Source organism: Ruegeria sp. CDSA077, assembly GCF_059612265.1.
In genome coordinates, this window is sequence record NZ_JBXWQG010000001.1 from 840,159 (window position 1) to 895,569 (window position 55,411).

The following is a 55,411-nucleotide window of genomic DNA, read 5'->3' on the forward strand; positions in this document are numbered from 1 at the left end:
CGTTGATCTGCGCCGTTCAGCGGAATATGGCTATTTTGGCCTTGCTCAGCCGCTTGCCGAACTGGCGCGGCTGATGTTGTCTGATCCGCGGACGCGCCAAATCGCAAAAGATGTCCGGACCCGGATGGGGGAATATGTGCGCGTGGCCGTAAACGCCCTAGGTGGGTTCGACCTGAACTGGGCCTCAGATGTACCTTTTGTCTGGCTGAACTTGCCTTCTGGTTGGCGAGCGGCTGCGTTCAGCCGCGCAGCCGAGCGAGAGGGAATTCAACTGCGGTCTGCCGATGAGTTTGCTTTGCGTGACGGGCGCGCACCCAATGCGGTTCGCATAGCCATGAACGGGCATGTATCGTTGGATCAATTCGAGGACGCAATGCAGCGTCTCAGGCGCCTGCTGGATAATCCACCCGAACAGATTTCGGTGTAAGGGGACGCTTGATGGATATTCGCGAAATGCGGGGCAGGGGATTTGTCGTCACACCTATGCTCAAAAGTGACTTCGAAGACCTGCACCTTGCAGCCAGCGATCCGTTGATTTGGGCCGGGCATCCCGCCATATCCCGCCATCAGAAAGAGGTTTTCGCCCCTTATTTCGATTTTCTGTTGAGCGCAGGTGGGTCAGTGACTGTACGAGAAGAGGCGACAGGCCGGGTCATCGGGTGCTCTCGCTATTATGAGCCTCCCGAAGTTCCCAGAGGCATCGGCATCGGATACAGCTTTATCACCCGTGATCACTGGGGCGGAGCCAGCAATCGGGCGATCAAATCGCTGATGGTAAATCAGGTGTTCGGCGAACTGGATGAGGTCTGGTTTCATATCGACCCAACCAACTTGCGATCACAAAAAGGGACCGCGAAACTTGGGGCGCGGTACGTTGATACCCAGCAACTTGTTCTTGGTACCGGGGCTGGGCAGTGGATGCGTTGGGTATTGACGGAAAAAGATTGGCAAAAACATGGGGTAAAATAATACCTATTTTGTAATGCATTGTTTTTGCTAAGTTAAAACTGATTTGTGTGTATTGACCCGCCTTTCGCGTGGGTTTAAACCCCATCCATCGAATTCGGACCGCTCCGTATGGGGGCGGTCTTTCACATCAAACAGGACTATCCTGCCATGAAAACCTTTTCTGCAACACCTGCAGACATCGACAAGAAATGGATCCTGATCGACGCCGAGGGCGTTGTTCTGGGCCGTCTTGCCTCGATCGTCGCCATGCGTCTGCGTGGCAAGCACAAACCCTCGTTCACCCCGAACATGGACATGGGCGACAATGTCATCGTGATCAACGCTGACAAAATCCAGATGACCGGCAAGAAGCGCGAAGAGAACTTCTACTGGCACACTGGCCACCCGGGCGGCATCAAGTCGCGCACCAAGCAGCAGATCCTCGAGGGCAAATACCCCGAGCGCGTCGTGACCCAGGCGGTCAAGCGCATGCTGCCGGGCAACCGCCTATCGCGTCAGGTTATGACCAACCTGCGTGTTTATGCTGGTGCCGAGCATCCCCATGAGGCGCAAGCGCCCGAAGTTCTGGATGTTGCATCCATGAACAAGAAAAACACCCGGAGCTAATGACCATGGCTGATCAGATCAATACTCTCGAAGAGCTGAGCGCCGTTGCAGGCGTTGAAGTTGTGGCCGAAGAAGTCATCGTGCGTGAACCCGTACGCGACGAACTGGGTCGTGCCTATGCCACCGGCAAGCGTAAAGACGCTGTTGCCCGTGTTTGGATCAAGCCGGGCTCCGGCAAGGTCACCGTGAACGGCAAAGACCAGGACGTGTACTTTGCACGCCCCGTTCTGCAGCTGATCCTGCGCCAACCGTTTCAGGTTGCCGGCGTAGAAGGTGAGTTCGACGTTGTTGCAACCGTCAAAGGCGGTGGCCTGACCGGTCAGGCCGGTGCGGTCAAGCACGGCGTCTCGAAAGCGCTGCAACTGTACGATCCGTCGCTGCGTGGCGCACTGAAAGCCGCTGGCTTCCTGACCCGCGACAGCCGCGTTGTGGAACGTAAGAAATACGGTAAGCGCAAAGCGCGTCGTTCGTTCCAGTTCTCCAAGCGTTAATCGCTGGCACGAACCCTCAAGACTGTTTCAAACGGCCGCACAATGTTGCGGCCGTTTTTCTTTTGTTGATTGGGATTTGGTTTGCCGAATCTGTTGTCGGACTCAGCCAGCTGTTTTGGTTTCGATCAGCGGGCCCAGAATCTGGAACATGAAATCAGACAGAACCCTGTTGCCGTCGGCATTCAGATGACCATCGTATCTGAAATACAGATCTTTACCTGTGGAGCTGTATTCCTCGGTGAGGTAGGGCAGCGCTTCGTGCCACTGAAATCCTTGCTCGGCCACCACACCCTCCATTAGGCGGTCGGGTAGGCCGGGATCGACCTCGGGATCGGAAGATGTTTTCGCGGCCTGAAGAACCTGAAACAACTGTGGGACGGACACGACCACAAGCTCGGACCCCTGCGACTGCGTGAAGGCTGCCATGCGGGAAAACACCTGCTTTGTCGTCTCGACTTTGGCTTGAAACAGATCGCTCATCGGGGTGGTGAAAAAGGCCTTTCGCGGCGTCATCAGGTACAGTTGGGTATAGGTCTGATCGTTCGCCATCAGCATTCGCTTTAACAGCGTAACCGAGTGTAGCGAGGATTTCTTGATATTCCCCGAGCCTACAACCGAACTGACATCGCTAAAGGCGACATCAACGCCATCAACGGTCCGAATGGGCTCATTTGCGAACATATCATTGGGAAGAAAGGTAACTAGAACGATATCAGGGTCATATTTTTCGCTTAACCGCTCGAGATACAGCGCCTGTTGAGATGTGTTATATCCCGGAACACCTGCGTTGATCAGCTGAACGGGCATGCCTTGATCCAGGAACTTCTGGGCCAAGAGTTCTGGCCAGATATCGCCCAGCTCATTTGAGGCGCCGAAGGTAAAGGAATCTCCCAGCAACAGGATCTTGATGGTTTTTCCATCGTCTGATGCACTGGCTGGAAAGCGGGTTTCACGAAACCCGTTTTCGTCGACTTTATACTCAACCGTGAACTCTGGTGCATTGATGGCGACGACGGTGTTTGGCCTGTTCGTATGCCCGACGACCGGGTCCTTCAATCCAAGTGGACCACCCTCTGGATATGTTGTCAGAACGCCTTGTGGTGACAGCCAACGGATGCCCAGCTCCACACCAGCAAGAAGCGTTGCAGAGATCATCACGATGATCAGAAAGTTCAGAATTTTTGACCGCATTTTTTATCTAACTACCTAGAATACCATTTACCGAATTGGTCCCGTTATCGTTGTAATGACGAGGACGCACAAAAAACATTTCTGAATGTTGAGATTAACAGCCCGCACACGTCAAGCGTGAGACGAAAAGAAAGTCACTCCAACACGGATTTGTCAGTCCGCTTCACGTCCTAAAGCCTGTTGAGCCAAAGCAAGGAATTTCTGCCGAGTCTGCTCGATCTTTCGTTTGTTCAGGCTTGGGAACCACCTGCGAACTGGGATCGCCTGCTTATTTCCGAAACTGTCTATCCAGACCCATCGTCCTGAGCCGTCGGCCAACGTCTGATAGACGATGTTGCCGGGGTTCTGGTTACTGACCAAAACGTTCTCTTTGACCAAAATGTCAAAATGCGCGTTCAAAGAATCCAAGTGATGCGGCTTAAGGCGACGGCTTTGGACCATACCAATAAGGCTGGGCGATAGCTGCCCGTCAGGCTCGGAAATCCGCTCGTACATAAGCGCCAGACCCAGGTCCGTCTGAACCACACCTCGCACCTCACATACGGGGATAGGGGCAGCGGATTTCTGGTGACGCACCATAAGATCAAACGACTCGTGAAACTCGCGCAGAAATCCTTTGAACGCCGTCGAGCGTCGAAACATCCGATCAAACCAGGTATCCGTCACAAGATGAGCTTCGTCATCTATCGTCTGAGGTTGCGGGATCTTCAGCAGAGTGTCCGGCAGATCAGGGTGTTGATAGACAAATTGCCGATTACCCTGCGCGATGATCTTACGATCTTTCAACGATAACAGATTTTCGATTCGAGTTTTTTCCATTTCGCCTAACTATAGCGGTTTTGCATTGGAACCAATTATCCGCAGGTGGATAGCCCAAAACAAAATGAAAAAGCCGTCCGTATTGGAACGGACGGCTCATGGTTTCTAACGCCTGAGTGCTGATCAAACTCTGTTTTTCAGTCGTTACTCTTCGTGGACCAGCTTCCAAGCACCGTTTTCAACAACGCTCACAAACACCGTGTCGGCACCTTGGTGGTCGTCCGGCGAAAACGAGATGTGATTTCCAACCAGTTCGTCGTTGTAGTCGAGTGTCTCCATCGCAGCGATAAAACTGTCATGAGTCAGATCGGGGCCGGCGGCGTCCAGCGCCTTAACCATCATTTCAGCCGCAGAATAGCCCAACATCGCAAATCCAACGGGGTCTTCGCCTGTTGCAGCCTTATACTCTTCGATGAAGGCTGCAGGGGCCGGTTGATCCGCGCGGGCCCACAAGTCCAGCCATGAGGCGGCGGCATAAAAACCATCCGTCACGCCACCCGGCACCTGCGCAACGACGGTCAGGAAGCTGGCTGATGTTCCCAAGAATTTCATATCCGTTAGACCCATCTTTTTGGCGGTGCCAACCACAGTGATCGCCTGCCGAACCCCAAGGGCCATGGTGACGATGTCGCAGCCTTCATCTCTGAGCTTGCTCAGAGAGCCCACGAAATCGGTCTCATCAGGCTTGTGGGTGGTTTCTGTGCCAAAACCGATCCCGGCCTCTTCGGCACCCGCCTTGCTGCCTTCCAGAATCTCCTCGCCGAAATCGGTGGGCAGATACATGGTGCAGACTGTTTGCGATCCGAATTCGCCGGCCAGATAGTTCACGCCGACACGCGCCTGATCGAAATAGGTGGAAAAGGACGTGAATTTGTTGCGCACTGGTTCTTGCAGCATTTTCTGCGACGACGTCAAAGGCGCGACATTCGGAATGCCCTTGGGATCCAGCAGTTTGAATCCGGCCAGGTTCATCGGCGTACCCAGAGATTGCAACATCGCAAACACCTTGTCGCGGTTCAGCAACTTGTTGTAGCCCTGCATCGCGCGCGGCATCTGATAGCCATTATCCTCAACCACAAAACGGATGGTCCGACCGTGAACACCACCTGCAGCGTTCACGCGGTCGAACACCACATTGGCGCCTTTGGTGGCTGGGACACCAACAGCGGCGAAGATACCGCTCAGATCATTGACCGAGCCGATTACGATCTCATCATCCGTAACACCCTGTGTCTGAGCGCTGGAGAGTGTCGCGACAGCCGTCAAAACTGTGGCAGCGGACAGCCGTTTAATCAGATTCCTCATTATAATCCTCCCTTTGGATAACGTTTTGTCTAATTGTACATGTCTTCAATAAGATGTTCGTGTTTCTTTTCCACAAAGCTGCGCTTGAGCTTCATTGTGGCCGTCAGTTCGTCATCATCTGCCGTCAGGAGAACATCTATCAGGCGGAAATCCTTGATCTGCTCAACCCGTGCGAAATCCTTGTTTGCGGCACCCACTTCGTCTTTGATCTGGTCCCGAACCTCGGCGGAGGCACAAAGAGAGGCAAAATTCGAGAAGGGGACCTTTCGATCCTGCGCAAATTTCTCCACGTTTTCCTGATCAATCATGATTAGTGCAGTCAGGAACTTGCGCTTATCGCCAATTACAACTGCGTCCGAGATAAAGGGGCTGAACTTGAGACGGCTTTCAATCTCGGCCGGGGCGATATTTTTGCCGCCCGCCGTGATGATAAGATCTTTGAGGCGACCCGTAATGGTCACGAAACCGTCTTGGTCGATCTGGCCCATATCACCAGTACGCAACCAACCATCGGCAGTGAAAGTCTCGGCTGTTTTGGAGTTGTTTCGCCAGTAACCCTGAAAGATGTTCAACCCTTTAAGCTGAATCTCTCCGCCTTCGGAAATACGGACGTCATTAACGGGCACAGCCTTTCCAATGGTTCCGATCCTGTTGTTTCCAAGTGTATTCAATGTCGCCAGGCCCGATGTTTCGGTCATACCAAAACCTTCGACGAGAGGTACACCAATGGCCCAGTACCATTTCAGCAAGTCCGCCGAAATCGGGGCGGCGCCGCTTCCACCGCGCCGCATATTGTCCAACCCCAGCATCCGGCGCAGGTTACGCAGAACCAAACGGTCCCAAAGCCAGTACTGCGCGGCAACACTGGCCGGGACCGGCTTGCCCGCCAGGATATATTCGGCACGTGCCAGACCCGCCTTTACCGCCATTCCAAAGGCCGCGCGCCCGGTCGAGGTTGCATCCTGGGCCATGATCTGAACCTGAGAATAGATCTTTTCCCAGACACGCGGGACCGCCGTAAACGTCGAAGGAGAAACCTCTTGCAGATTTGCGAAAACAGTCTCGGGGCTTTCGGCAAAGTTGACGACAGATTTCGTTGCCAGCGGGAAATATATGGAAACATCACGCTCGAGGATGTGGCAGAGCGGCAAAAAGCACAGCTGTTCATCTGTTTCCAATGCGGGCAAGGAATGGGCCCCGGCTTCGATTGCGGCAAGAATGTTCTCGTGGCTCAGCATTGCGCCTTTTGGCATGCCGGTCGTGCCCGATGTATAAACCAGAAGAGCGGTATCCTGCGGGGATGCAAGCGCGATTTCGGCGTCAAAGCGGTTCGGCTCTTCACGCTCGGTTTGCTGACCTAGCTCATAAAGATCGCCGATCAACATGCAGCGGTCATGGTCCAGGTCATGCAGACCTTCATCCTCAAGGATGATAACCTTCAAAAGATTGGGAAGATCACCTTCGACCTCAAGGAACTTGTCCAACTGCTCTTCATTTTCGACCACCAGAAAACGACTGCCACTGTCATTGATCAGATATTTCAGTTGCGCGGCCGAATCCGTCGTATAGATGCCCGAGGCGATCCCCCCGACGCCCTGAATGCCCATATCGAACCAAGCCCATTCTTTTCGGTCCTCGGACAGGATCGATACGACCTCACCGCGTTTCAAACCGAGCTTTTGCAGGGCGAGGCCTATCCATTTCGCGTGCTGCCAGTAATCCGCCCAGGAATAGGATTTCCAGATACCGAAATCCTTTTCACGATGCGCCGTACGCGCGCCCAAATCGGCACAACGCTTTTGAAATAGTTGCCCGATGGTTGTGCATTCGTCCACATAGACCGGTCGCTGACCGGGATTTGCGTTGTACTGAACACCGTTGATCATGATCTGAGAGGGCAGGGTGCTTATATTCATGCTGCTCACCTCCACGTCTTCTTGCGTTTCCAGCGACGGTTTTCACGCGAACCTTCTTCCTGCACGCCCAGATAGAAATTCTGGATATCTTCTGACCGCATCAGTTCATCCGCGGCGCCATCCATGACAATGCGCCCAACCTCCATGACATAGCCGTGATGGGCCAGTTCCAGCGCAGCATTGGCGTTCTGCTCAACCAGCATCATCGTCATGTTCTGCTCGTCGTTCAGGCGCTTCAGGATTCCGAAAATCTCTTGCACAAGCAAAGGGGACAGGCCCAGAGACGGCTCGTCCAGCAACATGATCCTTGGATTTGCCATCAACCCCCTCCCGATTGCCAACATCTGTTGTTGGCCCCCGGATAAGGTCCCCGCCTCTTGATTGCGGCGTTCTTTCAGGATCGGGAAGTAGGAAAAAACCAGTTCGCGGTCATGGTCAATCTGGCCTCGGTCCGAGGATGTATAGGCGCCGAGGCTCAGGTTTTCGTCCACGTTCAGCAGAGGAAATACTTCGCGCCCTTCGGGTACGTGGACGACGCCTTTCTGCACAACTTTATGCGGCTCGGCCCCTTGAATTTCGACCCCGTCAAAGCTGATCTTGCCCTTTTCCGGGTCCATTACGCCGGACACGGTTTTCATCAATGTAGTCTTGCCGGCCCCATTGGCCCCAAGGATCGACACGATTTTACCCGGATGCACATCCAGCGACACGCCCCGGATTGCCATGATTGGCCCGTAAAAACTTTCGACATTGCGAATGGTCAGGATCGGATCGCTCATGAAACTTTCCCTAGATAGGCCTCAACCACTGCCGGGTGTGACTGTACCTGCGCAGGGGTTCCCAGTGCGAGCATTGCCCCATCCGCCATTGCAAGGACCCGATCCGAGACGCCCGAAACCAAAGCCATGTCATGTTCGACCATCAGCACCGTAATCCCCATCTGCCGCCGGATATCGTCTATCCACCAGCGCATATCGGTCGTTTCCTCGACCGACAGCCCCGAGGCAGGTTCATCCAGCAGTAACAACTTGGGATCGGTGGCCAGGGCACGGGCAACTTCAACCACTTTGCGCACACCGTAAGGCAGACCGGATATCATCTTGTCGCGATAGGCCTGCAGATCAAGAAAATCGATGATTTCTTCAACCTTTTCACGGTTTTCGATCTCTTGCCGCCGGGCCGACGGCAGGAACAGCACCTCGGATAAAAGTTTTGTCTTGCGGTGCCGATGACGCCCGACCAGGAGGTTCTGCAGAACAGTGGCGTGTTCGAACAGTTCGATATTCTGAAACGTCCGCGCAACACCAAAAGCTGCAACGCCGGACGGTTTCACCTGCAGCAAGTCATGCCCGTCATACCGGATTGAACCCTCTTTTGGTTCATAAAAGCGCGAGATCAGATTGAAAACGGTCGATTTACCCGCGCCATTGGGGCCGACTATGGCAAAAACCTCGCCGTCTTCGACCGAAAAGGACAGGTCGTTCACAGCCGTCACGCCACCAAATTTCAAGGTGACATTCTTAAATTCAAGCAGGCTCATCTCAGACGCTCCGTCTTGAGATAGGATTTCTGACGTTTGAACATGTCCTTGCGATAGAAGGGAAACAGTTCGAACCATGTCCGGATCTTCAGCCAACGTCCATACATCCCCATGGGTTCAAACAGGATAAAGGCGATCAGGATCATGCCGAAGATACCAAATTCCAATCCCGGAATTGCGACGGTGCTGCCACCGAAAACTGCGCCGACATATTCTTTTGCGATAGACAAAAATTGCGGCAGAAACCCTATGACGACAGCGCCCAGGAATGCCCCGTGGATTGAGCCCAGACCACCGATCACGATCATCATCAGCAGCTGAATTGAGATTAGTACGCTGAATGTCTCGTTATTGAACGCGCCCGAGAACATCCCCATCAGAGCACCTGCCCAGCCGGTCACAGCGCAGGACAGGGCAAATGAAATCATCTTGGTCTGCGCAATATCAACACCCATCGCCTGGGCCGAGACCTCAGAATCTCGCACGGCGATGAAACTGCGCCCAAGCGGTGCGCGCAGCAGGTTGATATAGCCCAGAGTGACCAGAACCGCGACTGCAAGCACCAGCCAAAAGAATTGGACCGGCGTAGCCCAGCGATCGACCATGAATCCAAATATCTCGACCCCGCCGATATATTTACCGGCAACCCCGCCAGTGATCGGCTCGGCCAGGACAATCACGTCATCCATCAGGATCGACAGGGCCATGGTAAAGATTGCCAGGTAGATACCGTGAAGGCGCAGGGCTGGGATAGCAACGGTCACCCCTGCTATCCCGGTCAGGATACCGGCGATCGGGAAGGCCAGCAAGAATGGCAAGCCTGCCTCAATCAAGATGATATTTGCATAGCACCCAAAGGCCAGAAAAGCCGCATGCCCAAGGCTGACCTGTCCGGTATGGCCGGTCAGTATCATCAACCCAAGACCTGCAATCGCCCAGATCAGAACATTTGTCAGCTCACCCAGATAGAATGCGTCCAACCACCACGGAGCGGCGATCACGACGCCTAGAAGGATCAGGTATAGGCTCAGTTGATACCGGTCTTTCCAAGGCCGGATATCTTGCATGTAACTGGTCTTGAAAATGATCCGCATCGCTTAAACCTTTTTGACCCTAACTTGGCTGAACAGCCCATTGGGGCGAAAGATCAGGACAGCCAACAACAGCGCATAAGGTGCAATCTGACTGTACCCAGCAGCGATATAGCGACTGGCAAACGGTTCGATTACGCCAACGATCAAACCTCCGGCCAATGCTCCAGGTAAACTTCCGAATCCGCCAATGACCGCAGCGGCGAAGGCCTTAATGCCCAGAAGTCCGGTTGCCGGGTCCACGGATCCTTTGGCGGCAAACAAAATGCCTGCGATACCCGCAACCACGCCTGCCAACGCCCAGATGAAACCCTGCACGCGTTTTACCGGGATTCCCATATAATAGGCCGCCAGCTGATTTTGTGAGGCACCCTGCATTGCAAGCCCAAGCTTGGTACGACTGAAGAACTGGTACAGCCCCCAGGTCAGCAGAACGGTAACGACAATAACCGCCACGTCCTCCATCCCCAGTACAAGGCCACCAAAACGCACTTCTTTTCCGGCCAATGGATTCTGCAGCGTCTGCGGTTCGTGCCCCCAAATCAGACCAGCGAAAAATCGGATTACAAAGCCCAGGGAGATGGTCAGAATGACCACAGCCGTCTGGCTTTCCCCAAAAAGTCGCCGAATGATCAACCGGTCCAGCAAGTACCCCAGCACGCCCATGATCCCCAACGAGATCGGCAAGGCCAGCCAAAAAGGCAGCCCCATATATTCGGCATTTGTAAGCCCGATGGTAACAAAGGCGCCCAGCATCATGAGGTCACCCTGTGCGAAGTTCACTGCCTCGGTCGCCTTGTAAATCAGAACAAATCCGAGCGCGATCAGCCCATAGACACAGCCATTCGCCAGCCCGCTAATCAGCAGCTGCGCATTATCCAAACTCACCTCCCTATACCGGTTGCTCCGGGTTCATTTAGATCCCGGGCCTCCTCCTTAGCCCGGGGTTTGCACTACTATGGCGTGATAATTACCTTTCCGTCACTCTTTTGCAGTGCATCGACCAGCCCGGACATAACATTTTTTAATGTGAGCTTTTCTGAAACATCTGTTTTCCAACGCCCGTCCGCAAAGCGGGCCTGAACCTCGGCAACGACACGTACCACATCTTCGCGAGGCGTCGCTGTCATCCATTGTGTCAGCCAAAACCCTTCGATTTTCTTACCCATAAAGATGAGCTGTCCCGTCTGCGTTAGTTTGGGCAGTTCAGGGCTGAGCTTGCCATAACACACCCAGCGCGCACCATTCGGCATCGCACAGAAAATTTGTTCGGAAATCTGGTCGGCGACGGCATCCAGAAAGACCCGAGGTTTAAGCTCTTTGCTAAGCGCTGCGAATTTCTGCAGCATGTCGGGGTCTGATGTCACCAGCACCTCATGCGCGCCCAGCTCTTTCAATGCAGCAACGGTCTCAGCGCGTCTCAAGATCGCAATCGGCTTGAGCCCAAGATCGCGACCGAGGCTGCACATAAGCTTGCCCAACTGACTGGTTGCGGCAGATACGATAAAAGCATCTCCGGCCTGACGCGCCAGATCGACCATCGCCATGGCCGTCATCGGGTTCACAATCTGTGCTGAGCCATCGTCATCCGAGATATCCGGGCGCAGTGGAATACACATTTGTGCATCGGTCAGAGCGTACTCGGCCCAGGCACCGGAATGAGTGGCCATGAATGCCACGCGCTGTCCCTGCAAACCCTCGGCCCCGGCCCCGGTGGCGACGACGTCTCCACATCCCTCAAACCCGGCCGGAGACCCCTTTACCCTAGGCTGCCCGTATTCACCCTTGATAAAATGCAGGTCGGACGGATTAACTGATGACGCCCTCAGACGGATCAGAACCTGTCCTGCGCCCGGCTCGGGCACAGGCATTTCCGTTTCGGCCAGCCAATCAGACGCATTTTGGATGCTGGGACCAGTGGCTTTGCCCGAATACCCATGATGAGTTTGAACGATCGCAAACATGGAAGAGGGAAGGGGGGTCATGAGCGTACCTTTTCTGAACGATAGGAAACTGTCGGTTCCTGCTTAACTGCATCAAACCAACAATTTCGAAAATGATGGCCATGATTGACATCAACCGTGGCATATGTGTTCAGATCAGCCAAGCAAATGGCCAAAGGCGCGTCAATCGAACTATTCTTTGACGTAGGGAAAGACCGCCTGTTTCGGCGGTCTTTCTAATTCTTACTGACCAGTCAACAGGGCCTGAAGTTCCTGAATTTTCAGCGCGATTGTTGCAGGTGAGGCTTTGATATCATCGAGAATACCAACGGCTTTAACCTTCAGTTCTTCTGCCAGTGTGCTTTCCTGAACTGAGGCCACCATGGCGTCATAGTCAAAGTTATCAACACTCATAGCGCCGCTCTCAACCCAGGAATTCAGCAGCTCTTGCCCCTGGTTGGTGAGGGCAGCAACCTCTTCTCCAGCCTGATCGGCCAGCTCAGTCGCTGTTTCACCAGCTTGAGTGGCTAAGTCAGACGCGGATTCGCTGGACTGTTCGACGATTTCAGCCGCCTGTTCCGTAACGGAAGACGCAGCTTCGCCAGCCTGTTCGGTAACCGATTCTACGGCTTCAGACACGGCGTTTCCGGTTTCTTCAGCGGCGGCTTGCGGCTGTTCGACCGGAGCGGCAGGTTGATTCAGATAGTAATAGATTGCGGCGCCAACGCCGGCGACGACGACCCCTAGCAAGATTATACGCGACATGGGATTCTCCTTTGAAATATGTGTCGCCGAGATGGGGGGAAACTAGCGGACTGGAAAGGGGAATTCGTGGAACATCCTATCAGAACAAGGGATTGAGCCAGTGTACGCCGATCTGGGCCGATCCCGTGGCAATAACACGCCAACGTTGAACAACCAGTGGTCGAGATGCCATTCTTGTCAACCGACCCACAGGGTCGCATGGATGCCTGTTCAGCAGGGAAGCACAGAAACTAAGAATTCTCGTAGGAACGCGCGCAAAGCGAATAAGGCGACAAAGGCCTGCATTTCAGGTGCTTGAGCTAAATTCCGGAAAGCTGGTTACCAATCATGCGCTAAATGGCTGATGGCGGAGAGACAGGGATTCGAACCCTGGGTGGGCTTGCACCCACAACGGTTTTCGAGACCGCCCCGTTCGACCACTCCGGCACCTCTCCGCGGGGGTCTGTGAGGGGGGGATTTAGTGATGAACACCCGGGGGTGCAAGCAGAAAGTTTCATAATTTAGCAATCCCAGGATTTTCCGTTGCCAGATGCCGCAAAACCCCTAGGCTTCTGTACATGAGACATTTTACGCACCACATCACCACCGCCCTTTCGCTGTTTCTTTTCACAGTATTCATGCTGCCAATCCCGGCATCCGCTGCCGGGCGCGATAGGATCGAGGCATTCTTGACCACAACCGGTTTCGACGTTGCCCTTGAAAGTATTGCTCTGGCCTCGGCCTCGGCACCTCAGATGCTGGGTTTTGACCCCGATGGATTCGGGTCGGACTGGGCGCGGCTGACCGAAGAAGTTTTCGATACCAAAGACATGCATGAAACTGCAGTTTCGATTTTAGAGCAGACGCTCAGCGATCAGGCGCTGAATCACGCGGTAGAATTCTATACATCAGATCTGGGTCAAAGACTGGTCTCTGCTGAAAACGCTTCCCATCTGATCGAGGATGACGAAGCGAAACAACAGCAGGGGCAAGAGATAGTCGCTCACCTTGTCCGGGAAGGCTCTCAACGTGTTGAGAGTCTAAAAAGGATGAACACTGCCATCGACTCAAGCGGTACTTCTTTGCGCGCCCTTCAGGAAATACAAATCCGGTTCCTCCTCGCCGCCAGCGCTTCAGGTGTGATCGAACTGCAGTTGGATGCAGATGAATTGCGCGCAATGATGAAACAGAACGAAACCGGGATGCGACAGGCCTTACAGCTCTCCGCACTTGCCGGTGCTGCTTATACCTATCAGGATTTCTCGGATGCGGATGTCATCACCTATGTCGAGGCGTTGGAACAGCCTCTAATGCAGGAAGTCTACGAACTTTTGAACGCCATTCAGTATGAGATAATGGCTATGAAATTCGAAGTCCTGGCAACCAAAATGGCCGAGCTTCACCCCGCACAGGACATCTGATGCGCATTCTGATCGTTTTTGCCCTGATCTTCTGGGCCACATCATCCGGCGCCGTGGAAAAAGCGGATCGGCTGGCGCAAGCAATGCGTCTGGAGAACCTGATCGAAATCCTCCTGTCCGAAGGCGGAAAGATGAGCCAAGAGATGGACGCCACCTTGTTGGATGGCAACGGTGGCGCTCTGTTCGAAACTCGGGTCGAGGCGATTTATGATCCCGATTGGATGTATGATCAGTTGGTCCAGGGATTCCGGCAAAGCCTGGATGAAGTGCATTTGGAACGCGCCATCGCCTTTTTTGAAAGCGATCTTGGCCAAACCATCGTTTCCCTTGAGAATTCCGCACGGCTTGCATTTGTTGATCCGGCAATCGAAGACTTAGCAAAACAGGCCTATTTCGAAAACACCAAAGACAGCATGCAGTTCAAACTGGTCGAAGAGTACATACTGGCCAACGACCTGATCAAACAGAACGTGCGGAGCGCTTTGAGCGCGGATTACAACTTTTTCAGGGGGATAAATGACGGCCAAGTTCTCGATGACAGCGACCTTCTGGACAACCTTCTGCTGCAAAAGGACGGGATCGAGCAAGAGACAGAAACCTGGCTGTATTCCTTTCTGTTGATGGCCTATAACCCTTTGAGCAACGCCCAAATGCGCAAGAACATCGCGTTTTCTCGAACGGATACAGGGCAAGCGCTGAACAGCTCACTGTTCGAAAGCTTCGACAGTATGTATGATCAGATCTATTACGATCTGGGAAAGGCGGTTGCGGCTGTCTTACAGGGCTCTGATCTTTAGTCGCCATTTCATGTTGACTTTCCCCTGCAATCTTTGGATAAGCGCCCATCCCGGCCGGATTCTCCGCGCCGGGTATCGTTATTGTTGACCCAAGGGGCTGATCCATGGGTCATTCACACAGCCCGAAAAGGGCGCGCTGTTCGAGGTGGCTGAGGCCGAAAACACCCGCAAGGGGACCACAGAACGCGGGTTAGACAAAGGAAAGACGCATGTTTGCGGTCCTCAAGACTGGCGGCAAGCAGTACAAGGTTCAGGCGGGTGATATCCTCCGCGTTGAAAAATTGGCTGCCGACGCAGGTGAAAAAGTTCAATTCAACGATGTTCTGATGCTGGGCGGTGACGCTCCGGTAGTTGGTGCACCGTTTGTCGATGGTGCAGCCGTTCAGGCCGACGTGATCGAACAGATCAAGGGTGACAAGGTCATCAACTTCGTCAAGCGCCGTCGTAAGCACAGCTCGAAGCGTACCGTTGGCCACCGTCAGAAGCTGACCCTGGTCAAGATCACCGACATCCTGTCGTCGGGCGCTGACAAGTCGGGCATCAAAGCTGCAACCGGTTCTGCACCGGCAGGCGAAGCTGCACCCGCAGCGAAAAAGCCCGCCAAGAAAGCAGAAGCCAAAGCAGAGGCACCCGCCGCTGTTGCTGCTGCAGACGATCTGACCGCGCTGAACGGTGTCGGCCCAGCCGCTGCCAAAAAGCTGAACGAGGCCGGTATCGAGAGCTTTGCCGCTCTGGCCGCCTTGTCGGACGAGCAGATTGCTGCTATCGAAACGGTCAAAGTGAAACCCGAATGGGTTGAGCAGGCCAAAGAGCTTGCTAAAGGCTAAGGAGAGAGAGAATGGCACATAAAAAAGCTGGCGGTTCCTCCCGTAACGGTCGCGACTCAGCTGGTCGCCGCCTTGGCGTGAAACTGTATGGTGGCCAGGCCGCCATTTCAGGCAACATCATCGTGCGTCAGCGCGGCACCAAGTTCTGGCCGGGCGAAGGCGTAGGCATTGGCAAAGATCACACCATCTTTGCAACTGTTGATGGCGCTGTGAAGTTCCACAAAGGCCTCAAAAACCGCACCTTTATTTCGGTCCTGCCAGTGGCGGAGGCCGCAGAGTAAGCCGAAACCCATAAGGTTTGAAAATTCTTGGGGGACCGGCAGAAAATGCCGGTCCCTTTTCTCGTTTTAACGCAGGTTCGATCAAACAGTCCGATGACAGTCGCAACCACCAGTTTCCTGATCTTTGCCGCCAGTCAGGTCGGCACGCCGGGACCGGCCAATATGGTCCTGCTGGGAACCGGTGCGCGTTACGGGTTTCGGGCAGCGCTGCCTTTTGTGGGCGGCGTCATTCTGGGCAAGCAGCTAATCATCTGGCCGGTGGGCTTTGGGTTGCTGCAATTGGCGGATCAGGCGCCGGCGGTGTTTGCTGTTCTGAAATACGCCTCGGCGGCCTATATCATGTGGCTGGCCTGGAAGATCGCCAACACGCGGCTGTCCCGGCAAGAGGCTGATGGCGCAGCGCCAGGGTTTCTGGCTGGATTGATTGTTCATCCGCTCAATCCCAAGGCCTGGGCCATGATCGTTGCGGGGTTCACGGGGTTTGTCGCCGTCGGAACACCAACTTTTGAGGCAACGCTCGCAATCGCGGCTTGTTTGTTGATTTGTCAGGTGATTCTTCATCCAATCTGGACATTTGCCGGAGATAGAATTGCCCACGCGGTTGAAGGTCGGCCGATGGAAAAATATCTGATGTGGACGTTAGCAGGTCTCACTGTTGCGTCTGTACTTTTTGTGTTGTTCGGAGGAGGAACGCACCTATGAAACTTGAGACGATCATAAACCAGCCGGTCATAGAAACCGAGCGGTTCGATCTGCGCCCTCTGCGCCGGTCGGATCTGGGTCTCATCGAACATTATGCCGGAGATGAGCGGGTTGCGCGTATGACGACAAGGATTGCGCACCCTTTGCCGCCCGGCGCGGTTGAGGCCTTTGTGACCCGGTCCATGGCCGAAGACCGCAGCGAGGATGTCTGGGCGATGGACGCGACCAAGGATGGCGGTCCGGAGCTGATAGGCCTGATCTCGCTGGAACGCCTGGATCGCAACCAATCCGAGGTCGGCTATTGGGTTGCTCCTGTCTATTGGAACACCGGGATCGCATCTCTGGCGGTCGAAGCACTGGTTGTCGCCAATCCGCTTGAAAACACGTCGATGTTCGCAAGCGTATTTCAGGACAATCCAGCCTCAGCCAGGGTGCTGACGCATTGTGGTTTCGAATACCTGGGTGATGCCGAAATCTATTCAGTGGCGCGTGATGCGAACGTGCCCACTTGGACATACAGTAAAAAACTCTGACTTGTGGCCGGTGGGGCCTTTGCAGTAGGGGACAGTCATGAAATTTCTCGATCTTGCAAAGGTCTACATCCGGTCCGGGGCCGGCGGTGGCGGCTGCGTCAGTTTTCGGCGCGAAAAGTATATTGAATACGGCGGTCCCGATGGCGGGGACGGCGGTAAAGGTGGCTCTGTCTGGGTCGAAGTTGTGGATGGGTTGAATACCCTGATCGACTTTCGCTACCAGCAGCATTTCTTTGCCAAGAACGGTCAGCCTGGCCGGGGGCAGCAGCGCACCGGAAAAGATGGTGATGACATCATTCTGCGCGTCCCGGTCGGCACTGAGATCCTGGACGAAGACGAAGAAACAGTCATCTGCGATCTGACAGAGGTGGGCCAAAGGGTCCTGCTGGCCAAGGGCGGCAATGGCGGTTTTGGCAACCTGCACTTCAAATCGGCCACCAACCAGGCTCCTCGTCGGGCTAATCCGGGTCAGGCAGGTATCGACCGCACGATCTGGCTGCGCCTGAAACTGATTGCCGATGTCGGCCTGTTGGGAATGCCTAATGCCGGCAAATCGACCTTTCTTGCTGCGACATCGAACGCACGCCCCAAAATTGCCGATTACCCCTTTACCACCTTGCACCCCAATTTGGGCGTGGTGGGTGTCGACAATGTGGAATTCGTGGTGGCCGACATCCCCGGTCTGATCGAGGGCGCACATGAAGGACGCGGGATCGGAGACCGCTTTCTGGGCCACGTCGAACGCTGCGCGGTATTGCTGCATCTGGTCGATGGCACTTCCGAGACAGTGGCCGAAGACTACCGTACGATCATTCACGAGCTCGAAGCCTATGGTGGAGAATTGGCCGATAAGCCTCGCATCACTGTGCTGAACAAGGTCGACGCCTTGGATGACGAGGAACGAGAGCTGGCAAAGTCCGAGCTAGAAGGGGCCGTTGGTGGCCCTGTGATGGCCATGTCAGGTGTCGCGCATCTTGGCGTAACCGACGTCCTGCGGGCCTTGCGCAGTCAGATCGACGATGACCGCGTACGTCAGAAACCCGCCGAGGAGGAACTGCCTTGGCAACCCTGACCGCAGCCAAACGCCTAGTGGTCAAGATCGGATCCGCCTTGCTGGTGGATCGGAACACAGGGTTGCTGCGATCTGATTGGTTACATTCGCTTGCTGAGGACGTCGCATGGCTAAAGGGGCAGGGGACCGACGTCATCCTGGTCTCATCGGGGTCAATCGCATTAGGGCGTGGCGTTTTGGGTCTGCCCATGGCCACGCTTCCGTTGGAACAGTCGCAAGCCGCCGCCGCTGTCGGGCAAATCCGGCTGGCCCGCGCCTATGAAGAAGCGCTGACGCCTCACAGCATTACTACTGCACAAGTGCTCGTTACGCTGGAGGATAGCGCCGATCGTCGTCGCTATCTGAATTCACGCGCCACCTTGGAAACGCTGCTGGGGCTTGGAGTCGTTCCGATTGTCAATGAGAACGATACAGTCGCCACTGATGAGATCCGATATGGCGACAATGATCGGCTGGCGGCACAGATTGCCGTCACTGTTGGCGCCGACCAGTTGATCCTGTTGTCGGATGTTGATGGGTTCTACTCGGCCAATCCAAATGAGGATGCCTCGGCCAAGCGGTTTGACATCATCGAAGACATCACGCCCGAGATTGAGGCGATGGCAGGCGACGCAGGGTCCGGCTTATCCAAAGGCGGGATGAAGACCAAACTGCTGGCCGGGAAAATGGCCACGGCAGCTGGTTGCGACATGGCGATCACCGAAGGCTCCCCTCTGAACCCGTTGAAAACGCTTGAAAACGGCGCGAACTGCACATGGTTCATCGCGACTGTTGACCCGCATGCCGCACGCAAACGCTGGATTTCAGCGATGAAACCCCGGGGTAAGATCGTTGTAGACGCGGGGGCCGCGCGGGCGCTGAGCAATGGCAAAAGCCTGTTGCCAGCAGGAATAGTCGAAGTGTCCGGAGATTTCGGGCGCGGTGACCCTGTTTCGATCATGGACCCACAGGCGCGACGGCTTGCGCAGGGGCTCAGCCGCTATACCGCGCAAGAAGCAGACGCTATCAAGGGGCGCAAATCGACCGAGATCGAAGCCACTCTAGGCTATCCTGGCCGCGCGGTATTGATCCACCGCGATGATCTGGCTGTTTGACAAATTGACTGAAAGGCACCTGAGATGAAGGATTTCGACAGCATCCCCGACCTGATGACCGATCTTGGGAAACGCGCCAAGGCCGCCGCTGCCGAGCTGGCATTTGCAAGCGCCGAGCGTAAACATGCTGCCCTGATCGGTGGCGCCGATGCCGTTTGGGCCAATCGTGAACATATCATTGCGGCCAATAAGAAAGATATGGAATTCGGGCGCGACAAAGGGTTGAGCCCGGCGATGATGGATCGCCTGATGCTGGATGAGGCCCGCATTCAGGGCATGGTCGACGGGCTGCGCGCCGTTGCAGAGCAGGCCGATCCTGTTGGTGAGGTTCTGACCGAATGGGACATGCCCTCGGGCCTGAACATCCAGCGTGTGCGCACGCCTCTGGGCGTGATCGGCGTGATCTATGAGAGCCGCCCGAATGTCACGGCGGATGCGGGAGCGTTGTGCCTGAAATCCGGGAACGCGGTCATCCTGCGTGGCGGATCAGAGGGTTTCCATTCCTCGACAGCCATCCATGCCTGTTTGGTTCAGGGTCTGAAATCGGCGAACCTGCCCGAGGATGCCGTTCAGCTTATCCCAACCCGCGACCGGGCGGCGGTTCAGGAACTGCTGACCATGACCGATTATGTCGACGTGATCGTTCCCCGTGGAGGCAAAGGGCTGGTCGGGCTAGTTCAGCGCGAGGCCCGCGTGCCCGTGTTTGCCCATCTGGAAGGCATTGTGCATATCTATATCGACAAGGCCGCTGACCCCCAAAAGACGCTCGAGGTGGTTTTGAACGCCAAAACCCGTCGTACCGGAATCTGCGGTGCTGCCGAATGTCTGCTGATCCATCAGGATATCGCTGAAACGCTGGGACGGGATGTCATATCGGCGCTGCTGGCCGCAGGTGTCGAAGTACACGCCGAAGGTACATTGGCCGTTGATGGCACTATCGCGGCCTCTTCTGATGATTGGGGCAAAGAATTTCTGGATAGTATCATCGCGGCCAAGCCGGTGGCTGATATCGACGCCGCCATTGCGCATATCCGCAGGTTTGGGTCGAACCATACCGATTGCATCATGACCGAGGATCCCGCTGCAGCTGCCCGGTTCTTTGAACGGCTTGATAGCGCGATCCTGATGCATAACGCCTCAACTCAATTCGCCGATGGCGGTGAGTTTGGCATGGGGGCCGAGATTGGCATCGCCACCGGAAAGATGCACGCGCGCGGCCCCGTAGGGGCGGCTCAACTGACCAGTTTTCAGTATCTGGTGCGCGGTTCAGGGACTGTTCGGTCTTAGAACCGGATTTCGACGCGGGTTGAGGCCGTATCGGTCGCGACCCGCCGTCCCATCGACGATGCGGATTCCGGCAGCAGCGCAAATTGAACCTGCGCTGGGGTGACCTTGTTGGTAAACCGTCCGCTGGGCAGGTTCTTCCATAGCTCGGCTTCCAGCTTCATTTTGTCCGCGGTTCCTGTCACAGACCAGTTCTTCCCGTCGTTTACGATCGTTACATCCCCGCCAAATGGCATCGCGCTTTCGCAGCACATCAACGCCAGAAAGGCCAGTTTCACCTGATTACGCGGCACCGCTTCGGTCAGGTTCCAGTTGACACGAACACGACCTGCGCGTTCGACATCATTCAACAGCTCTAAAACCTCGGCCCGCCCAAGGGGATGATCGCTGGCCGACCCAAAAGCGACCCTGAAAAAGCGGATGCGTGCGCCGGCGCTGCCGACACTTCCCGCGATCAGTTCCATCTCGGGGCCTTGCACCGCGCCAACCATTTCAAGCAGCTCCAAGCCGTTGGTGATCGCCCCGATCGGGCTGATCAGATCGTGGCAGATCCGCGAGCCGATCAGTTCGGCCAGGTTGACGTCCAAGTCGCTCATGCGTACCTCCTGCTGTATCTGCCGCCGGACCGGAGCCCCTTGATGACAGATCTGAATGCCATTCTCGCACCGGGCATGTATGTCCGCCACCCCGATTTCCCCGATTGGGGTGTTGGACAGGTACAATCCAACATCGCAGGTAAGATCACCGTAAACTTCCGCGAGCAGGGAAAAGTGGTAATCGACGGGACACGCATCGCCCTGATGCAGGTCTTTGATCCGTGAAACTGGTTTAAGAAAGGTTAACGTTTGATCGAAGCGCTCTATGTTGCCATTCCCCTGAAACCTGCGGTATCAGCGCGGAAACAACACGGAACCTCTGATGCCGGACGCAGGCCCTTCTTTCACCGTCAAACTCGCCGAAAATGACACCGAATTGCGGGCTGCACAGCGGTTACGCTATGATGTGTTCATACGTGAACTGGGCGGCGGTGGGGAAATGGTCGACCACGATGCCGGGCTGGAGCGCGACAGGTTCGATCCCTATTTCGATCATATGTTGGCGGTTGACGATCAATCTGGCAAAGTTGTTGGCGTTTACAGGCTGTTACCAGGTGATCGTGCTTCTGAAATCGGACAGTTCTATTCCGAAGATGAATACGATCTTTCCATCTTGAAACAAGGCGGACGCAAGCTGTTGGAGTTGGGACGTTCATGTCTACATCCCGATTATCGCGGCGGCACTGCAATGTATCACCTGTGGAACGGGTTGGCCGCCTATGTTGCCGAGCGCGAGATCGAGGTCTTGTTCGGCGTCGCCAGTTTCCACGGCACCGATCCTCAAGCTCTGGCTCAGCCTTTGTCCATGTTACATCACAATCACCTTGCGCCTCCGGACCTTCGGGTTCGGGCTCAGCCCGAAGTGTTCCAGCCTATGGATATGCTGGATAGCGATAAACTGGATCGGCGCGCAGCGATGGTGCAGGTTCCAGCACTGATAAAAGCATACCTGCGTCTCGGCGGGTTTGTGGGCGAGGGTGCCTTTATCGACCATATGTTCAATACCACCGATGTTTGCCTTATCCTCGACACGGCGCGGATGAATGAGCGACAACGGCGCATCTATGGCGGAGCGTAACGTGATGAGTGACGCCTCATGGCACAGTGAAGACACACCTGACCCAATCAATCTGGGGGTCTGCGGATGGCTATTGGTCTTCCTTCGGGGTTTACCACTTGCTGTACTTGTATTCAGCGGGCTGATTGTCCTGCTGATCCTTCGCATGATCGAGCGCCCGCTCTATGGGGTTCACCGTCCGGTCACGCCCTTCATCACGCAGTTCGTATGCCGTAATGCGTTCCGGATTCTCGGGATTAGCTACCGTACAACCGGCGAGCTTATGACCCAGCGTGGTGCGGTTGTTGCGAACCATTCCTCGTGGCTTGATATTTTTGCGCTGAATGCCCGTAAAAGGATCTATTTTGTCTCGAAGGCCGAGGTAGCCAAATGGCCCGGTATAGGCTGGCTGGCGCGAGCGACAGGTACTGTTTTCATCGAGCGCGACCGCAAGAAGGCACGCGAACAGACACTTCTGTTTCAGGAGCGCCTGACAGCCGGTCACAAGCTGCTGTTTTTTCCAGAGGGTACGTCGACCGACGGTCTACGGATTTTACCATTTAAAACAACACTTTTTGCGGCATTCTTCACCGAAGATCTACGCGATTTCATGTATGTTCAACCGGTGTCGGTCGTTTACCATGCACCTAAGGGTGAGCCTGAACGGTTTTATGGCTGGTGGGGTGACATGGATTTTGCACCGCATCTGTTAAAGACTTTGGGAGCACGTCGCCAAGGTGGCGTAGAGCTAATTTATCATTCGCCAGCCAAGGTCAGCGACTTTGAGAACCGAAAGGCCCTGGCCGCCTATTGCGAAGATACCGTGCGTCAGGCGCACAGCCTTGCGCGGCTTGAAAAATAGGGCGATTGGCCCTTGCACTGCCTGAAAACCTGCCGTATACGCGCGCCATTCAAACCCGCAGGCGGGGTTTGGGCTTTATAGGGGAGACATCCTTATCTGGCCCGCCGGTTGGAGCATCCGCTTCTTTCACCCCCGCCGAGGCGTAAACCGGAAAAAGGAAATAAAGCATGGCTCTTCCCGAGTTCTCCATGCGTCAGCTGTTGGAAGCTGGCGTTCACTTTGGTCACCAGACACAGCGTTGGAATCCCCGCATGGGCCCGTTCATCTACGGCTCGCGCAATGGCATCCACATCATGGATCTGACCCAGACCGTTCCAATGCTGGACCAAGCTCTGCAGGCTGTTCGTGACACTGTTGCCAAGGGCGGCCGCATTCTGTTCGTAGGCACCAAGCGTCAGGCCGCAGGCCCAATCGCCGAAGCAGCTGAAAAGTCAGCCCAGTACTACATGAACCACCGTTGGCTGGGCGGCACCCTGACCAACTGGAAAACCGTTTCCCAGTCGATCAACCGTCTGAACCAGATTGACGAAGCCATGGAATCGGGCGCCGAAGGCCTGACCAAGAAAGAGCGTCTGGGCATGGAACGTGACCAGGGCAAACTGCAGGCTTCGTTGGGCGGTATCCGCGAAATGGGCGGCGTCCCGGACCTGCTGTTCGTCATCGACGTCAAAAAAGAAGCACTGGCCATCGCCGAAGCCAACAAGCTGGGTATCCCGGTCGTGGCAGTTGTCGACACCAACTGCTCGCCCGATGGTGTCGATTACATCATCCCTGGCAACGATGACGCAGCCCGCGCGATCTCGCTGTACTGCGATCTGGCAGCACGTGCCGCTCTGGACGGCATGACAGCTCAGATGGGTGCAGCAGGCGTTGATCTTGGCGCATTCGAAGAAGCACCGGTTGAAGAAGTCGTTGCGGAAGAAGCACCCGCAGCAGCAGAAACACCTGCCGAAGCGTAAGCTGCCCGTCACGTAAATGACATCTGGGGCAGGGTATGACCTGCCCCAATTCCGTTTGAATTGAGGAGAGCCAAAAGATGGCAATCACAGCAGCAATGGTAAAAGAACTGCGCGACACCACTGGCGCAGGCATGATGGACGCGAAAAAAGCGCTGACCGAAACCGGCGGCAACATGGACGAAGCCGTTGATTGGCTGCGCACCAAAGGCTTGGCCAAAGCGGCCAAGAAATCGGGTCGTACCGCGGCGGAAGGTCTGGTTGCCGTTCACGTAAACGGCAACAATGGTGTTGCAGTTGAAGTGAACTCGGAAACGGACTTCGTCGGGAAAAACGCCGAATTCCAGGAAATGGTTGGTAAGATCGCATATGCCGCAGAAGGCGTCGACAATGTCGAAGCTCTGCTGGCAGCCGATCTGGGTGGCAAAACCGTTGCGGAAACGCTGACCGACAAGATCGCCACCATCGGTGAGAACATGTCGGTGCGCCGTATGTCCAAACTGTCGGGCGACACTGTTGTATCTTACGTCCATAACGCAGCCACTAACGGCATGGGCAAGATCGGCGTTCTGGTCGCTCTGACCGGCGGTGACGAAGCCATCGGCAAGCAGATTGCGATGCATATCGCGGCTGTGAACCCTGCAGCTCTGTCCGAGGCAGACATGGACCCGGCGATCGTCGAGAAAGAAAAGCAGGTCCAGATGGACATCGCGCGCGAATCCGGCAAGCCGGAGCAGGTCATCGAAAAGATGATCGTTGGTCGCATGAAGAAGTTCGTCGCTGAATCGACCCTGTTGAACCAGCAGTTCGTTGTAAACCCTGACCTGACGGTTGAGGCCGCTGCCAAAGAAGCAGGCGCGACCGTCACCGGATTCGTGCGTCTGGAAGTTGGCGAAGGCATCGTTGTCGAAAAAGAAGACTTTGCCGCTGAAGTTGCAAAAGCAGTTCAGGGCTAAGCATCACAGGCCCTGAACAGGGCCTGTATCAATCTGAGAAACCGGGTACGCCATGCGTATCCGGTTTTTCTTTGTCCTTAGTGTAGAAATGATGCCTAGAAACGAAAAAGGACGCCGAAAGCGTCCACAAGTTAAACCTGGTTTAAGTGAGGGGCCCCGCAAAGATGGGGATGGACGAGGCCCCCCAAAATTCCGACAAAGAGACGCGGACAAATAGGCGCCCTATTGTCAGAGCGATCGGAGAGCTTTGTTATTGCAAAGATCCGACCAAATGTTCCCAGGCTAAAGCCACCACTCACGGAACAATACCACTTTGCAACTTTAGCGTTAGATTCGGAAAGTCATGTTTTCCTTACCCTAGGTAAATTGACGCATATTCGCGTCACCCCCTGAGTCAAACCCCAACGATGAACATCTGATTTTGAAGAGATGCTTTCAAAACTGCCTGCGCCGTTGTCTCGACCACGAGGGCCTCGCGCGCCAGACGCAGGTGCTTTTCGACAGTGGCCGAAGTCAGCCCCATCAGAATCGCAATGTCCTGAGTTGTTTTGCCGTCGCCGACCCACTCAAGCGCCTCACGCTGACGTTTTGTCAGTGCGCGATTTGGTGCGTTATAGGGCAGGGTGAGGATTTTCAGATGAGCAACGTTGTTCATCAGAAGAATATCCTGGCCAAATTCCTCCCAGACAGCGTCCACATCGTCTTGTGTACGCGATCCATGCGCTGAAAGCGAAATTGCCCCTTTCGACCGAACCGAAACCGAGTCGAAACTGACCGTATAACCGGCGACGACACCTTTGGTTTTGTTGAACTCGATGACGTCTCGCTCTTTTGCGGTCAGGGTGCCATCAGTCATCAGATCCTGGGCGATCCTCCAGCTTGCGGCCCCTTCATTATGCAAAGCCCATTTCAGCATCGGAGCATGGAAATACAACCCGCCTCCCAGAAACCCATCCAGGTAATCTTTGCTGTGATTGGTCAGGATTACAAAATCCTCGGGATCCCCCAGCGACGTTTCGGTGCGATATCGCGTATATCCGTACAGCAAACGATCGAACCCATATTCTGCCATTTGCCGGCAATGGGCATCCCAGAGCTCTTCCAGGGTTTTGGTATAGCTGAGGAAATTCAGATACTCAGAAAGCTTCATAGCGATCATTCACCCTGTAAATGGGACCGCAACGCATCCAGCGCCAGCACATATCCCTGCGGACCCAATCCGCAAATCATGCCTACAGCCACACGTGAGATATAGGATCGGTGTCGAAACTCCTCACGCGCGTGGATATTGGACAAATGAACCTCGATGACCGGCAGCTCAACCGAGGCGATTGCGTCCATCAGGGCAATCGAGCTGTGCGTATAGGCACCTGCGTTCAAAACAATGCCGTCCTGCACACCTTTGGCGGCATGAATGGCATCAATCAACGCGCCTTCGTGGTTGGATTGGAAATGAATCACTTCCATCCCGATAGACTTACCGTGTTCGAGGCACATATCCTCGACCATTTGCAGCGTTGTGCTTCCGTAAACCTCGGGCTGTCGCGTGCCCAGCAGATTGAGGTTCGGACCATTCAGAATAAGAGCTTTATGCATTGTTATACTGTCCCCATAACAAGGTTCTTAAACGTGAACAGGTAGAGATGTCCACCGAACCTGAATCATGTGTCAGAACCGCGGCCTATAGGACACGAGGCTGAAGTTTCAGATATTGGCTGGCTATGCCATGGTCACGACAATTTTCCCAAGGGCCTTTCGGCTGGCCAGAAGGTCTAGCGCCTTTTGGGCTTGATCCAGAGGGAATAGCGCACTGATCTGTGGTTTGATCTGCCCTTTGGCGTATAACCCGAACAAATCTTCCATGTTTTTGCCATGTCCCTTCGGGTCGCGAAACACCGAGGCGCCCCAGAAAACACCAACAATTTGACAACCCTTAAGCAGAGGGAGGTTCAATGGTATCTGAGGGATTCCGGCTGGGAAACCGACGACCAGGAATCGCCCCTTCCACCCCAAGCTGCGCAGCGCTGGCTCTGAATAGGCACCGCCAACGGCATCGTAGACGACATCAACGCCCTGACCACCGGCTAAGGCCTTGATGTCCGATCCAAAGACCTTCTGCGCCGGTTTGTCCATGTCGCGCGCGTAAATGATCGTTTCGTCCGCCCCGATCTGACGACAGAAATCTGCTTTGTCCTGCGATGAGACTGCCGCAATAACCCGAGCCCCCATGGCATTGGCTAGCTCAATCGCAGCCGTACCAACTCCGCCTGCGGCACCCAGAATCAGGACCGTTTCCCTTTGTTGCAGCGCAGCGCGGTCCTTCAGTGCGTGATATGAGGTGCCATAGGTGAATATAAAGCTCGCCGCGTCTTCAAATGGCATTGAGCTCGGGAATTTAACAGCTGTCGCCGCTTTGACCGCCAGATGTGTGGCAAAACCTCCGTGTCCGGTCAGAGCCAGCACACGGTCGCCAACGTTAAAGCCCGAAACACCTTCGCCCAGCCCGATAACCTCGCCAGCGATCTCACCTCCGGGGGCAAACGGTCTTGGTGGCTTTATCTGATACAGGTCGCGTATCATCAGTGTATCCGGGAAATTAACACCTGCGGCCCGCACGCGAACAAGCAATTCGCCCTTGCCTGGCGACGGATTGGGCAGGGTGGTCAGTTCCAATGTTTCCGGCCCGCCCGGAGCGACGCTGAGTAAGGCTTGCATGTTTACGCTAATGTCCCTGTTATTCGGTAAGGAGGAACTTTTGGCGTACTGTTCTGAGTTGTCAAGAAACCACCCGGCACAACCGGGTTAGGCGTTACTCTTGACCGACAAATGAGACAGTTTGCCAAAATCAAAAACCGAGGAGCAGGTCATGACCCCCGAAACTCTTTTCTCATTGCAGGGCAAAACCGCTCTGGTCACGGGTGGGGCCACCGGAATTGGCCGAATGGCGGCCGAGGCGCTGGTCCGGGCGGGTGCACGTGTACTGTTGGCATCTCGTAAAGGCGACGCGTGCGAGGCGGTCGCGACCGAATTGAACGCACTGGACGCCATAGGAACCGCCGAAGGGTTTGCCGGTGATGTCGGATCAAAAGAGGGTGTCGACAATCTGGTGGCCGAAGTGCTCAAGCGCACGGACCGGCTGGATATCCTCATGAACAATGCCGGTGTTTCCTGGGGCGCACCGATGGGTCAGTTTCCCTACGAAGCCTGGGAAAAAGTCATGTCAGTCAACGTGACAGGAATCTTCGAACTGACCCAAAAACTGTTGCCGATTCTGATGTCTTCCGGGACTGCCGAAGATCCATCCCGCATCGTCAATGTTGGATCGGTTATGGGCGAAGTTCCTATGGGCGACGGTGCGTATAGCTACTCTGCCTCAAAGGCGGCTGTGCTGCATCTAACCAAAATCATGGCCAAAGAACTTGCTCCGCATCACATCACCGTCAATGCGCTGGCGCCTGGACCCTTTGTCTCCCGGATGACGGCATTTGCCACATCTGACGAAGGGACGCGCAAGAAAGTCGGCAAATCCGTGCCCTTGGGTCGCGTTGGACGTGACGAGGATATCGCAGGCTGTATGCTGTTCCTGTGCGGTCTGGGCGGCAGCTATGTCACCGGCGCGGTGATCCCGGTTTCGGGCGGAATCAATGTTGTCACCGCCGGCAACATCTTTGCTGAAGCACTCTGAAGCATCGGCCAAAGGGAGCCACAAAATGGACAGCGCAATTCTGGATCTGAAACGTGTCGATGCCTATCTCGGCACGCATCTCAAAGGGTATCGGGGTCCGTTGGAGGCGAAAAAATTCGAGGTTGGCCAATCAAACCCAACTTTTGAGTTAAAAACGCCTGAGAATTCCTATGTCCTGCGCCGCAAGCCGCCGGGAGTGTTGCTGAAATCCGCCCATGCCGTTGACCGCGAGTTCTGGGTTCAAAGCGCATTGGCCGACAGCGATGTGCCTGTACCCAAAATGCTGCTGCTTTGCGAGGATGATGACGTCATCGGGTCGGCGTTTTATGTGATGGAGCATCTCGATGGTAGGACTTTTCTTGAACCCACAATGCTTGGTGAAAGAACCGAAACCCGCACGGCAATTATCGACGAGATGAACCGCGTTCTGGCGGCGCTGCATAAGGTCGATATCGATTCTGTTGGCCTGTCCGACTATGGCCCGCCGGGAAGCTATTTTGAGCGTCAGATCGGGCGGTGGACAAAACAATTTCGGGCGTCCGAAACCACTCAGATTCCGGATATGGATACCTTGATCGAGGCTTTGACCAACGCAACCCCCAAGGATGATGGTCAGAGAACGCTGGTTCACGGCGATTACCGCATCGATAATCTGATGTTCGAAAAGCAGGGCACACGCTGTCTGGGCGTACTGGATTGGGAATTGTCGACAATCGGGCATCCCTTTGCCGATCTCGCAGCCGTTATCATGCAATGGCAGATGCCACCTGGAAAAGAGGGGCGGGGTCTGGCTGGCATAGACCGGTCCTCGCTCGGCCTGCCATCCGATCAGGCTTTCATTGATCAATACTGCGAGCGCCGCGACCTTCCCGGAATTGATAACTTTGGGTTCTATCTGGCGTTCAATTTCTTCCGAATGGCCGCGATCTTACAGGGTGTTTATAAGCGGGCGCTTGACGGAAACGCCTCTGATCCGAAAAGAGCTCAGATCTTTGGTAGTTACGTTCCTAAGTTTGCACAACGAGGGCTGACTGCATTGGGCTGAGGATGAAACCACCTAGGGCGTATGAAATCTCGACAATTCAAGCTCAAGGTTGGCCAGGCTGTTTTTGCCAAAGAACATCTCAGTATCTACAAACATGCTGGGGACACCGAAAACACCCCGCTTGACCATAGCCTTGGTTTGGTTTTTCAGGTTTTGCTTTACGTTCAGATTGGTCATGGCCTCGCGCAGTTTTCGTATAGGCAAGCCGTTATCCTGAAGAATGTCGCAAAGGACACCCAGATCATCCACTTTTTGGCCGTGCACCCAAATAGCATCAAATATGGACGATATATATTTGTTTTCCCATGATTTACCGGATGCTACCAAAGCCCCGCGCATGGCGAATTTGGTGTTCATCGGGAAATGTGGGCTCATATGAAAGCTCAACCCACGGTGACGCGCAAAGCGATGGAGATCGCGGGTCAAATAGGCCGTCTTCTGCCGGTTCTCTGAAAAAGCCTTAAACGGGCTTTGGTTATTGGTGGCTTTGAAAACAGTGGCCAGCAGAACCGGAACATATGTAACACCGACTTCGTGCTTTGCAGCGATATCAGATATCATCTTCTGCGCGAGGAAGGCGTTCGGACTGCAAAAATCATAAACAAATTCTATATGTTGCGGCATATTTCTCCTCCATTAGGCGAGAGCCGAACCGGACACGAATCTATCTGCGACCACATTAGCAGGCAAAACCCTTCTGGCGTACAGGGACATCGTTGGATTGAGGTGATTTAGCTGTCCTTTTTCCGCTTAACCCCGCAATATCCGGGAAAGATACGTTAATTTCTCAAAGTTGAGCACACACAGATGAAGTTCGAACAAGCCCGGCTAGATCGTATTTGCGATTGGATGCAATCCTATGTGGATGATCGCAAATATGCCGGAAGCTCATTCTTGATGATGCATCAGGGCAGGGAGGTTCTGTTTCATTCCTGCGGGCTTAGAAGCGTTGAGAACAATCTGCCATTCGAGCGGGATACCCTCGTTCGCATCTATTCGATGACCAAGCCGATAACCACTGCGGCCCTGATGATCCTTGTCGAACGCGGTGAGGTTCACCTCGGCGCTCAAGTGTCTGAATATATATCTGATTTCACCGCAACACAGGCGCTGGTACCCGGCGCCACAAGGTTGGATCAGACCGAACCTGCACCTGCACCAACGCTTCATCAGCTGCTGACCCATACAAGTGGCCTGAGCTATCCTTTCAACCCCGGCATCCTGGCTGCGGCAATGGACGAACTTGATCTTGTTTTCGGCCCTAAAGAAGGGTCTTTGGCCGAAAGAGTATCTTTGCTGTCCACTTTGCCTTTCGCCTTTCAGCCAGGAACGCGATGGGAATATTCGGTGGGGATAGACGTTATTGGTCGCGTGATAGAAGTTCTTTCTGGCCAATCTCTGGAGCAATTCCTTGCGGAAGAGATTTTCAGACCTCTTGGCATGTCCCAGACCGGGTTCAGGGTTCCGGCGGGAGCAGGGGATCGGTTTGCCTCGCTCTATACGCCTTTGGCGGGCAATGCGATGGCGCTAAACGAAGCCCGTACGGGTGAGCAGACTTTGCGTCTGGTCGACAATGCCGACGCATCGCCCTTTGAATCGGCATCAATGTATTCTGGGGGCGGAGGGTTGGTTTCAACCATTGATGACTTTGCTAGATTTTCAGAGATGCTCCGAAATCGCGGAAGGTTCGGTGATCAACAGATTCTTGCACCAAAAACTGTAGAATTCATGCTTCACAACCACTTACCCGGCGATATTGCCTCGATGGGACCGCAGAGTTTTGCGGAACAACCCATGGAGGGCATGGGCTTTGGCCTTGGTGGCGCTGTCGTCATTAACCCCGGCAGAACCTGTGTTCCGGGCAGCATGGGGGATTTCAGCTGGGGTGGTATGGCATCGACCTTCTTTTGGGTTGATCGTCAGAACGATTTTACAGCGATCTTTTTCACCCAACTGTCACCATCCAGCTCTTATCCCTCCCGCGCAGAATTGAAGGCGCTCACCCTCGGGTCAATCATTGAATGACATTCGGCGCGCTGATACCCATTCGCCAAGATTAATCGGAGTACCGCATATGACCGAAGCAGAGAAAGTTCTTCTGGATCTTCTGGACGTTGAAAGACTGGAAGTAGACCTGTTTCGGGGAACAGGGTCGGGCGGCGAAACACCTATGCGAATTTTCGGCGGTCAGGTCATCGCACAAGCACTAGCCGCAGCATATCGCACCGTCGACAACCGCCTGTGTCATTCCCTGCACGCCTATTTCATCCGCCCGGGCGACCCAAGCATTCCCGTAATTTATCAAGTTGATAGGGCCCGTGACGGAGGTTCGTTCACGACGCGCCGTGTGGTTGCAATTCAGCATGGTAAGCAGATTTTAAACATGTCCGCCTCATTCCACATTCAGGACGAAGGTTGGGATCATCAACACGACATGCCTGAGATGGAAGCGCCCGAATCCTACCCATCGCGATCAGAGCTCAAGAAGAAATATCTGGACAAAGTACCGCCCAGCTTTCGCGGAGAACTAACACGCGAGCGCCCGATCGAAGTCCGCGAGGCCGGCCATCTGGATCCTTTCAACCCAGAGAAATCGGATGACCGCAACCAGATTTGGTTCCGAATGGGCGCCGCGGCCAATGCCGATGCGGTCACGCAGCATCTGTTGCTGGCCTATGCTTCAGATATGTATCTCATGAGCTCGGGAATGCGCCCGCACGGCCTAAGCTGGTTTACTGGTGAAGTGAACGGCGCCAGCCTGGACCATGCGATTTGGTTTCACGCGCCGCTCAAGTTCGAGAATTGGCATCTGTATTCCATGGATTCGCCATGGAGCGGACGAGGGCGTAACTTCAACCGTGGATCAATCTATTCCGAAGATGGCGTTCTGGTCGCATCAGTTGCCCAGGAAGGCCTGATGAGGCGCCCTCAGAACAAAAGTTAAGTCTCTTCAATAAACATTTGATTTAACTTCCGCATTCCTGAAATCCACCTGTCATAATCTCCAGATTTATGGCGAATGTAGTCCAGAACCTTTGGATGCGGCAGTACCAGAAATTGCTCAGAAGTTATTGCCTTTACGCAAGCCTCGGCAACATCTTCAGGTTCCAACATTCCGTCAATCGAAGCCACCGAAGTTTCGTGCCCGCGCGTCATATCGGACCGTACGGCTTGTGGGCAAAGTACCGAGACCAGCAAACCTTTATGCCCATATGTAAGCGACAACCATTCAGCAAACCCAACGGCTGCGTGCTTTGTGACACCATATGGAGCTGCACCTGGCTGGTTCAGCAATCCAGCGGCTGAGGCCGTTGTCATGATATAGCCGCCGCCACGTTCGAGCATTCTGGGCACCAGATGCCGCGCGGTCCAAACATGTGACATCACGTTGATTTTCCAGATGCGATCCCAGTCTTCATCCGGAACCTCCAAACCACCAATCGTCAATATCCCGGCATTTGCACAATACAGATCGATAGGGCCAACCGAGCTTTCTACAGCTTCGATCAACTCGGCTGTATTAGCCTCAAGCGAAACATCACAATGGAATGAATGGCCGCCAATCTCTTTTGCGACAGCGTCTGCGCCGGTTTTGTTGATATCAGCGCAGACAACCGTAGCACCTTCACGAGCAAATCGCAGTGCCAAACCTTTTCCGATGCCATCTGCGGCACCGGTCACAACAACGATCTTTCCGTTCAGTTCCATTTGATCCTCATGATGCAGTAAGTGTCAGGAACAGATCGTAAGGTATTGTGAGGATTTGAAAAGTTTCCCAAGCGCATTGGCTTTAATTTAACATAATACCAATTACACGAATTCTGGAAACTTAGTAAAACGCCTGCAATCCCGTCTGTGCACGCCCCAGGATCAACGCGTGAACATCATGCGTCCCCTCGTACGTGTTGACCGTTTCTAGGTTCACCATATGTCGGATGACCTGAAACTCTAGCGAAATGCCGTTGCCACCGTGCATGTCTCGCGCATGACGTGAAATATCCAGGGCTTTGCCGCAATTGTTGCGCTTAATGATCGATATCATCTCGGGCGCGGCTTCGGCCTTGTCCATCAGTCGCCCGACACGCAGGCTTGCCTGAAGACCCAGAGCAATTTCTGTTTGCATATCCGCCAATTTGCGCTGGAAAAGCTGCGTCTGCGCCAATGGCTTGTCAAATTGTTTCCGGTCCAACCCATATTGGCGTGCCGCATGCCAACAGCTTTCGGCAGCGCCCATAACACCCCAGCTGATTCCGTAGCGTGCGCGGTTAAGACATCCAAACGGGCCTTTCAGGCCTTGAACATGAGGCAACAAAGCATCCTCGGTGACTTCGACACCCTCCAGCACAATTTCACCGGTGATCGAGGCGCGTAGGCTCAGCTTGTTCTGGATTTTCGGCGCGCTCAAACCTTTGAGGCCTTTTTCAAGGACAAAGCCACGGATCTTTCCGTCATGTGCATCAGATTTGGCCCAAACGACAAACACATCCGCAATCGGGGCGTTCGATATCCACATCTTGCTGCCAGATAGACGATATCCACCGTCGATCTTTTCCGCACGCGTTTTCATACCTGCCGGATCAGAGCCCGCATCAGGTTCGGTCAGACCAAAACATCCGATCCATTCGCCGCTGGCCAGTTTCGGAAGGTATTTCCGGCGCTGCTCCTCGCTGCCATAGGCATAGATCGGATACATCACCAACGAGCTTTGTACAGACATCATCGAGCGATAGCCCGAATCCACGCGTTCCACTTCTCGGGCGACAAGGCCGTATGAGACATATCCGCCCCCTAGCCCGCCGTATTCTTCCGGGATCGTAGTGCCCAGCAAACCCATTTCACCCATTTCACGAAAAATCTCGGGGTCAGTTTCTTCGTTCTGAAATGCTTCTGTCACCCGCGGCTGAAGCTTTTCCTGCGCATAGGCTTGCGCACTGGCCGCAATCATTCGTTCGTCTTCGTCTAGCTGGTCCGACAAGCGGAACGGATCATCCCAGGCGAACTGGCCCATGTCAGGCGCATCTTTGGCGCGTAATGTCGGCTTGGTGTCAGGGGCATTCATGGTGCGTCTCCGCTTTGTCAGCTTCGCGGCAAACTAACCCGTCGGCCCGCCAAAAAACAGTAAGAGTTTCGCATCCACCCTTGAGTAAAACTCATAGCTTGCAGCCACCTGCCCCACGCGTTCAACCCAGCGCGTATCCCGCACCGCGAACAGTGCGAACCGGATCATCTCCACCATACTGCGTTAGTGCTTTGCGTAAGCGGCCGATATGAACGTCGACCGTTCGTGTATCGACATAAATATCCCGCCCCCAGACGCGATCCAATAGCTGTTCTCGGCTCCAGACGCGGCCCGGCTTTTCCATGAATGTGCTCAGCAAGCGAAATTCGGTTGGACCAAGCTTTAGTGGTTTGCTGTCGCGGCTGACCTTATGAGTTTCAGAATCCAAAACGATGTCTGCGAATTCCAGCCTAATTCCTACAGTCGCAGGCCGGACACGCCGCAACTGGGTGCGTACCCGGGCCATAAGCTCGACAATCGAATAGGGTTTGACCACATAGTCATCAGCCCCGGTTTCCAGACCTCGTACTTTGTCGATTTCTTCCGACCGGGCCGACAGCATGATAATTGGGATCGACCGGGTATCGGAGCGGGTTTTCAGCCGGCGGCAAACCTCGATCCCGCTGAGATTAGGCATCATCCAGTCCAGTACGATAATGTCCGGACTGTCTTCATCGACCAGCAACATGGCCTCTTCACCGTTGGCTGCTTTGGATACGCGAAAACCTTCTGCCTCGAGATTATAGGCCAGGACTTCGCGCTGAGCCGGCTCATCCTCGACAACCAGAACGGTCGGTTGATCAGCGGACATTCTCAAATCTCCTAGACGGATTGCGATGTAAAATCGGCTTTGGGACGCGCTTCTGTCGGGCGCTCTCCGGTCACCAGATAGACGACCTGCTCGGCAATGGCCGTCACATGATCGCCCATACGTTCTATATTCTTGGCGATGAAATGCAGGTGCATACAGGATGAGATGTTGCGCGGGTCTTCTGCCATGAAAGTCAGGAATTCTCGGAACAGACCATTATACATCTGGTCGACTTCCTCATCACGTTCGATAACATCCGCCGCCAGCTCAGCGTCGCGCTGGACATAGGCGTCCAAAGCGTCCCTGAGCATCCGCTCGACCTCACGTGCCATACGTCGCAAGGCGGCGGCACTGCCATTGATCTCACTGGTATTGACCAGGACGGTCGTGCGTTTGGCTATGTTCTTTGAATAGTCGCCGATGCGTTCCAGGTTGGCGGAAACCTTCAATACCGATAGGACCAGACGAAGATCGCTTGCTGTTGGCGCACGCAGCGCGATCAAACGCGCAGTTTCTTCATTGATCAGCTCTTCCAACGCATCAATGGCCTTGTCGCCCTGACGCACCTCTTGCGCGAGTTCGACATCGCGCGACTCAAGCGACCGTGCCGCGCTCATGATTGCGGCTTCGACGAGGCCGCCCATTTTCATGATATGCGCCTGAATGGCTTCCAGATCCCGGTCGAAGGCGGATGCGATATGTTGTTCTGTCATCTCTGAATACCTATGTTCAGCCGATACGGCCGGTGATGTAGCTTTCGGTGCGGGGATCTTCGGGGTTGGTGAAAATCTGTCCGGTTTCACCAAACTCGACAAGGTTGCCCAAATGGAAAAACGCGGTCTTCTGGCTGACGCGAGCGGCCTGCTGCATCGAGTGGGTAACGATCACCACCGAGTATCGCGACCGCAATTCGTCGATCAGTTCCTCGACCTGCGCAGTCGCAATCGGATCAAGGGCCGAGCACGGCTCGTCCATCAGCAGAACCTCAGGTTCCGTAGCCACCGCACGGGCGATGCACAAGCGCTGTTGCTGACCGCCGGACAGGCCGGTTCCAGGCGCATCAAGACGGTCTTTGACCTCATCCCAGATGGCGCCGCGGCGCAATGATTTCTCGACAATCTCGTCCAGTTCGGCCTTGTTTCTGGCCAACCCGTGGATACGCGGGCCGTAGGCCACATTGTCATAGATCGACTTGGGAAACGGGTTCGGTTTCTGGAACACCATGCCGACCTTGGCGCGCAGCTGCACCGGGTCAACGCGCTTGTCATAGATGTCTTCGCCATCCAGCAGGATATCGCCCTCGACACGGCAGATGTCGATCGTGTCGTTCATCCGGTTCAGGCAGCGCAGGAAGGTTGATTTTCCGCAACCCGAGGGACCAATAAAGGCGGTGACGGTCTTGTCTTCGATCCTGACGTCGACGTCTTTGATGGCGTGATTTTCACCGTAATAAACCTGAACCTTGTTCGCGGCGATCTTGATGTCTTTGGCGTCCACGGTTCTCTCCACTCGTGTCATATCGTTCATAATTGACCCCATTTACCAGCGGCGTTCAAAGCGACGGCGCAGGATGACTGCGATTGCATTCATTGTTACCAGGAAAAGCAGCAGGATAATGATGCCCCCCCATGCGCGTTCGTAAAAGGCCGGGTCGGCGCGCTTGGACCATTCGTAAATCTGTGCTGGCATGGCCGAGTTCGGAGACAGAAAACCGTCCACTATTCCATCCGGCGGGTTCGAGGCGATAAAGCCCACCATCCCGATCAGGAGCAACGGCGCAGTTTCACCAAGCGCCTGCGCCAGGCCAATAATAGTACCCGTCAGGATGCCAGGTGCGGCCAGTGGCAACACATGATGAAACACTGCCTGCATTTTCGAGGCCCCTACCCCCAACGCAGCGTCCCGGATCGACGGCGGCACCGCCTTGAGTGATGCTCGGGTCGAAATGATAATTGTTGGCAGCGTCATCAGCGTCAGAACCAGACCACCAACCAGCGGCGCAGAGGTCGGTAAATGCATATAATTGATGAACACAGCCAAGCCCAAAATACCAAATACAATCGAAGGAACGGCCGCCAGATTCGAGATGTTCACCTCGATGATATCGGTAAACCGGTTCTGAGGCGCGAATTCTTCCAGATAGATCGAGGCGGCGACCCCGATCGGTAAGGCCAGTGCCAACACGACCAGCATCATGAACAGAGAACCCAGCATAGATACTCCGATCCCGGCAGCCTCGGGCCGCTGATCGGAGGCGTCCGCCCCGAAGATAAAGTCAGGGTTGAACGCCTTGTACAGCACACCAGCAGCACGCAACTGATCCACGAAGTCCAGCTGTGCGACAGAGATGCTTTTGTCATTTGCGATGGACTGGCGTGTCACACGGCCCTTCAGATAGCCATCAACGCGGCTGTTCACCAAAAAGCGGAAGCTGACCGACGTACCTATCTCATCCGGGTTCGAAATGACGTAGTTGCGCAGGTCCGCCTGTGCGGATTTGGACAGGATTTGCCCCATCTCTTTGGGCGACAGATCGGACTGGATGCCCAGTTTCTGCACCTCAACCTCCAGCGCTGAGGCGATCAAAGGCGCGTATCCAAAGGTCGAGACTTTACTGATATCCGCGATGTCGCGGTTGCCCTTTTTGTCGAGCTTGTCTGCCTTCAGCTCTACCGTCAGCTCTAGGAAGCTTTGCTGAAAAGCGCCCGTACCGGCGGTGACTATATTAGTCACCAACACAATCAACATCACAAGACCGATACCAATGGCCGCGATACCGTACAATTTGAACCGGATTTCGGCCGCATTGCGACGCTTGGTTTGTGTGTCCTGATTGAACAGCGAAGCCCCTTTGTGTTTAGCGGCAGGTGCTGCGTCTTGTTTTTGGGACATGTCAGTCATTCATACTGCTCCCGGTATTTGCGCACGATATAGAGGGCGAAGATGTTCAGCCCCAGCGTGATGATGAACAGGGTCAGACCCAGGGCAAAGGCCACAAGGGTCTCCGGGCTTGCGAAATCAGTATCCCCAGTCAGCTGGCTAACGATCCTAGTGGTGATTGTGGTCATGGCTTCGAACGGGTTTCCTGAGAATTTGGCAATCGCACCGGCGGCCATCACGACAATCATGGTCTCACCGATTGCGCGGCTGGCGGCCAACAAGATTGCCCCTACGATCCCGGGCAAAGCTGCCGGCAGGACGACTTGCCTGACAGTTTCGGAATGCGTTGCGCCTAGGCCAAGCGATCCGTCTCGCATCGACTGGGGCACCGCGTTGATGATGTCGTCAGATAGTGACGACACGAACGGGATGAGCATGATGCCCATGACCAGACCCGCCGTGAGTACAGCGTTCGAACTGGCCATCCAACCAACGCCCAAAGCCCCCCCCTGCCCGAACACAGATACCAGTGCCGGACCGACCGTCAGCAGCGCGAAAAGACCGTAAACGATGGTTGGGATACCGGCGAGGATTTCCAGCAAAGGCTTGGCTACAGACCTTGCCACGCTCGAGGCATATTCGGAAAGATAGATCGCAGCGTACAGCCCAATCGGAACCGCAACCAGCAACGCGATCAGAGAAATATACAAAGTCCCCCACAGCAGTGGGAGGATCGACAGTTCACTTCCGCCCCGGAAGTTCGGGGCCCAGGTGCTTCCAAAGAAAAAGTCTTTCCACGAATGAAGTTCGAAGAAATTCATCGTTTCAAAAAACATGGACAGGACGATGCCGACTGTGGTCAGAACTGCGATCGAAGCGGCCAGCAGCAGCAGCGCCAGAATGCCTTGTTCGACAACATTTCGGGCGCGAAATTCTTTATGAGTGCGGATATAGGCAAATGAGGCCCCGATCAGCGTCACAACCAAAACCGCGATCTGCATCGCAATGGTTCCGCTTGCGCTCATCGAGCGATATTTCTGCGCCGCCAGCAGAATGGGTGCGGTTACCTCTTGCGTAATGATCTGGCCAGCCTCTTTCAGTCGCGCGGTCACATCGGCAAAATCCTCATGCGCGCTGCGGGCAAAGTCTTCGGTCATGGTGCCTGCGGCAACCGCGCCGTCCAGGCCGTTGGCAACCCGGCGCACTTCGCTCATCAGCAAGCCGCGGGTCGACCCCTCGGGGATTGCCGAGTCCGGCAGCAACCCAGAGGCAGAATTGCTGACGATCAAGGGCTGCGCCAGCAACCAGATGACCAGCAAAACGAACCCCGGTATCAGCGCCGTCAAAGCAACGTTATAGCCGTAATAGGATGGAAGTGAGTGCAGATTGCGCAGGTTTCCGTCCGCGCTGGCCATCGCGCGGGACCGGCCCGCAAAATAGCCAAGAACAGCAATCGCCAGCAAAATGAGCAGCAGCCAGGTTAGTGCCATGAGAACTCCGTCAAGCGGCAGGAGTGGATTTAAGAAAACCGGGGCGTAGACACCGCCCCGGTTCAGTCGTGTGAAAGCTTAGGAACCGCCGCCCAAAGTGGTTTCGCTGGCTACGATTTCCTGAACCTTGACCAGCTCTGGGTCTGATACGAGACCGTATGCAGCCAGAGGACCATCGGGGCCTGCAACCTCATCAGCGACGAAGAACTCTGCATATTCTTTCAGCCCGGGGATAACGCCGATATGTGCTTTTTTCACATAGAAAAACAGCGGGCGCGATACCGGGTATTCGCCAGTTGCGATGGATTCGGTCGAAGGCACGATGCCTGCCATGGTCGCAACCTGCAGTTTGTCGGTGTTGTTCTCGTAGAACGCCAGACCAAAGACGCCGATGCCGTCTTTGTTGCTGTCGATACGAGCCAGGGTCTCGGTATAGTCGCCGTCGATGTCGACCGAAACGCCATCGGTACGCAGAGCGATACAGGCTTTTTCAGCGGCTTTTTTGTCGTCGCCATTTGCGGCTTTGTAGACATCAAAGTCACCCAGATGCTCACAACCGGCCAGGATCACCTTGTCTTCGAACACTTCACGCGTGCCGTGCTTGGTGCCGGGGATGAAGGCTGCAATCGGCTGCGCTGGGAATGCAGGGTTCACGTCGGCCCAGGTCTTGTTGGGATTGTCGACCAGCTGGCCATCAACCACGATCTGGGCGGACAGCGCTTTGTACCAATCTTCCGGCGTGAACTCGAATGAGTTGCCGTTGATGTCGGATGCGAAAACGATGCCGTCATAGCCGATCTGAACTTCGATGATGTCGGTAACACCGTTTTCGGCACAGGCTTTGATCTCTTTTTCACGGATCTGGCGCGAAGCGTTCGCAACGTCGATGGTGTTTTCGCCAACACCTTCACAGAACCGCTTGAGGCCGGCTGAAGATCCGCCCGATTCAACAACCGGGGTCTGGAAGTCAAAGTTTTCGCCAAAGGCTTCTGCAACGATCGAAGCATAGGGCAGAACGGTGGAAGAACCAGCAACCTGAACTTGATCACGCGCGGTGGCCGCAGTGGCCGAAACAGCAGCGATAGCCAGAACCGAAGCCGACAGTTTTACAAAGGACATTTCAGTCTCCTTGAGAAATATGTTTCTGGATCATCCTCATGATGATCTTGGCCGAACCTCTAAAAGTCGTGCGTAAGCCTTTTGTGACAAATGTGTAACGGTTTCATGACACGTTTGGATTTTCAGCCGATACGCCACGGGACATATGCTGTGAAAGAAACAAAACAGATCCGACAACTGGTTTGATCCGAGCGATCAGCGCGGCAAAATCACTGTAAAAACAGAGCCTTTTCCAAGATCGCTTTCCACCCGCAATCTGCCGCGATGGCGGTTTAGAATATGTTTTACAATCGCCAGGCCCAACCCGGTTCCACCCAGTTGCCGTGACCTATGACTGTCCGCGCGATAGAATCGTTCGGTCAAACGCGATACATGCTTCGGGTCGATTCCAGGTCCCCTATCCACGATCTGAACGCGAACACCGGGACCGCGCATGGCGGTGTCGTGATCCGAAGATTTGACGCGAACTTCTACCCGACCACCGCTGCCGCCGTATTTAATTCCGTTCTCGATCAGGTTGGTAAATACTTGGAGCAACTGGTCGCTGTCGCCAACTAGCATTATTTTGTCGTCGGGCGCATCTAGGCTCAGCACTACATCCGCGCCATCTGCCAATGGGCGCAGAGAATTGAGGGTCGATCTAAGAAGTGCTGTCAGCTCAAGTTGTTCTTTCGGGCGAACCCGCTCTTCGCTTTCGACGCGGTTCAAAGACAGAAGATCACCGACAAGCCGGTTCATTCGATTTGCCTCGTCGTTCATGATCTGAAGAAAACGATCCCGGGCAGCCTCGTCATCTCGGGCCGGACCGCGCAAGGTTTCAATAAAGCCCATTAATGCCGTCAGCGGGGTCCGCAATTCATGGCTGACATTCGCGACGAAATCACGTCGCATCTGATTTGCTTGCTCAACATGCGTAACGTCCTGAAATACAGCAAGCAACGCACCGCCGGATACTGCACCGACCCCATTCATATACCGGCACTGAACTTCGAAAGTTGTATCCTGGGCACCGTCATTGGACAGGTGCCGAGTGTTGGACGTTCCCTTCGTGCGCAGGCTTTGTTCAATCGCTTCAATAACCTGCGGCTGTCTGAGGATGGTCGCGAAATGCCGCTGCAGGATATTCTGGCCCAACAACGTCTTTGCTTCGGTATTGACCGCAATAATCCGCTCGGTCTGGTCAACCATCAGCGCGGGCATCGGGATGGCGGTTACAATTTCTTCAAGTTGGTCGTTGGTCATAAAGGGCAGTTCTCTTAGCAACACAGTTGAGCGCTAGGATAGCTCTCGCATTGTATCGCGAAAATGACGCATGTTTTCCTGATAATGCAAAGCGCTGAAGGTCAGCTTCTGGGCGGTTGCAGCGTCGATCTCGCGCACCACTTTACCCGGTGACCCCATGACCAAAGAGTTATCCGGTATCTCTTTTCCTTCGGTCACCAAAGCCCCTGCCCCGATCAGACAGTTTTTGCCGATCTTTGCGCCGTTCAAGACGATGGCCCCCATACCGATCAGAGAGTTATCCCCGATCGTACAGCCATGCAGCATGACCTTATGCCCGATGGTGCAGTTTTTCCCGATGGTCAAAGGATATCCCGCATCAATATGCATGACACAGTTTTCCTGAACATTGCTGCCCTCACCAACCCGGATTTCCTCGTGATCGGCGCGGATCGTGCAGCCGAACCAGACCGAGGCCCCCTGTTCCAGCACGACTTTGCCAATCAGATTGGCGTCGGGGGCGACCCAGGTGTCCTCGTGGATTTGCGGTGCGTGAGTACCAAGTGCATAGATGGTCATGACTGGTCCTCGAATTCGTTTTGCAGCGTGCGGACATGATCCTGAAGCTTGGGCTGCTGGATACGCCGCATGCGCTCGGCACTGACGATGGTTTTCAGTTTTTCTTCGGTCTCATCCAGATCGTCATTGACCAGCACATAGTCGTAATACCCCCAATGGCTGATCTCATCCCAGCTTTTGAGCATCCGCTTGGAAATAACCTCTTCACTGTCCTGACCGCGGCTTTCCAATCGGCGGCGCAATTCGGGGATCGACGGTGGCAGGATGAAAATCGACAGGGCGTGTTTGCCCAGATCCGAGTTCCTAATCTGCACCTCGCCCTGCCAGTCGACATCGAACAGAACGTCCTTGCCGTCATTGATGGACTCGCGGACTGGCCCAGCCGGAGAGCCGTAGAAATTGCCAAACACATGGGCATGTTCCAGCATCTGTCCCTCGGACACTTGCTGTCGAAAGGTATCTTCGGTCAGGAAATAATACTCACGCCCATGTTCTTCCCCAGGCCGGGGCGCGCGTGTTGTGGCCGAAACCGAGAACTCCAGATCCGTGTCCCATTGCATCAGACGCTTGGCCAACGTGGATTTCCCTGCGCCCGAAGGCGAGGACAGAATGATTAATAGGCCACGTCGATCCGCCATCAGGGTGCTCCTGTCATTATTCTACGTTCTGCACTTGCTCGCGCATCTGATCTATTACCGCCTTCAACTCAAGCCCAACCGATGTCAAATCGGCGCTTTGTGCCTTGGAACACAGTGTATTGGCCTCACGGTTGAACTCTTGCATCAAAAAATCAAGCTTGCGCCCCACGGCGGCATCCTGTGCAAGCAAATCGCGTGCGGCAGTGACATGGGCTTTCAGCCTGTCAATTTCTTCCGTTATATCCGACTTGACTGCGATCAGAGCCAGCTCCTGTGCAACCCGGTCCGGATCCGCGCCTTGCGCATTATCCATCACGCGCTGCAGATTTTCTTGTAAGTTTTCAGCGATTTTATCCCGGCGCTCTTCAGCGAGCTTGGCGGCTTGCTCCGTAAGGCTTGAAACCTGCGATAGCTGCGCCTCCAGCACATCGGCCAGGGCCCGGCCTTCGGATTCACGCATCTTAATGAAATCGCTCAGCAAATCTTCTAACGCGTCGGTCAGATGTTTGACCAAGGGGGCCGGGTCATCCGCATCCCCACCGGTTTCCAACATGCCTTTGACAGCAATAAGCTCGGCCGCCGTCGACGGGGCCAGCGCTAGTCCCCGTTCTTCTGCCATCGTCTGCGTTCGCGCCAGAGCATCCAGAGCAGCGGCCATCGCAACTGGATTCAGCACGAGATCGGCTGTCGTTTCCTCGCGGCTCAGCTTGAGCGAAAGCGTCACATTCCCCCGGCCCAGGCTTTTCGAAATCCGTGAACGAAGCGCGGTTTCGAGCCCGGTGAGCCATTCAGGCACCCGCAGACGCATATCCAGCCCTTTGCCGTTTACGCTGCGCAACTCCCAGGTCCAGCTATGTGGACCATGTGTTCCCTTGCCCGAGGCAAATCCGGTCATGGATCTGATCATGCCTGTCTTCTCCGCTTTGCCCGCCCAGTGTTCTTGTCCGCACCTAATGCCATCCTCGTGTGCAGGGCAAGAGTTTGCTGAGAATGACAGCGTCGGACAGAGGTTAACCATTCATTAAAGAATTACTCCAAAATTGACTCAACCCGTGCCAATCTCGTCTAGGCAAGTACCGACAAGGCGCAAAAGCTCCCGGTATCTTGCATTTTATGAAAATGACGGTCGATTGCAGTTAGGGTGATGAAAATGAAGATCTTTTTCGGTAACGGTTCCGGGACTAAATTTGGAAAGATCGTCGCAATGGATCGTTTTGACAGTGGGCGCAGTCTATCGCCCATACGACAGGCCGAAGCGTACTGGACAGCCTTGCTGTCCGGCGATGGTGTTCCTATGCGATCTCAGATCGACCCGCGCGGGCTTGAGAATATCCTGCCTAACACCTTCATCCTTGAACGCATTGCACCCGGTCTGGCCCGGTTTCGTCTGGCCGGCAGTCACTTGAACACACTGGCGGGTATGGAGGTCCGGGGAATGCCGCTGACCGCTTTTTTCGAACCCAGCGCGCGAACTCAGGTTACGGAAGTCCTTGAACAGGTTTTTTCCGGTCCTACCATTGCTGAACTTGAATTGGCCTCGACCGGGGGGTTTGGGCGCACGGATCTTCAGGCGCGAATGATCCTTTTGCCGCTGAAAAGCGATTTGGGCGATGTCAGCCGTGTTCTTGGCGTCATGGTCAGTGACGGGGCGATTGGGGCAACCCCCCGGCGCTTTGATGTAAGCCATCACAAACTGCGTGCTGTGTCAGAAATACAGGCGCCTCAACAACCGGTTCAGCCTGTTGTCGAAGGATTTGCCGAAGAACGACAAGAGTTCAAACGTCCCGGATCTCACCTTCGATTGGTCGTATCACGGGATAAGTAACGAGTAACGCGTGTTAAATGTAAAGAAGGCGGGCCTATTAGACCCGCCTTTTTAAGATCGTCTGACCAAGTGGTTAGGAGGCTGCGCGTTTGCCGCGGTTCCGGCGCAGATCTGTCAGTTCTTCCGCAACAAGGAAGGCCAGTTCCAACGACTGCGACGCGTTCAAACGTGGATCGCAGGCAGTGTGGTAACGGTCTGACAGATCTTCTTCTGTTACAGCGCGTACACCTCCAGTGCATTCGGTCACGTCTAGCCCCGTCATCTCAAAATGCACACCGCCGGGGATCGTGCCCTCGGCCTGATGCACACCAAAGAAGTCGCGAACTTCGCGCAGCACGGAATCAAAGGGCCGGGTCTTATAGCCGGTGGCCGATTTGATCGTATTGCCGTGCATTGGGTCACAGACCCAGGTCACCTTGGCGCCCTCTTCCTTGACGGCTTTGACCAGACGCGGCAGATGCTCTCCCGCCTTGCCTGCACCAAACCGCGCGATCAGGGTCAGACGCCCTTCTTCGTTTTCCGGGTTCAGTTTGGCCATCAGAACTTTGAGGTCTTCGGCAGATGTCGTCGGACCGCATTTCAGACCGATCGGGTTCAGAACACCAGAACAGAATTCAACATGCGCGCCATCAGGCTGACGGGTGCGGTCGCCAATCCAGATCATGTGGCCAGACCCGGCCAACCAGTTGCCCGATGTAGAATCAAGACGGGTCAGCGCCTCTTCGTATTCAAGCAGCAGACCTTCGTGGCTGGTATAGAATTCAACCGACGAGAATTCATGCGTTGTGTCCGCGGTGATGCCCGCAGCCCCCATGAAATCAATCGAATCCTGAATTCGGTCAGCAATTTCAGAGTATTTCTGAACATCCTGGCCATCGGCAAAGCCGAGTGTCCACGAATGCACATGGCTCATATCGGCGAAACCACCGGTCGAAAAGGCGCGCAACAAGTTCAATGTTGCCGCTGCCTGCGTATAGGCTTGCAACATCTTGGACGGATTCGGAATCCGCGCCTCGGGCGTGAAATCCAGCTCGTTGATGATATCGCCGCGATAGCTGGGCAGCTCAATGCCATCCACCACCTCTGTCGGTGCGCTGCGCGGTTTGGCGAACTGTCCAGCCATACGGCCCACTTTGACCACCGGCACCTTTGCGCCATAGGTCAAAACCATGGCCATCTGCAGCATCACCTTAAAGGTGTCGCGGATCGCATCCGCGCTGAATTGTTCAAAGCTTTCAGCACAGTCGCCGCCCTGCAGCAGGAAAGCCTCACCCCGCCCCGCAGCACCAAGATGTTGCTTGAGCCGACGTGCTTCACCTGCAAACACCAGCGGCGGATACTGCGAAAGCTGAGCCTCGACTTTTGCCAGCGCGGCTGCGTCGGTATAGTCTGGCATCTGAACCCGGGGCTTGTTGCGCCAGTTCGTTTTTTGCCATTCGGTCATAGCTTTGATCTCCGCTGAAGTATTCAAGTCGCCTCTATACAAAAACGTTTGATGAGAGGCCATATACGATTTGGACCTCTTGACGTCGCAAACAAGCTTTGATCATGGTGGCAGTCAAATCTGTCGCCGGACGTAGGGTCAAACGGCGCCGAATCAAGGACACCTCGCCATGCAAGAGCAACGCCAAGTTGTCACGGTGGAAACCACTGCGGCCAGCCCTCGTCATTTCGTGTTTGTCCTGTTGGACAAATTCTCGCTGCTGTGTTTCGCATCCGCGCTGGATAGCCTGCGCATCGCAAACCGCATGGCCGACAAAGAGCTTTACAGTTGGAGCCTGTCTGGCGAAGGCGGCGAGACGATCAAATGCTCCGCCGGGACCGAGTTCAAGCTGGATGCAGACCTTGTCGAACTGCAGCGCGACGACGTGGTTCTGATCTGCGGCGGTGTCGACGTGCAGGCCGCGACCACCAAGCGTGTTCTGAATTGGGTCCGCCGCGAAGCGCGCCGGGGATTGCGTATCGGTGGGCTGTGTACCGCGGCTTACACCCTAGCCAAGGCGGGTTTGCTGGATGGCAAGCGTGCGACGATCCACTGGGAAAACTCGGACAGTTTCACCGAAGAATTTGATGAGGTCGAACTGACCAAATCCGTATTCCAGATTGACGGAAACCGGATGACAACAGCCGGTGGCACTTCCTCTATCGACCTGATGCTGAAAATCATCGCCGAGGATTTCGGGGAAGACCTTGCCAACGCGGTGGCCGATCAGCTGATCTATTCCTCGATCCGTACTGATCAGGACACCCAGCGTCTGTCGACCCCGACACGGATTGGGGTGCGCCATCCCAAGCTGAGCCAGGTCATCCTGATGATGGAGAAAAACATCGAAGAGCCGATCTCGCCTTCGATTCTTGCCAAAGAGGTCGGCATGTCCACGCGGCAGCTAGAGCGTCTGTTTCGCCGTTACCTCAGCCGGTCGCCTAAACGCTATTATATGGAGCTGCGCCTGCATAAGGCTCGGAACCTGCTGATGCAGACCGACATGAGCGTGATCAACGTGGCGCTAGCATGCGGGTTTGCCTCGCCTAGCCATTTCTCGAAATGCTACCGGGCGCACTACAACACCACGCCCTATCGTGAGCGCGGTGCGCAAAGCGGGCGCTTGTCTGTTTAATCGCTGGGGGTCATGCGAAAGACAGCGCCCTGCCCGACGGAAATAAACCAGATTGATCCATCCGGTGCCTCGACAATGTCGCGGACGCGTTCCGTCTGAGGGCCCTTGATCTGCTCGACCTCAGTCAATGGAGTGCCTTCAAGCCGAGCAATGTAGTCGAATTTGAGCGACCCGACGAATAGATCACCCTTCCATTCGGGCCAAAGCTTGCCTGAATAAATCAAAAGGCCGGATGGGGCGATGGAAGGGTCCCAATAGAATTCAGGCTGCACCATCCCCGGTTTCGCCGTCCCCTCGCCGATTGTTTGCCCGGAATAGTGCTTGCCATAGGAAATCACCGGCCAGCCATAGTTCCGCCCCGGCCGGATTAGGTTCACTTCATCTCCGCCCTTGGCTCCATGTTCCGATACCCATAGGCGCCCCCGTGCATCCAGCCCTGCACCTTGGGGATTCCGGTGGCCATAAGACAATATCTCAGGCTGAATTCCGGGTTGTCCGACAAATGGATTATCAGCCGGCACCGAGCCGTCCTGGTTCACACGGATCACCGAGCCGTTGTGACTCGATCGATCCTGGGCGGTCGGGCGATCACCACGATCGCCGATAGTGACAAGTAATGTCCCGTCATTTGCCTCGACAATACGAGAGCCAAAATGCCGCCCAGAATCCCCACCATTTTCAGCTTCGAAAATCGTGCGCAGATCGGTCAGCTCTGATCCGTCTTCGGACAGGCGCGCAATCGCAAGTGCAGTGCCTGCCCCCTTTGGTTGAGGCTTGGAATAGGTCAGGAAAACCTCACGGCTTTGCGAAAAATCCCTGGCAACGGTTACGTCCAGCAAACCGCCCTGCCCCTTTGCAACCACATTGGGAGTGCCTTTGACGCGAGCTATGTTTCCCTCCGACACGAACAGAAGATCACCGTCGCGCTCAGTTACCAGAAAGGACATGTCAGGCAGGATACCGACTGCCCAGGGCGTATCGAGCCCCTTCACCATCGCCGTCACACGCGCCGATCCGGAGCTGGTAGTTAGCGATTCTGCCCCGGCCAACCCTGAAACAACAGAAAAGATGAAGATCATAGCTAGTCTGAACATCTCGTTCTCCTTACCGAAAACACCGCGCCGGGCACATCTGAACAACTAGAACTGTGCGCCACAAAAACACGTTTGCGTTAGGACTTTTCTTTTTCGAACAGCTTGCCTAGGGTCGTGCCCAGAACGAATACGTTCACAACTGGGAGTAACCATATGAAAAAGCTGCTTACAGCAACTGCAGCAACCGCCCTTCTTTCGGGCGCAGCTATGGCCGAAGACGTCACATTGGGTGTTCTGTTCGGCTTTACCGGACCAATTGAATCGCTGGCACCCTCAATGGGCTCAGGCGCAGAACTGGCAATGGCCGAAGTGACCGAATCCGGCAAATTGCTGGATGGCTCTACCGTCACTGCATCGCGCGCTGATACTGGCTGCATCGACAACGGTCTTTCCACCTCGAACGGTGAACGCATGATTGCCGACGGCGTTGCCGGCATCATTGGCGGTGACTGCTCTGGCGTGACCGGAGCGATCCTGCAGAATGTCGCGATCCCGAACGGGATGGTCATGATCTCGCCCTCGGCCACCTCGCCCGGTCTGTCGACCATGGAGGATAACGGCCTGTTCTTCCGCACCGCCCCGTCGGATGCGCGTGAAGGTCAAGTGATGGCAGATATCTTGAATGATCGCGGTATCACTTCAATCGCACTGACCTACACCAACAACGACTATGGCAAGGGTCTGGCAGACGCGATCCAGTCCTCGTTCGAGGCATCGGGCGGCGAAGTCACAATCGTGGCAGCGCATGAAGATGGCAAAGCGGACTACTCGGCCGAAGTTGGCGCGCTGGCCTCGGCCGGTGGCGACATTCTGGTTGTAGCCGGGTATCTCGATCAGGGCGGACTGGGCATCATTCAGTCAGCGCTGGACAGCGGTGCATTCGACACGTTCGGCTTGCCCGGCGGCATGATCGGTGACTCGCTGCCCGCAAATGTCGGTCCCGACCTGAACGGCTCGTTCGGTCAGATCGCCGGTTCAGGTGGTGAAGGTGCTGAAAAGTACTTTGCCATGGCCGAAGCCGCCGGTTTTGACGGATCGTCGCCCTATTCGCCTGAAAGCTATGACGCCGCAGCGCTGTTCATGCTGGCGATGCAGGCCGCCGGTTCGACCAGCCCGGCTGACTATGGCAGCAAGATCCTAGATGTTGCCAACGCTCCAGGAGAGAAGATCTATCCGGGTGAGCTGGCCAAAGGTCTGGAACTGTTGGCCGCTGGTCAAGACATCGACTATGTCGGCGCGTCCGGCGTTGAGCTGATCGGCCCCGGCGAAAGCGCAGGTTCGTATCGCGAGATCGAAGTCACCGACGGCGAAAACAAGACCGTCAACTTCCGTTGATTTTGGCCTAAGAAGACCTGAAAATAAGCAGCCCGGACCTTGTGTCCGGGCTGCTTCAGTGAAAAAAGACCGCACCTCTTCAATGAGGGTGTGAAAACAAGAACGCCGAAAACGGCGGCTAGGGGAAAAGATGATCGTCGTCGAGGACGTGCATAAGCATTTCGGCGGGTTTCATGCGGTGGATGGGGCATCGCTGGAAATCCAGAAGGGTTCGATCACCGGCCTGATTGGGCCGAACGGGGCCGGAAAGACAACTCTGTTCAACGTGATCGCGGGTGTGCTCCCGCCCACCTCTGGGCGCGTGTTCATGGATGGCGAGGACATAACCGGCTTGCCACCGCATGATCTATTTCACAAAGGTCTGCTGCGCACTTTTCAGATCGCGCATGAGTTCTCCTCGATGAGCTGTCGAGAGAACCTGATGATGGTGCCCGGAGCGCAATCCGGGGAATCGCTGTGGAACACCTGGTTCGGCCGCAAACGCATCGCCAATGAAGAGCGCGCGTTAAAGGCCAAGGCCGATGAGGTGCTGGAGTTTCTTACCATCGAACATCTGGCCGATCACAAGGCCGGTCAGGTCTCGGGCGGGCAGAAAAAACTGCTGGAACTTGGCCGCACCATGATGGTCGACGCCAAGATCGTATTTCTGGACGAGGTCGGCGCGGGTGTGAACCGCACCCTGCTGATGACCATCGCCGACACAATCCTGCGCCTGAACAAGGAACGCGGCTATACGTTTGTAGTCATCGAACACGACATGGATTTCATCGGCAAAATCTGCGACCCGGTCATTTGTATGGCCGAGGGCAAGGTTCTGGCCCAGGGCACTCTTGACGAGATCAAAGCCAATGAGCATGTGATCGAAGCCTATCTGGGTACCGGCCTGAAGAACAAAGACAAGCTGGAGGCCGGGGCATGAGCGACAATCCTTATCAGGATGACCACGGCAACAAGGATGCCTCGATCACCAATACACACGGCATGGGCACGATGACGCCCGCACATCGCAAAAGCGGAAAGACGCACCGCGTCGAAGGTGGCCCATTCCTGATCGGCGACACCATGACCGGCGGCTATGGCAAGGGCCCGGATATCCTGCATGATTGCACGATTTCAGTCGATGCTGGTGAAATCGCTGTAATCGTTGGCCCCAACGGCGCCGGTAAATCCACTGCAATGAAGGCCGTGTTTGGGATGCTGGATGTCCGCGCGGGATCTGTGCGACTGGACGGAGAAGACATCACCAACCTGTCGCCCCAGGATCGGGTGATCAAGGGGATGGGCTTTGTTCCGCAGACCTCGAACATCTTCACTTCGATGACGGTCGAAGAAAACCTTGAGATGGGTGCCTTCATCCGTCGTGACGACTTTTCAGACACGATGGAACAGGTCTATGACCTCTTTCCCATTCTCCGCGACAAACGCAATCAGGCGGCCGGAGAGCTGTCGGGCGGTCAGCGCCAACAGGTCGCTGTGGGCCGCGCGCTGATGACCCAACCCAAGGTGCTGATGCTGGACGAACCTACCGCTGGCGTCTCGCCCATCGTGATGGATGAACTGTTCGACCGGATCATCGAAGTTTCCCGCACGGGGTTACCGATCCTGATGGTCGAACAGAACGCCCGTCAGGCACTGGAGATAGCGGACAAGGGATATGTGATGGTTCAGGGGCGCAACGCCTATACCGGCACGGGCAAGGAACTGCTGGCCGATCCCGAAGTGCGTAAGAGTTTCTTGGGGGGGTGAAGATGTTTAAACTTGTCGCAACTTCATTCTTTCTTGCAATGACAACCAGCCCTGTATTGGCCTACTCGGCTCCACAAAGCCACTTTGTCGAATTCGATTGCACGATAGTCCAAACGTGTGATCACCAGTTCCTTTGCATGAAAACTGATGAATCCACTCAGATTACCTACACCTCATTGGTCCACGACTTGACTGTTTCCAAATCGTTAACTCCGGTAGATTACCCTTTTGATACTTGGTCAGAAGCGACAGCCTGGGTGGATTTCATAAATCCTCGTGCTGGCAAGCTCCCATTGCCAGTCTGGTATCCAGACGGCGCAGGGTTTGATCGAGAAATTACTTTCCGTCTGGAAGATTGGCTCAGCGGGCGACAAGATTCTCCATACGGCGTAAAAGGTTATGCGCTTGTTATAACGGGTGACTTGGAGGAAATTAGTCACAGCAGAGCCAATTTAGACAAGGATGACGATTTACCTTGGCAAATAACCATCTACGAGAAGCGTGGCAGTGAGAACGGCCAATACCGCACTCAAAACCTTCTTTGTGATAGCGATTGGTAAATAATATGGACTTCCTAAACGCCCTTGTGGCGCTCTCCAACTTCGTCCTTGTTCCCGCAATCGCCTATGGCAGCCAGTTGGCTCTGGGCGCTTTGGGAGTGACACTGATCTATGGCATCCTGCGGTTCTCGAACTTTGCCCATGGCGACACGATGGCCTTTGGCGCGATGATCGCGGTGCTGTTCACCTGGGGCCTACAGGCCGCCGGGGTCAGTTTCGGGCCACTGCCGACCGCCCTGCTAGCCCTGCCCTTTGCCATCCTCGGCTGTATCGCTCTGGTGCTGGTCACCGACCGGATGGTCTATCGGTTCTACCGCGAACAAAAGGCCAAGCCGGTCATTCTGGTGATTGTCTCGATGGGCGTGATGTTCATCATGAACGGGCTGGTGCGGTTCATAATCGGGCCGGATGATCAAAGGTTCTCGGACGGTGAGCGGTTCATCGTTTCAGCGCGGGAATTCAAGGCAATGACCGGGCTGCGTGAGGGGTTGGCGATCAAGACCTCTCAGGGCATCACTGTGGTTGTGGCCGTTGTCGCCGTGGCACTTTTGTTCTGGTTTTTGAACAAAACCCGCACCGGCAAGTCGATGCGCGCTTATTCGGATAACGAGGATCTGGCGCTGCTGTCCGGCATCAACCCTGAACGTGTGGTGATGATCACTTGGATCCTTGTCGCGGCGCTGGCGACAACTGCGGGTGTGCTTTACGGGTTGGACAAGAGCTTTAAGCCCTTTGTCTATTTCCAGCTTCTGCTGCCGATCTTCGCTTCGGCCATCGTCGGCGGCCTCGGCAACCCGCTGGGCGCTATCGCGGGCGGGTTCATCATCGCGTTTTCCGAGGTGACGATCACCTATGCGTGGAAAAAGGTGCTGACCTATATGGCACCGGAACATCTGGAGCCTTCGGGATTGGTCCAATTCCTATCCACCGATTACAAATTCGCGGTCAGCTTTGTTATCTTGCTTATCGTGCTTCTGTTTAAGCCCACAGGTCTGTTTAAGGGGAAAGCAGTATGACCGAGACTGTCAAAAATACGCTGCTTTTCGTGGTTGTTGGCGGCCTGATCCTGTTGACCGGATTCACGCAAAGCTGGAATTCGGCGATCCTGATCCTGAACATGGGGCTGATCTCGGCCATCATGGCGCTTGGGGTGAACTTGCAATGGGGATTTGCCGGCTTGTTTAACGTTGGTGTTATGGGCTTTGTTGCGCTGGGCGGGCTGGCGGTTGTGCTGGTCTCAACCCCGCCGACACCCGGAGCGTGGTCATCCGGAGGATACGGGATCGTCCTTGCGTTGCTGTTGGGGGCTGCGACCGTCGTTGCGGCGGTTCTGGTGGCATCAAAAATACCGAGGGGCCGTGTACAGACGATTGCCATCGTCGCCATTCTGATCGCCGGGTTTTTCATTTACCGTGCGGTGTTTGACCCCAGCGTTGCTGGTGTCGAAGCCATTGACCCAGCCGTTGCGGGCAACCTTGGCGGGTTGAATCTGCCGGTTCTGTTGGCCTGGCCCGCGGGCGGCGTGCTGGCCGCCGGTGCCGCTTGGCTGATCGGCAAAACAGCCCTTGGCCTGCGCTCGGACTATCTGGCGATCGCGACGCTTGGGATTGCCGAAATCATCATCGCAATCATGAAAAACGAGGACTGGCTGGCCCGAGGTGTCAAGAATGTCTACGGCATCCCACGCCCTTCGCCCGTGGTCGGCTATGAGGTTGAGCTGCAGCAGGATCCATCCTTCATTGCCCGTGCCGATTGGTTTGGGCTGGACCCTGTCATCGCCTCGACCCTGTCGGTCAAGCTGGGCTATTCCCTGCTGTTCATGGTTGTTCTTCTGATCCTGCTGTGGATGGCCCAGATGGCGCTGCGCAGCCCCTGGGGCCGCATGATGCGCGCCATCCGTGACAACGAGGTTGCAGCCGAGGCGATGGGTAAAGATGTCACCCGCCGCCATTTGCAAATCTTCGTTCTGGGCTCTGCCATCTGCGGTATCGCGGGCGCAATGATGACAACGCTGGACGGGCAGTTGACGCCGGGTACCTACAACCCTCTGCGCTTTACATTTCTGGTCTGGGTCATGGTGATCGTGGGCGGATCGGGCAACAATTTTGGTGCTGTGCTGGGCGCGTTCCTCATCTGGTTCCTGTGGGTCCAGGTCGAACCGATCGGGTTGTGGATTATGAACCTGATCACGTCCGGAATGCCCGATGGCAGTGCGCTCAAGACGCATCTGATCGACAGCGCGGCCCATATGCGACTGTTCACGATGGGGTTGATTCTGCTGATTGTTCTTAGATTCAGTCCAAGAGGGCTGATCCCCGAGAAATAGGGCCACAGAACCTCCAATATGTGGAACCGCGTCAAGAAATTGGCGCGGTTTCTTGCTTTTGAGTGAGGAACTTACTAGAGCAACTCATCGGCCTGACATGTTTCACAGTCGTGTTCACCAATTATTTGCCTTTGTGCAGACTACTACCATTTGCCCGCAGGGAATAGAAAACACCGATGAAAACCACTCTTACAAAGACACTCATTCTGTTGCCGGTTCTTGCCTCTTTGACCGCATGTATTCCGTCACCAAAAGATCTGGAAACCACTCCGGTCAAAGTCCAGACCCCCAAGGGCGTGGTGACATGCCAGCTCTACCGGCAGAACC

The 55,411-nt window shown here is 55.1% G+C and carries 60 protein-coding genes and 1 tRNA gene (2 of these 61 only partly in view); 31 read left to right on the top strand and 30 right to left on the bottom strand.

Features of this window, described 5'->3' with window-relative positions; all coding sequences use genetic code 11:
• The 4 genes from AC2FLE_RS04230 to rpsI form a co-directional block, all read left to right on the top strand.
• On the top strand, positions 1–427 hold the 3' portion of the coding sequence (locus tag AC2FLE_RS04230) for an aminotransferase-like domain-containing protein (RefSeq protein ID WP_496695416.1). 977 nt of this gene lie to the left of the window's left edge; the window shows 427 of its 1,404 coding nt (coding positions 978–1,404); its start codon lies off the left edge, out of view; it ends in the stop codon at positions 425–427.
• Positions 428–438: 11 nt separating this feature from the next.
• A complete protein-coding gene (locus AC2FLE_RS04235) occupies positions 439–969 on the top strand; it encodes a GNAT family N-acetyltransferase (protein ID WP_496695418.1) in 531 nt (176 codons plus the stop codon).
• Between the two features lie 147 nt (positions 970–1,116).
• Complete coding sequence (gene rplM, locus AC2FLE_RS04240; protein ID WP_496695420.1) at positions 1,117–1,575, top strand: 50S ribosomal protein L13; 459 nt, start codon at positions 1,117–1,119, stop codon at positions 1,573–1,575.
• A 5-nt stretch (positions 1,576–1,580) separates the two neighbouring features.
• On the top strand, positions 1,581–2,066 hold the full coding sequence (gene rpsI / locus AC2FLE_RS04245) for a 30S ribosomal protein S9 (protein WP_271947073.1): 486 nt from the start codon (positions 1,581–1,583) through the stop codon (positions 2,064–2,066).
• Between the two features lie 102 nt (positions 2,067–2,168).
• Here rpsI and AC2FLE_RS04250 read toward each other — a convergent pair whose 3' ends face one another.
• The 11 genes from AC2FLE_RS04250 to AC2FLE_RS04300 form a co-directional block, all read right to left on the bottom strand.
• Positions 2,169–3,257, bottom strand: a complete 1,089-nt coding sequence (locus AC2FLE_RS04250) for an SGNH/GDSL hydrolase family protein (protein WP_496695422.1) — start codon at positions 3,255–3,257, stop codon at positions 2,169–2,171.
• 153 nt (positions 3,258–3,410) lie between these two features.
• Positions 3,411–4,076: a YrbL family protein gene (locus AC2FLE_RS04255; RefSeq protein WP_496693179.1), complete on the bottom strand. Its 666-nt coding sequence runs from the start codon at positions 4,074–4,076 to the stop codon at positions 3,411–3,413.
• 144 nt (positions 4,077–4,220) lie between these two features.
• Complete coding sequence (locus AC2FLE_RS04260; RefSeq protein ID WP_496688051.1) at positions 4,221–5,381, bottom strand: ABC transporter substrate-binding protein; 1,161 nt, start codon at positions 5,379–5,381, stop codon at positions 4,221–4,223.
• Positions 5,382–5,410: 29 nt separating this feature from the next.
• The gene (locus AC2FLE_RS04265; RefSeq protein WP_496695425.1) at positions 5,411–7,297 is read right to left on the bottom strand and encodes an AMP-dependent synthetase/ligase; all 1,887 of its coding nucleotides are present in this window, start codon (positions 7,295–7,297) and stop codon (positions 5,411–5,413) included.
• Between the two features lie 5 nt (positions 7,298–7,302).
• Positions 7,303–8,076: an ABC transporter ATP-binding protein gene (locus AC2FLE_RS04270; protein ID WP_496695426.1), complete on the bottom strand. Its 774-nt coding sequence runs from the start codon at positions 8,074–8,076 to the stop codon at positions 7,303–7,305.
• Positions 8,073–8,837 (bottom strand): ABC transporter ATP-binding protein, encoded by a 765-nt coding sequence (locus AC2FLE_RS04275; RefSeq protein ID WP_496695428.1) that lies wholly within the window; start codon positions 8,835–8,837, stop codon positions 8,073–8,075. The genes AC2FLE_RS04270 and AC2FLE_RS04275 overlap by 4 nt, the downstream gene beginning before the upstream one ends.
• On the bottom strand, positions 8,834–9,931 hold the full coding sequence (locus tag AC2FLE_RS04280) for a branched-chain amino acid ABC transporter permease (protein WP_142633851.1): 1,098 nt from the start codon (positions 9,929–9,931) through the stop codon (positions 8,834–8,836). Before AC2FLE_RS04280 ends, AC2FLE_RS04275 begins: the two co-directional genes overlap by 4 nt.
• A gap of 3 nt (positions 9,932–9,934) precedes the next feature.
• Positions 9,935–10,810: a branched-chain amino acid ABC transporter permease gene (locus AC2FLE_RS04285; protein ID WP_496695430.1), complete on the bottom strand. Its 876-nt coding sequence runs from the start codon at positions 10,808–10,810 to the stop codon at positions 9,935–9,937.
• A 74-nt stretch (positions 10,811–10,884) separates the two neighbouring features.
• Positions 10,885–11,913, bottom strand: a complete 1,029-nt coding sequence (locus tag AC2FLE_RS04290; protein WP_496695432.1) for a zinc-binding dehydrogenase — start codon at positions 11,911–11,913, stop codon at positions 10,885–10,887.
• A 201-nt stretch (positions 11,914–12,114) separates the two neighbouring features.
• Entirely contained in the window at positions 12,115–12,636 is a 522-nt protein-coding gene (locus AC2FLE_RS04295) for a hypothetical protein (RefSeq protein WP_496695434.1), read from the bottom strand.
• A 344-nt stretch (positions 12,637–12,980) separates the two neighbouring features.
• Positions 12,981–13,070, bottom strand: a tRNA-Ser gene (locus AC2FLE_RS04300).
• Between the two features lie 183 nt (positions 13,071–13,253).
• Between AC2FLE_RS04300 and AC2FLE_RS04305 the strand changes: the two genes are divergently transcribed.
• The 9 genes from AC2FLE_RS04305 (at position 13,254) to AC2FLE_RS04345 (ending at position 20,629) form a co-directional block, all read left to right on the top strand.
• Positions 13,254–14,036, top strand: coding sequence for a DUF2059 domain-containing protein (locus AC2FLE_RS04305; protein WP_496696086.1), 783 nt, complete (start codon positions 13,254–13,256; stop codon positions 14,034–14,036).
• Positions 14,036–14,833: a DUF2059 domain-containing protein gene (locus tag AC2FLE_RS04310; protein ID WP_281994622.1), complete on the top strand. Its 798-nt coding sequence runs from the start codon at positions 14,036–14,038 to the stop codon at positions 14,831–14,833. Before AC2FLE_RS04305 ends, AC2FLE_RS04310 begins: the two co-directional genes overlap by 1 nt.
• A 209-nt stretch (positions 14,834–15,042) precedes the next feature.
• Positions 15,043–15,660, top strand: a complete 618-nt coding sequence (locus tag AC2FLE_RS04315; protein ID WP_271947092.1) for a 50S ribosomal protein L21 — start codon at positions 15,043–15,045, stop codon at positions 15,658–15,660.
• Between the two features lie 11 nt (positions 15,661–15,671).
• A complete protein-coding gene (gene rpmA / locus AC2FLE_RS04320; protein ID WP_120635433.1) occupies positions 15,672–15,941 on the top strand; it encodes a 50S ribosomal protein L27 in 270 nt (89 codons plus the stop codon).
• A gap of 93 nt (positions 15,942–16,034) precedes the next feature.
• Positions 16,035–16,643 carry a LysE family translocator gene (locus AC2FLE_RS04325; RefSeq protein ID WP_496688076.1) on the top strand — a complete coding sequence of 203 codons (609 nt, stop codon included), beginning with the start codon at positions 16,035–16,037 and terminating at the stop codon, positions 16,641–16,643.
• Positions 16,640–17,176, top strand: coding sequence for a GNAT family N-acetyltransferase (locus AC2FLE_RS04330; RefSeq protein WP_142633834.1), 537 nt, complete (start codon positions 16,640–16,642; stop codon positions 17,174–17,176). The genes AC2FLE_RS04325 and AC2FLE_RS04330 overlap by 4 nt, the downstream gene beginning before the upstream one ends.
• A 37-nt stretch (positions 17,177–17,213) precedes the next feature.
• A complete protein-coding gene (gene obgE / locus AC2FLE_RS04335; RefSeq protein ID WP_496695437.1) occupies positions 17,214–18,248 on the top strand; it encodes a GTPase ObgE in 1,035 nt (344 codons plus the stop codon).
• Complete coding sequence (gene proB, locus AC2FLE_RS04340) at positions 18,236–19,342, top strand: glutamate 5-kinase (RefSeq protein WP_496695439.1); 1,107 nt, start codon at positions 18,236–18,238, stop codon at positions 19,340–19,342. Before obgE ends, proB begins: the two co-directional genes overlap by 13 nt.
• A gap of 24 nt (positions 19,343–19,366) precedes the next feature.
• The gene (locus tag AC2FLE_RS04345; RefSeq protein WP_496695440.1) at positions 19,367–20,629 is read left to right on the top strand and encodes a glutamate-5-semialdehyde dehydrogenase; all 1,263 of its coding nucleotides are present in this window, start codon (positions 19,367–19,369) and stop codon (positions 20,627–20,629) included.
• On the opposite strand, the gene AC2FLE_RS04350 is transcribed toward AC2FLE_RS04345, so the two are convergent.
• The gene (locus tag AC2FLE_RS04350) at positions 20,626–21,222 is read right to left on the bottom strand and encodes a histidine phosphotransferase family protein (protein ID WP_496691241.1); all 597 of its coding nucleotides are present in this window, start codon (positions 21,220–21,222) and stop codon (positions 20,626–20,628) included. The two genes, AC2FLE_RS04345 and AC2FLE_RS04350, sit on opposite strands and share 4 nt — an antisense overlap.
• A 42-nt stretch (positions 21,223–21,264) precedes the next feature.
• Between AC2FLE_RS04350 and AC2FLE_RS04355 the strand changes: the two genes are divergently transcribed.
• The 5 genes from AC2FLE_RS04355 to tsf all read left to right on the top strand — a co-directional run bounded on the left by AC2FLE_RS04355 (position 21,265) and on the right by tsf (position 25,053).
• Positions 21,265–21,447 carry a DUF3553 domain-containing protein gene (locus AC2FLE_RS04355; RefSeq protein WP_496695442.1) on the top strand — a complete coding sequence of 61 codons (183 nt, stop codon included), beginning with the start codon at positions 21,265–21,267 and terminating at the stop codon, positions 21,445–21,447.
• Between the two features lie 97 nt (positions 21,448–21,544).
• Positions 21,545–22,300, top strand: coding sequence for an L-ornithine N(alpha)-acyltransferase (olsB, locus tag AC2FLE_RS04360; RefSeq protein WP_496688091.1), 756 nt, complete (start codon positions 21,545–21,547; stop codon positions 22,298–22,300).
• A gap of 4 nt (positions 22,301–22,304) precedes the next feature.
• Positions 22,305–23,141 carry a lyso-ornithine lipid O-acyltransferase gene (gene olsA, locus AC2FLE_RS04365; RefSeq protein WP_496696088.1) on the top strand — a complete coding sequence of 279 codons (837 nt, stop codon included), beginning with the start codon at positions 22,305–22,307 and terminating at the stop codon, positions 23,139–23,141.
• A 167-nt stretch (positions 23,142–23,308) separates the two neighbouring features.
• The gene (rpsB, locus tag AC2FLE_RS04370; protein ID WP_142633821.1) at positions 23,309–24,100 is read left to right on the top strand and encodes a 30S ribosomal protein S2; all 792 of its coding nucleotides are present in this window, start codon (positions 23,309–23,311) and stop codon (positions 24,098–24,100) included.
• Positions 24,101–24,177: 77 nt separating this feature from the next.
• Complete coding sequence (gene tsf, locus AC2FLE_RS04375) at positions 24,178–25,053, top strand: translation elongation factor Ts (RefSeq protein ID WP_142633819.1); 876 nt, start codon at positions 24,178–24,180, stop codon at positions 25,051–25,053.
• 394 nt (positions 25,054–25,447) lie between these two features.
• On the opposite strand, the gene AC2FLE_RS04380 is transcribed toward tsf, so the two are convergent.
• From AC2FLE_RS04380 to AC2FLE_RS04390, 3 genes are all read right to left on the bottom strand, one after another.
• Complete coding sequence (locus tag AC2FLE_RS04380; RefSeq protein ID WP_142633818.1) at positions 25,448–26,203, bottom strand: LuxR family transcriptional regulator; 756 nt, start codon at positions 26,201–26,203, stop codon at positions 25,448–25,450.
• A gap of 5 nt (positions 26,204–26,208) precedes the next feature.
• Positions 26,209–26,649 (bottom strand): type II 3-dehydroquinate dehydratase, encoded by a 441-nt coding sequence (gene aroQ / locus AC2FLE_RS04385; protein WP_271947108.1) that lies wholly within the window; start codon positions 26,647–26,649, stop codon positions 26,209–26,211.
• A 123-nt stretch (positions 26,650–26,772) separates the two neighbouring features.
• Positions 26,773–27,768, bottom strand: coding sequence for an NADPH:quinone oxidoreductase family protein (locus tag AC2FLE_RS04390; RefSeq protein WP_496695445.1), 996 nt, complete (start codon positions 27,766–27,768; stop codon positions 26,773–26,775).
• A 151-nt stretch (positions 27,769–27,919) separates the two neighbouring features.
• Here AC2FLE_RS04390 and AC2FLE_RS04395 point away from each other — a divergent pair, with 151 nt between their 5' ends.
• A complete protein-coding gene (locus tag AC2FLE_RS04395) occupies positions 27,920–28,738 on the top strand; it encodes an SDR family NAD(P)-dependent oxidoreductase (RefSeq protein ID WP_496695446.1) in 819 nt (272 codons plus the stop codon).
• A gap of 25 nt (positions 28,739–28,763) precedes the next feature.
• Complete coding sequence (locus AC2FLE_RS04400) at positions 28,764–29,783, top strand: phosphotransferase family protein (protein ID WP_496695448.1); 1,020 nt, start codon at positions 28,764–28,766, stop codon at positions 29,781–29,783.
• A gap of 12 nt (positions 29,784–29,795) precedes the next feature.
• Here the strand turns inward: AC2FLE_RS04400 and AC2FLE_RS04405 are convergent, their stop codons facing one another.
• Entirely contained in the window at positions 29,796–30,407 is a 612-nt protein-coding gene (locus tag AC2FLE_RS04405) for a 2-hydroxychromene-2-carboxylate isomerase (protein ID WP_496695450.1), read from the bottom strand.
• A gap of 183 nt (positions 30,408–30,590) precedes the next feature.
• Between AC2FLE_RS04405 and AC2FLE_RS04410 the strand changes: the two genes are divergently transcribed.
• A complete protein-coding gene (locus tag AC2FLE_RS04410; RefSeq protein WP_496695452.1) occupies positions 30,591–31,808 on the top strand; it encodes a serine hydrolase domain-containing protein in 1,218 nt (405 codons plus the stop codon).
• 49 nt (positions 31,809–31,857) lie between these two features.
• Positions 31,858–32,727 (top strand): acyl-CoA thioesterase, encoded by an 870-nt coding sequence (locus tag AC2FLE_RS04415; protein WP_496695454.1) that lies wholly within the window; start codon positions 31,858–31,860, stop codon positions 32,725–32,727.
• On the opposite strand, the gene AC2FLE_RS04420 is transcribed toward AC2FLE_RS04415, so the two are convergent.
• From AC2FLE_RS04420 to AC2FLE_RS04475, 12 genes are all read right to left on the bottom strand, one after another.
• Entirely contained in the window at positions 32,724–33,491 is a 768-nt protein-coding gene (locus AC2FLE_RS04420) for an SDR family oxidoreductase (protein WP_496695456.1), read from the bottom strand. The two genes, AC2FLE_RS04415 and AC2FLE_RS04420, sit on opposite strands and share 4 nt — an antisense overlap.
• Positions 33,492–33,612: 121 nt before the next feature.
• Complete coding sequence (locus tag AC2FLE_RS04425; protein WP_281972097.1) at positions 33,613–34,842, bottom strand: acyl-CoA dehydrogenase; 1,230 nt, start codon at positions 34,840–34,842, stop codon at positions 33,613–33,615.
• Positions 34,843–34,963: 121 nt separating this feature from the next.
• Complete coding sequence (phoB, locus tag AC2FLE_RS04430) at positions 34,964–35,653, bottom strand: phosphate regulon transcriptional regulator PhoB (RefSeq protein WP_142633798.1); 690 nt, start codon at positions 35,651–35,653, stop codon at positions 34,964–34,966.
• 11 nt (positions 35,654–35,664) lie between these two features.
• On the bottom strand, positions 35,665–36,366 hold the full coding sequence (phoU, locus tag AC2FLE_RS04435) for a phosphate signaling complex protein PhoU (RefSeq protein WP_271947126.1): 702 nt from the start codon (positions 36,364–36,366) through the stop codon (positions 35,665–35,667).
• 16 nt (positions 36,367–36,382) lie between these two features.
• Complete coding sequence (gene pstB, locus AC2FLE_RS04440; RefSeq protein WP_142633794.1) at positions 36,383–37,180, bottom strand: phosphate ABC transporter ATP-binding protein PstB; 798 nt, start codon at positions 37,178–37,180, stop codon at positions 36,383–36,385.
• Positions 37,181–37,192: 12 nt separating this feature from the next.
• On the bottom strand, positions 37,193–38,554 hold the full coding sequence (gene pstA / locus AC2FLE_RS04445) for a phosphate ABC transporter permease PstA (RefSeq protein ID WP_496695459.1): 1,362 nt from the start codon (positions 38,552–38,554) through the stop codon (positions 37,193–37,195).
• Positions 38,551–40,023: a phosphate ABC transporter permease subunit PstC gene (gene pstC, locus AC2FLE_RS04450; RefSeq protein WP_496695461.1), complete on the bottom strand. Its 1,473-nt coding sequence runs from the start codon at positions 40,021–40,023 to the stop codon at positions 38,551–38,553. Before pstC ends, pstA begins: the two co-directional genes overlap by 4 nt.
• A gap of 78 nt (positions 40,024–40,101) precedes the next feature.
• Entirely contained in the window at positions 40,102–41,142 is a 1,041-nt protein-coding gene (locus tag AC2FLE_RS04455; RefSeq protein WP_142633790.1) for a substrate-binding domain-containing protein, read from the bottom strand.
• Positions 41,143–41,337: 195 nt separating this feature from the next.
• A complete protein-coding gene (locus tag AC2FLE_RS04460; RefSeq protein ID WP_496695463.1) occupies positions 41,338–42,384 on the bottom strand; it encodes a sensor histidine kinase in 1,047 nt (348 codons plus the stop codon).
• Positions 42,385–42,417: 33 nt separating this feature from the next.
• On the bottom strand, positions 42,418–42,942 hold the full coding sequence (locus AC2FLE_RS04465; RefSeq protein WP_496695465.1) for a gamma carbonic anhydrase family protein: 525 nt from the start codon (positions 42,940–42,942) through the stop codon (positions 42,418–42,420).
• On the bottom strand, positions 42,939–43,580 hold the full coding sequence (gmk, locus tag AC2FLE_RS04470) for a guanylate kinase (protein WP_142633784.1): 642 nt from the start codon (positions 43,578–43,580) through the stop codon (positions 42,939–42,941). The genes AC2FLE_RS04465 and gmk overlap by 4 nt, the downstream gene beginning before the upstream one ends.
• 16 nt (positions 43,581–43,596) lie before the next feature.
• Complete coding sequence (locus AC2FLE_RS04475) at positions 43,597–44,487, bottom strand: YicC/YloC family endoribonuclease (RefSeq protein WP_496695467.1); 891 nt, start codon at positions 44,485–44,487, stop codon at positions 43,597–43,599.
• Positions 44,488–44,730: 243 nt separating this feature from the next.
• On the opposite strand from AC2FLE_RS04475, the gene AC2FLE_RS04480 reads away from it, so the two are divergent.
• The gene (locus AC2FLE_RS04480; protein ID WP_496695469.1) at positions 44,731–45,405 is read left to right on the top strand and encodes a PAS domain-containing protein; all 675 of its coding nucleotides are present in this window, start codon (positions 44,731–44,733) and stop codon (positions 45,403–45,405) included.
• A gap of 73 nt (positions 45,406–45,478) precedes the next feature.
• Here the strand turns inward: AC2FLE_RS04480 and AC2FLE_RS04485 are convergent, their stop codons facing one another.
• Positions 45,479–46,849 carry a class II 3-deoxy-7-phosphoheptulonate synthase gene (locus tag AC2FLE_RS04485; RefSeq protein WP_142633778.1) on the bottom strand — a complete coding sequence of 457 codons (1,371 nt, stop codon included), beginning with the start codon at positions 46,847–46,849 and terminating at the stop codon, positions 45,479–45,481.
• A 169-nt stretch (positions 46,850–47,018) separates the two neighbouring features.
• Here AC2FLE_RS04485 and AC2FLE_RS04490 point away from each other — a divergent pair, with 169 nt between their 5' ends.
• Positions 47,019–48,023: a GlxA family transcriptional regulator gene (locus AC2FLE_RS04490; protein ID WP_496695471.1), complete on the top strand. Its 1,005-nt coding sequence runs from the start codon at positions 47,019–47,021 to the stop codon at positions 48,021–48,023.
• Here the strand turns inward: AC2FLE_RS04490 and AC2FLE_RS04495 are convergent.
• Complete coding sequence (locus AC2FLE_RS04495; RefSeq protein ID WP_496695473.1) at positions 48,020–49,117, bottom strand: PQQ-dependent sugar dehydrogenase; 1,098 nt, start codon at positions 49,115–49,117, stop codon at positions 48,020–48,022. The two genes, AC2FLE_RS04490 and AC2FLE_RS04495, sit on opposite strands and share 4 nt — an antisense overlap.
• Positions 49,118–49,270: 153 nt before the next feature.
• Between AC2FLE_RS04495 and AC2FLE_RS04500 the strand changes: the two genes are divergently transcribed.
• The 7 genes from AC2FLE_RS04500 to AC2FLE_RS04530 form a co-directional block, all read left to right on the top strand.
• Complete coding sequence (locus AC2FLE_RS04500) at positions 49,271–50,452, top strand: ABC transporter substrate-binding protein (RefSeq protein WP_496695475.1); 1,182 nt, start codon at positions 49,271–49,273, stop codon at positions 50,450–50,452.
• Between the two features lie 130 nt (positions 50,453–50,582).
• Complete coding sequence (locus tag AC2FLE_RS04505) at positions 50,583–51,371, top strand: ABC transporter ATP-binding protein (protein ID WP_271947144.1); 789 nt, start codon at positions 50,583–50,585, stop codon at positions 51,369–51,371.
• Positions 51,368–52,198, top strand: a complete 831-nt coding sequence (locus AC2FLE_RS04510) for an ABC transporter ATP-binding protein (protein WP_496695477.1) — start codon at positions 51,368–51,370, stop codon at positions 52,196–52,198. Before AC2FLE_RS04505 ends, AC2FLE_RS04510 begins: the two co-directional genes overlap by 4 nt.
• 2 nt (positions 52,199–52,200) lie before the next feature.
• Positions 52,201–52,758 (top strand): hypothetical protein, encoded by a 558-nt coding sequence (locus AC2FLE_RS04515; protein ID WP_496695479.1) that lies wholly within the window; start codon positions 52,201–52,203, stop codon positions 52,756–52,758.
• Positions 52,759–52,763: 5 nt separating this feature from the next.
• Positions 52,764–53,774 carry a branched-chain amino acid ABC transporter permease gene (locus AC2FLE_RS04520; RefSeq protein WP_496695481.1) on the top strand — a complete coding sequence of 337 codons (1,011 nt, stop codon included), beginning with the start codon at positions 52,764–52,766 and terminating at the stop codon, positions 53,772–53,774.
• Positions 53,771–55,084, top strand: coding sequence for a branched-chain amino acid ABC transporter permease (locus AC2FLE_RS04525; protein WP_496695483.1), 1,314 nt, complete (start codon positions 53,771–53,773; stop codon positions 55,082–55,084). The genes AC2FLE_RS04520 and AC2FLE_RS04525 overlap by 4 nt, the downstream gene beginning before the upstream one ends.
• Positions 55,085–55,260: 176 nt before the next feature.
• Positions 55,261–55,411, top strand: the 5' portion of a protein-coding gene (locus AC2FLE_RS04530) for a hypothetical protein (RefSeq protein WP_142633761.1). Its footprint extends 101 nt past the window's final position; only the first 151 of its 252 coding nucleotides appear in the window; its start codon is at positions 55,261–55,263; its stop codon lies beyond the right edge, outside the window.

What these genes read in the sequence shown, in the direction of transcription:
- AC2FLE_RS04235 (WP_496695418.1), top strand. Translation starts at nt 439, where the DNA reads ATGGATATTCGCGAAATGCGGGGCAGGGGATTTGTCGTCACACCTATG.
- rplM (WP_496695420.1), top strand. Translation starts at nt 1,117, where the DNA reads ATGAAAACCTTTTCTGCAACACCTGCAGACATCGACAAGAAATGGATC.
- rpsI (WP_271947073.1), top strand. Translation starts at nt 1,581, where the DNA reads ATGGCTGATCAGATCAATACTCTCGAAGAGCTGAGCGCCGTTGCAGGC.
- AC2FLE_RS04250 (WP_496695422.1), bottom strand. Translation starts at nt 3,257, where the DNA reads ATGCGGTCAAAAATTCTGAACTTTCTGATCATCGTGATGATCTCTGCA.
- AC2FLE_RS04255 (WP_496693179.1), bottom strand. Translation starts at nt 4,076, where the DNA reads ATGGAAAAAACTCGAATCGAAAATCTGTTATCGTTGAAAGATCGTAAG.
- AC2FLE_RS04260 (WP_496688051.1), bottom strand. Translation starts at nt 5,381, where the DNA reads ATGAGGAATCTGATTAAACGGCTGTCCGCTGCCACAGTTTTGACGGCT.
- AC2FLE_RS04265 (WP_496695425.1), bottom strand. Translation starts at nt 7,297, where the DNA reads ATGAATATAAGCACCCTGCCCTCTCAGATCATGATCAACGGTGTTCAG.
- AC2FLE_RS04270 (WP_496695426.1), bottom strand. Translation starts at nt 8,076, where the DNA reads ATGAGCGATCCGATCCTGACCATTCGCAATGTCGAAAGTTTTTACGGG.
- AC2FLE_RS04275 (WP_496695428.1), bottom strand. Translation starts at nt 8,837, where the DNA reads ATGAGCCTGCTTGAATTTAAGAATGTCACCTTGAAATTTGGTGGCGTG.
- AC2FLE_RS04280 (WP_142633851.1), bottom strand. Translation starts at nt 9,931, where the DNA reads ATGCGGATCATTTTCAAGACCAGTTACATGCAAGATATCCGGCCTTGG.
- AC2FLE_RS04290 (WP_496695432.1), bottom strand. Translation starts at nt 11,913, where the DNA reads ATGACCCCCCTTCCCTCTTCCATGTTTGCGATCGTTCAAACTCATCAT.
- AC2FLE_RS04295 (WP_496695434.1), bottom strand. Translation starts at nt 12,636, where the DNA reads ATGTCGCGTATAATCTTGCTAGGGGTCGTCGTCGCCGGCGTTGGCGCC.
- AC2FLE_RS04305 (WP_496696086.1), top strand. Translation starts at nt 13,254, where the DNA reads ATGCTGCCAATCCCGGCATCCGCTGCCGGGCGCGATAGGATCGAGGCA.
- AC2FLE_RS04310 (WP_281994622.1), top strand. Translation starts at nt 14,036, where the DNA reads ATGCGCATTCTGATCGTTTTTGCCCTGATCTTCTGGGCCACATCATCC.
- AC2FLE_RS04315 (WP_271947092.1), top strand. Translation starts at nt 15,043, where the DNA reads ATGTTTGCGGTCCTCAAGACTGGCGGCAAGCAGTACAAGGTTCAGGCG.
- rpmA (WP_120635433.1), top strand. Translation starts at nt 15,672, where the DNA reads ATGGCACATAAAAAAGCTGGCGGTTCCTCCCGTAACGGTCGCGACTCA.
- AC2FLE_RS04325 (WP_496688076.1), top strand. Translation starts at nt 16,035, where the DNA reads ATGACAGTCGCAACCACCAGTTTCCTGATCTTTGCCGCCAGTCAGGTC.
- AC2FLE_RS04330 (WP_142633834.1), top strand. Translation starts at nt 16,640, where the DNA reads ATGAAACTTGAGACGATCATAAACCAGCCGGTCATAGAAACCGAGCGG.
- obgE (WP_496695437.1), top strand. Translation starts at nt 17,214, where the DNA reads ATGAAATTTCTCGATCTTGCAAAGGTCTACATCCGGTCCGGGGCCGGC.
- AC2FLE_RS04345 (WP_496695440.1), top strand. Translation starts at nt 19,367, where the DNA reads ATGAAGGATTTCGACAGCATCCCCGACCTGATGACCGATCTTGGGAAA.
- AC2FLE_RS04350 (WP_496691241.1), bottom strand. Translation starts at nt 21,222, where the DNA reads ATGAGCGACTTGGACGTCAACCTGGCCGAACTGATCGGCTCGCGGATC.
- AC2FLE_RS04355 (WP_496695442.1), top strand. Translation starts at nt 21,265, where the DNA reads ATGACAGATCTGAATGCCATTCTCGCACCGGGCATGTATGTCCGCCAC.
- olsB (WP_496688091.1), top strand. Translation starts at nt 21,545, where the DNA reads ATGCCGGACGCAGGCCCTTCTTTCACCGTCAAACTCGCCGAAAATGAC.
- olsA (WP_496696088.1), top strand. Translation starts at nt 22,305, where the DNA reads ATGAGTGACGCCTCATGGCACAGTGAAGACACACCTGACCCAATCAAT.
- rpsB (WP_142633821.1), top strand. Translation starts at nt 23,309, where the DNA reads ATGGCTCTTCCCGAGTTCTCCATGCGTCAGCTGTTGGAAGCTGGCGTT.
- tsf (WP_142633819.1), top strand. Translation starts at nt 24,178, where the DNA reads ATGGCAATCACAGCAGCAATGGTAAAAGAACTGCGCGACACCACTGGC.
- AC2FLE_RS04380 (WP_142633818.1), bottom strand. Translation starts at nt 26,203, where the DNA reads ATGAAGCTTTCTGAGTATCTGAATTTCCTCAGCTATACCAAAACCCTG.
- aroQ (WP_271947108.1), bottom strand. Translation starts at nt 26,649, where the DNA reads ATGCATAAAGCTCTTATTCTGAATGGTCCGAACCTCAATCTGCTGGGC.
- AC2FLE_RS04390 (WP_496695445.1), bottom strand. Translation starts at nt 27,768, where the DNA reads ATGCAAGCCTTACTCAGCGTCGCTCCGGGCGGGCCGGAAACATTGGAA.
- AC2FLE_RS04395 (WP_496695446.1), top strand. Translation starts at nt 27,920, where the DNA reads ATGACCCCCGAAACTCTTTTCTCATTGCAGGGCAAAACCGCTCTGGTC.
- AC2FLE_RS04400 (WP_496695448.1), top strand. Translation starts at nt 28,764, where the DNA reads ATGGACAGCGCAATTCTGGATCTGAAACGTGTCGATGCCTATCTCGGC.
- AC2FLE_RS04405 (WP_496695450.1), bottom strand. Translation starts at nt 30,407, where the DNA reads ATGCCGCAACATATAGAATTTGTTTATGATTTTTGCAGTCCGAACGCC.
- AC2FLE_RS04410 (WP_496695452.1), top strand. Translation starts at nt 30,591, where the DNA reads ATGAAGTTCGAACAAGCCCGGCTAGATCGTATTTGCGATTGGATGCAA.
- AC2FLE_RS04415 (WP_496695454.1), top strand. Translation starts at nt 31,858, where the DNA reads ATGACCGAAGCAGAGAAAGTTCTTCTGGATCTTCTGGACGTTGAAAGA.
- AC2FLE_RS04420 (WP_496695456.1), bottom strand. Translation starts at nt 33,491, where the DNA reads ATGGAACTGAACGGAAAGATCGTTGTTGTGACCGGTGCCGCAGATGGC.
- AC2FLE_RS04425 (WP_281972097.1), bottom strand. Translation starts at nt 34,842, where the DNA reads ATGAATGCCCCTGACACCAAGCCGACATTACGCGCCAAAGATGCGCCT.
- phoB (WP_142633798.1), bottom strand. Translation starts at nt 35,653, where the DNA reads ATGTCCGCTGATCAACCGACCGTTCTGGTTGTCGAGGATGAGCCGGCT.
- phoU (WP_271947126.1), bottom strand. Translation starts at nt 36,366, where the DNA reads ATGACAGAACAACATATCGCATCCGCCTTCGACCGGGATCTGGAAGCC.
- pstB (WP_142633794.1), bottom strand. Translation starts at nt 37,180, where the DNA reads ATGAACGATATGACACGAGTGGAGAGAACCGTGGACGCCAAAGACATC.
- pstA (WP_496695459.1), bottom strand. Translation starts at nt 38,554, where the DNA reads ATGACTGACATGTCCCAAAAACAAGACGCAGCACCTGCCGCTAAACAC.
- pstC (WP_496695461.1), bottom strand. Translation starts at nt 40,023, where the DNA reads ATGGCACTAACCTGGCTGCTGCTCATTTTGCTGGCGATTGCTGTTCTT.
- AC2FLE_RS04455 (WP_142633790.1), bottom strand. Translation starts at nt 41,142, where the DNA reads ATGTCCTTTGTAAAACTGTCGGCTTCGGTTCTGGCTATCGCTGCTGTT.
- AC2FLE_RS04460 (WP_496695463.1), bottom strand. Translation starts at nt 42,384, where the DNA reads ATGACCAACGACCAACTTGAAGAAATTGTAACCGCCATCCCGATGCCC.
- AC2FLE_RS04465 (WP_496695465.1), bottom strand. Translation starts at nt 42,942, where the DNA reads ATGACCATCTATGCACTTGGTACTCACGCACCGCAAATCCACGAGGAC.
- gmk (WP_142633784.1), bottom strand. Translation starts at nt 43,580, where the DNA reads ATGGCGGATCGACGTGGCCTATTAATCATTCTGTCCTCGCCTTCGGGC.
- AC2FLE_RS04475 (WP_496695467.1), bottom strand. Translation starts at nt 44,487, where the DNA reads ATGATCAGATCCATGACCGGATTTGCCTCGGGCAAGGGAACACATGGT.
- AC2FLE_RS04480 (WP_496695469.1), top strand. Translation starts at nt 44,731, where the DNA reads ATGAAGATCTTTTTCGGTAACGGTTCCGGGACTAAATTTGGAAAGATC.
- AC2FLE_RS04485 (WP_142633778.1), bottom strand. Translation starts at nt 46,849, where the DNA reads ATGACCGAATGGCAAAAAACGAACTGGCGCAACAAGCCCCGGGTTCAG.
- AC2FLE_RS04490 (WP_496695471.1), top strand. Translation starts at nt 47,019, where the DNA reads ATGCAAGAGCAACGCCAAGTTGTCACGGTGGAAACCACTGCGGCCAGC.
- AC2FLE_RS04495 (WP_496695473.1), bottom strand. Translation starts at nt 49,117, where the DNA reads ATGTTCAGACTAGCTATGATCTTCATCTTTTCTGTTGTTTCAGGGTTG.
- AC2FLE_RS04500 (WP_496695475.1), top strand. Translation starts at nt 49,271, where the DNA reads ATGAAAAAGCTGCTTACAGCAACTGCAGCAACCGCCCTTCTTTCGGGC.
- AC2FLE_RS04505 (WP_271947144.1), top strand. Translation starts at nt 50,583, where the DNA reads ATGATCGTCGTCGAGGACGTGCATAAGCATTTCGGCGGGTTTCATGCG.
- AC2FLE_RS04510 (WP_496695477.1), top strand. Translation starts at nt 51,368, where the DNA reads ATGAGCGACAATCCTTATCAGGATGACCACGGCAACAAGGATGCCTCG.
- AC2FLE_RS04515 (WP_496695479.1), top strand. Translation starts at nt 52,201, where the DNA reads ATGTTTAAACTTGTCGCAACTTCATTCTTTCTTGCAATGACAACCAGC.
- AC2FLE_RS04520 (WP_496695481.1), top strand. Translation starts at nt 52,764, where the DNA reads ATGGACTTCCTAAACGCCCTTGTGGCGCTCTCCAACTTCGTCCTTGTT.
- AC2FLE_RS04525 (WP_496695483.1), top strand. Translation starts at nt 53,771, where the DNA reads ATGACCGAGACTGTCAAAAATACGCTGCTTTTCGTGGTTGTTGGCGGC.